Here is a 56175-nt window from a genome sequence, read left to right on the forward strand (position 1 = left end):
AGCAGTAGGTGAAGCATCAACCAGATAATCCGATGAGATGCCGGTCTGTCTCACTCTCATGCAAAGGTAAGATCAACCATTTAATCCGCTTACCCTTTGTAATCTAACTGATAATCAAAACAAAGCCAGATGAATATACGACTGGCCATATCGGCAAAGCGACCACTTCGAGCTGTTTCAGCGCACGCTACGCGCCGCAAAGACATTGTAAAGCGGCACCCAGATCAGGGCGAAATACCAGCCATAGCCGTAACTTTCCAGCAGCCCCAGGAAGAAACTACCCCAACTGATCCACTCAAAACCTGGCAACAATGCCCGCCAGCTTTCATACATCGCCTGCTCGGGAAACAACAGGTCGAATCCGACACAGACAGAGAACGAGATCGCCAGGAACAGGCTAGAGGCATGGCCAACGGCAACAAGAGAGACTCGGGTGGTCATGACTGTTCACCTGTCTTGTGGAGATAGCGCTCGGGATCAGCATCGAACTTATCCAGGCAGACACGGGAGCAGAAGCGAAGCGTCTGACCATTATGAACCTTGCCGTAGCCTTGATCCGGCGCAACCTCCATGCCGCAGACGGGATCCCTGTGCGCTTCCCCTCGTTTATGGCCAGAGTGACCATGCCCATGATGATGACCATGGATCATGTGCGCACCGCATCCAAAACGCATCATCAGATAAAACAGCCCTGCAAACACCAGCAAGGATATGAATCCGTCCATCTGTCATCCTCCAGCCCCGCATTCTCTCAATAAGGCAGCGATCAGGAAGGTGATTTCGCTCCCGCAGGGCACCTTGTATTTAATCGGATTGTCCAACGGTAGAGCGCATGGCAACAGGCTATTTCCTTGGTGGAACCTTGCTGCAGCACCAAGGTTCATGCCTGGCGTTGTCCAGAACATTCTGGTCGGTGAAGCGATACCAGCCTTCCTTGAAACGATTCCACCAACTCTGATCAAGGTCACTGCCGTAGCGACGTACTATCGCCTCAATCTGCTCAAGCTGCAGAACTGAAGCGTCGTAGGCGATATCCAGTCGCCGTGTGACTGGATCAAGCGCTACACTATCGACGCCAAGCAATGGCTCTATTTCCTGTGCAATAGCTGTCGCTTGCTCGGCATCCAGAGAATCAAGCTTCAGCTTTCGCCGCACCAGATAGACCTCGTGAACACCCGGCTTGTGGTCTGTGTTAGACATGTCGGCCTCCTTATCAAACATCTTGTAATCGATTGTTACCCATAACCATCTGCATCGCCTCGTGCTCTTCCATAGTTATCAGGCTTTGCAATAACTCCTTCGCAGAAGCGGCACCAGCCTGGGCGTGCAGATAGCGATATAGCTCAATCATCTGATTATGCTGATCAATGATTCGGGTCATGACAGTTAGCCCTGCCAATCCCTCTGCGCAAGACTGCAGTATCAATACGCAGCCCTTTACCCTGCATTCAGTATGGTTGAATATTACCGACATAAAACTTACCGGCTGATTACATTTTTGTAATTTTACATAGAGCATGAAAACATCAGATATCCTGATGCACTTAATATCAGGATAGGTTCTTGCGCGACAAGGCATCCGAATATTAAAACGTTGAACTCACCCTTACATTTCCATTGAATCAAGCTGGCCATATCCTTCGATATGGCCAGCAGAAAAGATTATCGACTCTTTATATAATTGTGCAATTTCGTAATAAGCAACATCATTTATGCTTGGCACCGTCCATCATATAACCTTGGGGCCCATCTCCTGAGAGCATCATGTAATGCCGGCTCTGAGCGTTGCGCCGGGAACTGGAGGCCTCTTTATCACTCTTACCAAAGGAGCCTGACATTCCATGCTGCTGGCCTTGCATTTTATACCCTTGAGGCCCTTCCCCTGAAAGCATCATGTAGTGTTCATCCTTACTAGAGCGCATCGATTTTGCCAACACTTTGTCACTTCCGGCAGAGTCATCAGATACACCGTGCTCACGTCCTTCCATCATGTAACTCTGAGGCCCTTCTCCCGACATCATCATGTAGTGCTTTTCTTCAGCGACCGACACCGATGCCACTGATACGAGTAAAGCTCCCAAAACTGCCTGATTGATAGATTTCATCATTTACACTCCATTTGAAAGAATAACCAGATGTTAACGATCAAGCCTGTCTCATGAATTACCCCAAAATTATAATCATGTAATCTTTTTTATAACGCTACTAAATACACTTAAAACCAATTAAAAATCAAACAGTAAGAGGTTAACTAAAAATCTTATTATTCGCGTCCTGCGCCCAGTAAAGACCTTTTTCTAACATGGAAAGCTCCCATACATCTCAAGCCCTCGATCTCCTGATACTTTCTATGATGCTTTGGTTGAAAAGTACTGAAAAAAGCACCTAAACCCCTTCAAACCAGACACATTATGAACATTACTTTTTCGTAATCATGACTATTTACATTATCGATATGGCAAACTTGCTCAGGGCGTCATACTGGTTTCGAAGACCGCAACGGAAACCTGTCTGACTTGCATCCTGACACCGGAAACACAACGTTCGCTTGACCAAGGCTTATGATGTCACTAACGCTTCGTCTGACCCTGCTCTTTTCCCTGGTATCGGCGGCCATACTGTTCGGCCTCAGCCTGCTCATCCAGCACTCGATAGAAGGCCACTTCGCTGCTCAGGACTTCAACGAGCTCAAACCCAAGTTGAACCAGATCGTCAACCTGGTGAAGCCGACACCCGATTCGACCGATACAACACAACTTGCGGCTAAACTCGATGAAATTGCCCATCGCCACCGCCTGATCAGCTTCCGCATTGACACCCTGAGCAGGCAAAACCTGTACACTTCCGGTTCTTTGGACTTTCCCCTGACATCTCTTACGCCGGGTCAAGTATATGAGGCGGAGTGGTCGCAACAGGGCACCGAGTTCCGGGGAACCGCAATTGCCATATCCGAGGAAACAGCTTTTGGTCAAGGCGTCGTCATCGCTATCGGTATCACAACGTCTCGACATACTCTTTTCATGGAGACATTCACGAGGCAACTCCTGTCCTTCATTCTCATCGCCATACTACTGAGTAGCCTGCTCGGATGGCTGGCCGTTAAAAAGGGCCTGTCGCCCTTACGAATGATCAAGTCGAAAGCACGGGCGGTCAGTGCCGAGAGGCTCGACCAGCGCTTGCCACTGGAATCCGTGCCCACAGAAATTGCAGACTTGGTCAATGAATTAAACCTGATGCTGGATCGACTGGAAGCATCGTTCAGCCGATTGACGCACTTCTCATCGGACATTGCCCACGAGTTGCGTACCCCTCTGAGCAATATGATGACACAGACCCAGGTTTCCCTGTCCCAGTCACGCACCTTGGCTGAATACTCGGACATTCTGGCTTCGAACCTTGAAGAACTCGAGCGTATGTCACGCATGATTTCCGATATGCTCTTTCTTGCCAAAGCCGAGAATGGGCTCGAGCTACCCTCAAGCTCCTGTATAGATCTTGCCACCGAAGTGGAGAAGCTATTCAATTTCTACGAAGCGCTGGCTGACGAAAAACAGATTAAGCTGCAACTACAGGGAAAGGGTACTGCTCAAGGGGATCTCATGATGATCGACCGGGCGCTCAGTAACCTGATATCCAATGCCATACGCCATACTTTTGAAGGCGCCGAAATAAGGATCGACATACAAACTCATGGGGATCAATCACTCGTGACAATCTGTAATCAGGGGCCGCCGATCTCGGAACATGACCAACGTTATATCTTTGACCGCTTCTACCGTTGCGACCGGGCCCGCGCCCATGGTTCAAATGATGGCACAGGGCTTGGCCTGCCAATCACCCGCGCCATCGCCCACGCGCACGGCGGAGAGGTATCGGTATGTTCCAATACCGAGGAAACCTGCTTTACCCTGTCACTCCCGGTACACAACCGCTAACGCTATACTGAAACTGATGCTTGAGGAGGTCAGATTGAAACTGCTGATTGTAGAAGACGAGGTAAAAACAGGCGATTACCTGCGCCAGGGACTGGGCGAAGCTGGCTTCGTTGTCGACCTGGCCCGTACCGGCATGGATGGTTTGGCACTTTTAATGGAGGAACGTTACGACCTGGTGATACTTGACGTGCTGCTGCCAGAGCTGGACGGATGGCAGATTCTACAGGCGATCAGAAAACGTGACAGTTCCACGCCGGTCATGTTCCTGACCGCACTCGACGACGTCGATGACCGGGTCAAGGGGCTCGAACTGGGTGCCGATGACTACCTGATCAAGCCCTTCGCCTTTTCCGAACTACTGGCACGCGTCCGAACATTGTTGCGCCGGGGCCGTAGCCCTTCAGAAACTACTCTGCTGACCGTAGCGGATCTTGAGCTGGACCTGATCAAGCGCAAGGTCAGTCGTCAGAAGCAACGTATTGATCTGACCGCCAAGGAGTTTTCGCTCCTTGAATTGCTGATGCGTCGTAAGAGTGAGATTCTGCCTCGTTCACTAATCGCATCGCAAGTATGGGATATGAACTTCGACAGTGATACCAACGTGATCGAAGTTGCCGTACGCCGGCTGCGCAGCAAGGTCGATGACCCCTTTGACAACAAGCTTATTCACACGGTCCGAGGCATGGGGTATGTACTGGAGGAGCGCACCTGAGGCATCAGTGCACCGGCCCTACCAGTACCGCCAGCACCGTGGTAACGGCAAGAATCGCCATGCCTACGGCCTTTTCCAGCATCAGCGAGTGCTTCATCGAACGAGCATCACCAACATGCTTGAGCGCTGGAACCAGATAGAGTTTGTGGAAAGCGGCCAATGCCAGAATTGCACCAACCAATGCTACCTTGAGTATCAGCCAGAAACCGTATTGACTGGTGATCAGGTCAGCTGACCAGCCGGTCAGGCGGTAGCTAAGCACCATGCCTGCGACAAGCACTAAAAGCACGACTGGCAACGCTAGCCTGCCGAATAGCTCCAGTACTTCATGACTCTGCTCAGAGTCGAGCTGGTGTGTGACCAGCCAGAGCGGAAACAGCGAGCCCATCCACCAAGAAATCAGTAGCACATGTGCCGTCAAGGTCACCGCTGACAACATGCCTTCACTTTGAACATGGCCGCTCAGCGTGTAGGAGAACGCCAGTGTAACCATGCCGGCCACGGCCGTGACCAACTGCAGCCAGTGCATGGGACCGGTATTATCCGAGCGCAGGTTGATATAGTGGGAAACCCCCAGCAACAGCATACCCAATCCTGCCCAGATCAGAGCATCGCCCGCCGTGGACTGCCACATGAGCTGCAACATGACAGGCTCGAACATCCCGCTGACTCCGGCTTCAGCCAGCGCACCTGCACGAATCAGGAAGTGGGTGATCAATGCCAGAGGCGCCAGCAGAATACCTGTCAGGGTGTATCGCTTAAGAGCAGGGCCGATAGCCCTGTAACGGTGCAAGAGCCATTCGCCGGCAATACCACCCACCGCGATCGCCATTCCCAGATAGAGCACCCAGCGTGAAGTCAGTGTCAGCCATTCCCAATCGCTCACAGTACCTCCTCCAACCAGTGAAATTCATAGGTTTTTGAAATATACCCCGGGCAACAGGGGCCTGCTCATTGCAATCACCCGAAGCCATTGTTCCTTACTAGCGTTGCTGCAACTCCTGTTTCAGCTTGCGATAGGTATCCATATCGATCTCCCCGCGCGCCAGTCGCTGGTCGAGGATGTCAAGCGCATCCTGCGCCCCCCGATCCTCAGAGCTGCTCGGCCCTTTCAGCCATTTGACCAAAGCCACGATCAGCAACACCATCAGCAGCCAAAACAGAATCATATGGACGCCGCCGAACAGCATCCAGCCCCAGCCATGGACCTGATAATCACCCCACATGGCGGTACCTCCTCATTCACCCGGTCGGGCCGGGCCTGCAGCACAGCGCTGCAGGCAGCCCGGTTCGTTTAGTGCTGCATGAAGCCAAAGGAACCTTTCATCTTGTGCCCATCGTCACCCATGGTGGTCCAATGCACGGTGTAGTTGTCCGGCTGCAGCATCGGTACCGGCACGCTGAACTGCTTGCCCGGCTCCATCATCGGGCTGAAGTCGATCGACACCGGGCGGTTATCGGAACTGATCAGCTTGACGTTGACCAGGCGAACCGGCATGCCGAAGTTCAGTTTGAGTTCGCCGACCTGTTCCATCATCATCGCCCCGTCCATCGGGTGGCTGTCCATCATGTCAGTGTGTGCCATAACCGGTGCGGACAGTGCAATCAGACCGGCAGCCAGCAGGGATTTGAACATACGCATTATCGTGTTTCCTTTTCTGTGGTTGTATCGGAGTGAGCTGCCGGAAATTCAGCTACCAGCGACTCTAGAGTAAGCGTTTTCATTGAACGCCTGCGCCACAAATAGTAGACAGCAGGCAACACTAAAAGGGTCAAAATCACGGCACTGACCATGCCACCGACCATCGGCGCGGCGATACGGCTCATCACTTCAGAACCGGTGCCGCTGCCGTAGAGGATCGGCAACAGGCCGACAATGATCGCGGCAGCTGTCATCATCACCGGTCGCACGCGCAGACCGGCACCATGCAGCACCGCATGGCGCAGGGTTTCCTCGCGCGGCACCACCTGGTGCGCAGCACAGCGCTGCAGCATTTCACGCCAGGCCTGGTTCAGATACACCAACATGATGACGCCGATCTCGACCGCTACCCCGGCCAGGGCGATAAAGCCCACGCCTACGGCAATGGAGAAGTTGAAGCCCTGCCAGTACATAAGCCAGACGCTGCCCACCATTGCCAGCGGCAGTGTGCCCATGATGATCGCCACCTCGGTCAGGTTGCGGAAGTTGAGGTAAAGCAGCACTACAATGATCGCCAGAGTGAGCGGGATCACGTAGGTCAGTTTCTCCTTGGCCCTGAGCATGTATTCGTACTGCCCGGACCAACTGATCGAATAACCGGCCGGCAGCTCCAGTTCGTCGGCCACCACCGCCTGTGCCCGGCTTACATAGGTACCCAAATCCACGCCGTCGATGTCGATGAAAGCCCAGCCGTTCAAGCGCGCGTTTTCACTCTTGATACCGGGCGGGCCGTCTTCGATGTAGATATGCGCCACATCTCCCAGGGCGATACGCTGCCCCGCCGGGGTCACGATCGGCAACAACGCCAGCTGCTCCGGCGAGTCGCGGTATTCCTGCGGATAGCGCACATTGATCGGGTAGCGCTCCAGCCCCTCGATGGTCTGGGAGACGTTCATCCCGCCCACAGCACTGGCCACGATCTGCTGGATATCGGCAATATTGAGGCCGTAACGCGCCGCATCACCTCGCTGAATATCCACCTTAATGTAGCGCCCGCCGGCCACACGCTCGGAATACACCGACGCCGTCCCCGGCACTTCCTTGAGGATGGTTTCCAGTTGCTGGCCAATCGCCTGAATCTGCGACAGCTCCGGCCCAGCGATCTTGATGCCGACCGGGGTCTTGATACCGGTGGCTAGCATGTCGATACGGGTCTTGATCGGCATGACCCAGGCGTTGGTCAGCCCCGGCAGTTTGACCAGCGCATCCAGCTCCTGCTTGAGGCTTTCGGTGGTCACACCTTCACGCCATTCGTCCCGCGGTTTCAGCTGAATAAAGGTCTCGATCATGGTCAACGGGGCCGGGTCGGTGGCCGACTCGGCACGGCCAACCTTGCCGAACACGCTCTTAACCTCCGGTAGGGTCGCAATCAGCTTGTCGGTCTGCTGGAGCAGCTGCCGTGCCTGCCCAATGGAAATGCCGGGATAGGTCGTCGGCATGTACATCAGGTCACCCTCATCCAAATTGGGGATGAACTCGCTGCCGATTTTGTCGACCGGCCAAAAGCCCAGCGCCAGCACCGCCAACGCCCCAAGGAGGGTCATTTTCGGGTACTTCAACACGCCTTTCAGCGTCGGCATGTATACCGCCGTCAGCAAGCGGTTGATCGGATTCCTGTGTTCCGGCAACACCTTGCCGCGAATGAAATAGCCCATCAGCACCGGTACCAGAGTGATCGCCAGTGCCGCAGCAGCGGCCATCGCATAGGTCTTGGTGAATGCCAACGGTGAGAACATGCGCCCTTCCTGGGACTCCAATGTAAATACCGGCACAAAGCTGACGGTGATGATCAACAAACTGAAAAACAGAGCAGGCCCCACCTCACTGGCCGAATCCGCCACCACCTTCCAGCGGTTCTCCGGTGTCAGCGGCGTGCGCTCCATGTGCTTATGCATGTTCTCGATCATCACGATGGCGCCGTCGATCATCGCCCCGATGGCGATGGCGATACCACCCAGCGACATGATGTTGGCGTTGATGCCCTGCAAATGCATAACGCCAAAGGCTGCCAGAATACCCACCGGCAGGCTGACAATCGCCACCAGCGACGAGCGGATATGGAACAGGAACAACATGCAAACCAGCGCCACCACCAAGAACTCCTCCAGCAGCTTGTGCCAGAGATTTTCGACGGCGCGACCGATCAGGCCGGAACGGTCATATACAGTGACGATCTCCACCCCGTCCGGCAGGCCGGCCTTCAGGGTTTCGAGCTTGGCCTTCACCCCTTCGATGGTCTTCTGGGCGTTCTCGCCAAAGCGCATGACCACCACGCCACCAACTACTTCTCCGTCTCCGTTCAGTTCGGCAACGCCGCGGCGCATCTGAGGCCCAACGCCGATCTCGGCCACATCCTTGAGCAACAGTGGCGTCCCTTTGACGTTCACCCCAAGCGGAATGCTTTCAAGGTCTGTCACACTCTGGATGTAGCCGCTGGCACGTACCATGTACTCAGCCTCGGCCAGCTCCACTACCGAGGCGCCCACCTCCTGGTTACCCCGGCGTATGGCGTTCTGTACCTGGGCCAGCGGGATGTTCAGCGCCCGCAGCTTCTCCGGATTGACCTGCACCTGGTACTGCTTGACCATGCCGCCGATCGCAGCAACCTCGGACACACCGGGAACCGTCTGCAGCTCGTATTTCAGGAACCAGTCCTGCAGCGAACGCAGCTCGCCAATATCATGCTGGCCGCTGGTGTCCTGCAGGGCATAGAGATACACCCAGCCGACACCTGTCGCGTCCGGCCCCAGCTGGGGACGGGCATTCTCCGGCAGCGAGGGTGCCACCTGAGACAGGTATTCCAGTACCCGGCTACGCGCCCAGTAGATATCGGTATCCTCGTCGAAGATGACGTAGACGTAGGAATCACCGAAAAACGAGAAGCCACGTACGGTTTCGGCACCGGGCACCGACATCATGGCGGTGGTCAGCGGATAGGTGACCTGGTCTTCGACCACCTGCGGCGCCTGGCCGGGGTAGCTGGTCTTGACGATTACCTGCACATCGGACAGGTCCGGTATCGCATCGACCGGGGTATTTTTCAGCGACCAGGCGCCCCAGCCCAGCAGCAGCAGAGTGGCCAGCAGCACGAAGAAGCGGTTGCCGACCGACCAGCGAATAACAGATTCAATCATTGGGCCTCCTCACTGCTGCCGGAAGCGTCCTGATCCATGGTATGCATGCTGTGATCCATGGCGTCCATCGCAGGCGAATCCGTCCCTCCTTCGCCCGGCTCGGTGATGAAGGCGTCAACAACCTCATAACCGCCGCCGTCGAGCTTGCTTACCTCTATCTGCCCCTTGGCACCAGGGGCCAACTCGGACATATCGACAAACTCGGAGACATTGAAGTCCATGCGCATTTCAGGCCAGCCCCAGTCGGGAATGGCTGCATGGCTAACGTTGATCTTGCCCTGCTCAGGCATCACCGCATTGACCGTGGCATCCACCCAGACACGGGTCGGCCTGGCCTTGGGCGCGCTGTCCCCCGCCTGACTGTCAGCTTCCGCGTTCGCCATGAACACGTCACTGATCTCATAACCGCCCGCGTCCAGCTTGCGCACTTCAACCTGCCCCTTGGCACCCGGGGTCAGTTCGGTCATATCAACAAGCTCGGAGACCGCGAAGTCCATGCGCATTTCGGGCCAGCCCCAGTCGGGAATCGCGGCATGGTTAACGTTGACCTTGCCCTGTTCGGGCATCACCGCATTGACGGTGGCATCCACCCAGACCCGGGTCGGCTTGACCTTGGGCGCGCTACTGTCTTCCTGAGCGACAGCACTGCCGGCCTCCTCATCCCCGTAGTACATACGCTTGAAATCGGAGGTCTTGCTGGATTCGGAATCGAGCAGGAACTGGGCCGAGGTGACCACCCGCTCTCCCTCGCGGACTCCGTTCAGGACTTCGATTCGGTCGCCGTCACTGCGGCCGGTACGCACATGCACCGACTTGAAACGGCCCTCGCCCAGCGCCAGCACCACCCGGTTGTTGCCACCACCACGGATCACCGCCTCACGGGGCACACTGAGAATATCGCTCGCGGTCTCGTTGTGGATCTGCACCTGTGCAAACATGTTGGGTTTGAGCAGGTGATCGGCGTTGTCGAAACGCATGCGCACCCTCAGGGTACGGGTATCCGAATCCAGAGTCGGGTAGATGTAATCCACGCGTCCCTGCCATTCGCGTCCCGGCAGATAGTCCAGCTCCATGCTGACCGGCAGGCCGGGCTTAACCAGGCTGGCCTGACGCTCGAACACTTCCGCCTCAACCCAGACCTCATCAAGGCTGCCGATGGACATCAGCGTCATGCCCGGCTGTACAAACAGCCCCTCGCGCAAGGTAAAGTCATCGACTACCCCGGTAATCGGGGCGTAGAAAGTGACAGTTTGCGAGACCTTGCGCTCACGGCGCAGTGTCTTGATCACTTCATCAGACACGTTCAGCGAGCGCAGACGGGACTCCGCGGCCTGCGCCAATCGGCTGTCACCACGACCCAGTGCAAATAGCAGTTCCTCCTGGGCATTGACCAGCGCCGGCGAGTAGAGCTCGTACAGTGGCTGCCCCTGCTCGACCGGTTCACCGGCTGCCTGCACATGAATCCGCTCGACCCAGCCTTCCACGCGAGGGTGCAGGTGCACGATCCGATCCTGGTCGTACTGCACATAGCCGACGGTGCTGACTTCAAAACTGAGGGCACTGTGCGCAACACTGGCGGTTCGAACGCCCAGATTGTTGACCACTTCAGGCGATATCCGAATGGTCCCGGCGCCCTCATCAGGGCCGGAGGTCGCGTCTTCCTCGTAGACCGGAATCAGATCCATCCCCATGGGCGACTTGCCGGGCTTATCACGCCGGTAATTGGGATCCATGGGGGCCACCCAGTAAAGCGGCTCGGGTTCACCCGAGGCGTTGGAGCCACTGCTGGTTGCAGAGTTAGCCCCCGGATTCAGGACATAAACCGCCCCGCCGCCGATCACACCACCCAGGACCAGTACGCCCAGAAATTTAACCGTTCCATTCATGTTCACATCTCCTCCTGGCGCACCTGGGTCATGAGGTAATTAAGCTGGGCGACCTGCTTCTGCTGCTCGGCCATGATTTCAATTTCCGCCAGACGGGCATTCAACTCAGCGATACGGGCACGTACGACTTCGGCAAAGTCGCCCACATCCCGGGTATAGGCATTCAGTGCCGCCTCGGCCGCCTGCGCGGTCTGCGGCAACAGCTGTTTTCGATAAAGGGAAAGACGCTCATTCAGACGCTGCAAAGCCGCCATCGAGGTATCGTGAGCAGCCAACAGCTGGCGCAGCTTGAGCAACCGCTCGGTGCGTACGACCTCTGCCCGGGAAGCGGCCGATGCCACTTCACCATCCTGGCGACGGGTGGAAAACAGCGGCACCTCCATACTCACGCCCAGGCTGAACAGGTCCGCTCGGTCCTGCCCCATGGGATCATCGCCTCGATAGCCGTAGCTGGCGCTGACGCCCCAGGCCGGCTTGTAGCTCTGCTCGGCAAGGCGAATATCGGTTTGGGCCACTTCGATCTGCCGATCGAACAGCACCACTGACGGGTGTTGCAGGAAAAAGCGTGCACGACTGTCCTCTCCGCTCTCGGATTGCAACTGCCGATCCAGCACCAAAGCCGGAGGCTGGGCCGCAATTTCAACCGCGGCGACATCAACCAGTCCGGTTGAACGCTCACGGGCAGCGGCAAGCCATTCTGAAAGACGACCACGCAGGGTGTCGTACTGCAGATCGAGACGACTGATCTTGTCCTCCAGCTGAGTCAGTTCAAGCTGGGCACGCACCACATCCTGCTGCTGTGTCTTACCCAGGCCGACCATATAGCTGGAGGTCGCTACATCCTCAAGCTGTTTGAACAAGCGCCGGTTACGCTGAATGAGCGTCAGGCTTTCCCGCGCCCGCCAGGCATCGATCCACAACTGGCTTACCTGCATGCGCACCTGGGCACGGCGTTCCAGGCGCATCAGGGGCTGCAAATGGGCTTCCTGGCTGAAGCGCTGTTCCTTGAGTTCCAGTGTGTCGCCCCGTGGCAGCATCTGGGAAATCCCGAGCGCAAACTGGGTCATCCCCTCCTGGCCAAAGTCAAAGCTGTCGGTCGGCATATTGGCCAGGGCAAGGCTGATTTTCGGGTCGGGCAGCGCCCCTGCCGCATCGGCCATGGCGCGCTTGGCCGTTTCATTGTGGTGGCTGGAACTCAGCCAGATATCGTTGGCCAGCGCCTGATCGACGACCTGCTCCAACGTAAGCTCGGCAGCATGGATAGAGCTGCTCAGTAACAAGCTGGCAGCCAGTCCCCAGCTCCGCAGGCGGGCCTTGTGATCTGTTGTCATAACATCCTCGTCTGAACGCAATCATGGGACTATCCGCAGGGGACAGAGACCATGAACAATCGGTAAAACCGGCCCTGTCAGGCCGATAACTCAGAAGGGTTCAGACGTTACGGGGAGGTCGGCCGGGAGGGGCCAGTACCAGGGAAAGCAGCTGATAGCCGCCGGAACTGAAGTATTCGCGAGCGGTATAAGGCATGACGCCCAAGGGTTGGCTGAGGAGCCCCTGAGACGAGAAGCAGTGATCAGGTGAGCAGTCCGGTGTATTCTGGCAAGTGCTGCCATAAGAGTCATCACCGGATAACCGTTGATGCTCGGCACACCCCGTGGACCTGGACGGCACTAGGTGCCCGGCATGCTCAGCCATCGCTACAGGCTGACTGAGAGCAGGAGTGGATTCATCCACCGGCATTACCATCGGCATCAGCTGATCCGCACGCGCCACCGCCGACAACACAAAGGCCATCAAATATAGCAACAGGGCAATGTAGGAACGAATACGCACGGATCTTTCACCCGAAAGGAGTTTCAGCCAATAAGCTCTTTTAATTTAAAGCGTTGGGCCAAGTGACTCAAGAAAAAACAGACTGGATTACACAGATGTAATCTTGCGGACAGCTAGCCAATCACGTTTCATAAAAAGCCAATGACTACTCTCCAACCATCTGTTTGATACACGGCAATATATCCTGATCAGACCTGCATTGGCTTCGCTGCTGCTGGCAATGGTTACCTGGCATGAACTATTCGCAGGAACCGTTTTGGGGTTTATTGCTTCGGCTGTGTTGGCGTCAAGCGTCACTCTGCCATGAATATAACGGCGTCAGGAGCCATGGTTATCGTCAATACCGTGGTTACTGTGCAGGCCAAGTTCAAACTGGATGCGTAGGATACGGCTTTGGCGCTGGCTCCATGCTGGCTGCCCTATCAGTACCAGCATTGCTGAAGCGTTTCAGTGATCGTAGCCTCATGTTATAGGCCAGCTTGCTGTTGGTACTGGATCTATTGATAGCCTCACAGATCAGTGATTTGAAACAGCTTCTCGTCATCTGGGCGCTACTGGTCATTGGCTCTGCTCTTGTGCAAACCCCTTCAGGGCGTTTGCTAACCCGCTCCACACATCCCAAGGATCGTCCTGATCTGTTCGCGGCTCAATTTTCACAGTCGCATGCCTGCTGGCTGTTGGCATATACACTGGCCGGGTGGCTAGGGGCCACCTGGGGAATGACGAACACGTTTTTAGTGTTTGCACTTTAAGCCTTGCTGGCAGCGATAGTTGGGTGGCGACTATGGCCTGCAAATGATCTGAGTGAAATTGATCATTGCCATGATGAACTGCCCGAAGGGCACTCTCACTTGAACGGAAGTCAACGACACCATAAGCATCCGTTCTAGATTGATGACCTGCGTATTCGATGGCCAAGGTAACCAGGCCTTCAAACAAAAGGAATGCCAAAATTCGAACCTGGAAGTGCATCAAGGTGTAAAACCTATATGCGTAGTGCAATTTAATGGTCACTTCAGGTCGATGTAAATAATGTCCGCTTTGTGCGCAAACCAGAAGTTGCAATCTGTCGAACGCCTTTGCCTGTACACTGGTGAGAAGCCCCCAGAGCGGGTTCAAAGTCCCCTCCTCATCCGTGTTCGCCTCTAGCCACCAGCCCAAACTCTGCAGCCTGATCATCCGCGTTTCCGTCAAACATGCGGCAGGCTTGGCGCTCTTGCTTCAGTGTTGCCAGTGCTGAGAAAAAACAGCCTTCGCACAGATGCAACTCGTATCGCGCTCCATCATGGCGGGATCCGTACCCCCAATCAGCTTTGAGCACACCAAATTGAGGTGGATGTTCACCTTCACGCGATGTGCTGTCACCACAGACATCACAGCGTACATCCTTAACGACATCGACAACCTTCTGCGTCATGATTTTCATAGTTACTTCCTCTCTGTATCGCTCCTGTAGAGGTTCTACCAGACTACCCGACAGGTCAAATCGTGCTTGATCACACTGGTTCTATCGGTGCCACCGGTCGAAAAATGCCGGTCTTGATCGTCTCGCGCCGCAGATCAAACCGCTCCAGTACAGCGATGAGATCCACCTGCTTCAATTGTTCGAAATTCAGTTCAGCAAAGCGGGCTTTGTCTATCGCTACTGAGAGCAGGTAGTAATCGTTGATCGCGCCCATGTCGGGCTGGAGCTAGGTGGTCATGCCATCATGCGCAGTCTTACCAGACCATCCTGCGCTGGGATGCGCTCAATGGATGACCCTCCTGATCCACTAAGCTCACCTGCCCCCTTTCATCCAGCATACTTTGAAAGCAGACAGCGCTAGCTCTGATCGAGATGTGGTGTGATTGCCTTGGCGTTGCCGTTCACACTGTGCACATCGCCGGTGACTGGGTTAGCCGGACAGACGGGGGCGACAAGACATGTCGGCACCGGGAGCGCCAACAGTGCCCTAGAAGCCATTTGTTACCCAGCGCAACAGACGCCGCCGCGCTTACCGAAGTTAAGCCGAATGCCCAGCCCCAGACGAATGGTATTATGAAATCCAAAAGCCATCATAGGTGTGTATAGAACATCCGTGTTGTGATGGTTTTCAGATTCGATTGGAATGCCCTGAGACGGTATAACTTGGCAGATTTACCTGTATATCCTGGTGGAGTTCCAATCTCAGGTCGATCTGGACGTGGCAATCAGGCTGGCCACTATGTAGCATGCTCTTGCTTAAATGGCTCCAGACCACTGAGCACTTCCCGCCCCCTTCTAAGACCGGCTAACCTAAGGTCATTTTATGTGTAAAAATACATTTTCAATCTGTGACAAAACAAATTGTCGAAAAGTGATGGAAAGTGGCATACAACCAGAGATCCCATCGCGCACGATCCACACAACATGCTGATTTTACGGCATTTTAAGGGAATTATAACTGATACGGGACATTAGCTGCTTCATTCTCATAACCCGAAGGTCGTTGGTTCAAATCCAGCCCCCGCTACCAAATTTCAAGAGGCAGATCAGGTACTTACCGGTCTGCCTTTTTTCGTTTTTCGCCTGATATTGGTTTGTGCCCATCCGATGCCTATCATGACCGGCCCGTAACACCTCCCTCAATACACCCTGAAGTTCCACTCTCTCGCTCTCACATTTCCACAACCGTCTGGTACGATAGTGTTTTTCACCAGTCGGATCTGCCAATGGCCACCCAGTCCAGCACACTCTATCAACTTCATATTGAACTGGAACATGTTCGGCCCGCCGTATGGCGCCGCCTTCTGCTGCCCGCCGAGATGAGACTGAGTGAGCTGCACCCCATTTTACAGGCCGCGATGGGCTGGCAGGATCTGCACTACTACTGCTTCGTCACGGCTGATCAGCGATTCTTCACTGATGAAGAAGTCATAAACCAGGGCTTTGATGAATGGCAGGACGATACAACGGCTCGTTTGCAGGATGTACTGACGACCACCAAATCGGAGCTGTTCTACGAATACGACTTTGGTGACGGCTGGCGACATCGTATTCGTCTGGAAAAATCACTGCCATTAATTGGCGCACAACCGAGCGAGGCAATCTGCCTGGCCGGTGAAAACGCCTGCCCACCCGAGTCCTGTGGTGGAGTACCCGGTTATGAGCGACTGGTCACCATCCTGAAAGACCCTCAGCATGATGAGTATGACGAGCTATGTGACTGGCTTGGCACTGACTCCTTTGATCCTGCTCACTTCGATAAAAAGTCTGTTAATGCCCGATTGGAGGCGATGCATCACTACAGCCCGTTGCTGGTTCACGATGAGCTCTTTGAGGCCTTCAAGTCCGTACAGCCTGAAATTGACCGGCTGTTACAGCAGGGTGAGTTTGAGTCCGACATGATCAGACAGGCATTTATTGATCAGTTTTTGCTTCACATCATGGAAGATGATGAACAACCGCTGGTTGAGCTGCCGATGTCGCCTCACCTGCTGCATCAATTACTCTATCACCCCTTTGAAGCTCCGGAAGTGCTGCAGTTTAACCCTACAGCGGCTACGCCTGAAAACTCGCCACTGTTGGCGCTGTTCAAGACTCTGGCCGAGTGCGCTGAAGAAAAGGGCATCAAACTGACCAAAAAAGGCAACCTGCCACTGGCGGTCGTGCGCAAAATGGTCGATGCAGTCGATCCCGCCATGTTGCACTACAATCGATTTATCTGGCAACGCGGCTATCGATCCGAAGAAGATGTGCCACCCGTGCATTACAGCCGCATCATCGCAATAGTGAGCGGCCTGTGCCGCATCGTCAAAGGTCAGTTAGTGCTTACACGAAAAGGCCAGACCATTCTGAAAAAGCAGGACTGGCCTGCTGCCTTCCACACCCTGATGCAGGGGCTGTTTACCCAATTCAACTGGGCCTATGTGGATAACTATCCGGCAATGCCATCAATCCGATTAACGGCGTTGGTTCTGCTTTACCGCCTGCACACACAGCAGCACAAGCTCAAAAGCGTAGATGCGGCCAACTATCTGAGGGAGCTTTTTCCGCATATGCTGGCTGAGCTCGAAGAAGAAGACTTCCGTATGTACCGCGAGCCCAGCGAGGTATTTGCTCATGTCGTGAAACATCGCCTGGTGACACTGCTTACGCTGGCGGGGTTGATAGCGTTTGATGAGGGTGAAAGAGCTGTTTTGCTGGAAGGAGATGACTCGTGCCTGAAGTTGAGTCAACTCGCAGAGGAGTATTTCGAATGGAAGAGTTAGTCACATCCCCAACCACTCCACAAGTCTCAAATTGGTTTTAAGGCGCAAACGTTGCTGCAACATCCCTTCGAATACAGCATCCAACGTACGATTCTCACCGAGCATAGGGAGCGCTGCCTCTGCCTCGGAATAAAACTGTTGTTCACGCTCGGTACCAATAATGGCATTACCCCACCAGTCGAGGACTCTTGGCCGAGCTTGCTTCAATAGAAAGTCGGCAGGAAACGTCTCGGATTTTACAGCATTGGCTTGCTGACAACGCCAACTTCGAATTTTGCGGACCTGTGCCATTCCTGTTTTTTATAGGCTTGATGCAGTGGAAGGCGGGGCTGTGCTCTACGACGATGCGTTTTTTTCATCCCTCCTGTCCACCGTAAACCCGTGTCCCAGCCCCACACGCCAGGACCAGACCAGAAACAGCAACAACAGGATGCCGGCTGAGAGGGCGAACGCGGTCGGAAATCCGTAAAGCTCAGCCAGAAAACCAACCATAACGGGTGCGGATGCCTGAGCAAGTCGGTTACCCATAAGTCGTGTAGCCAAACTGGGAGAACGCTGCTCACGGCTGACGCTTTCGGACAGAATCACCATCGACAGCGGTTGGGATATCCCGCCCGCGACACCGATCGCTATGGTCAGCAGGGCCAACAATACGACCTGGTCACCCACCATACCGGTAAGCATCAGCGCCCCCGTCACCACAACAACACCGATTTGAATCGAGCGGGTACGCCCGCCGAGCCAGTCGATCATACGCGACATCACCAATCGCACCAACATGGAGGTTAGCGCTCTGAGGCTTAGCAGTACACCGATTAGGCTCGCGCTGATGGCAAGCCCTTCAAGGTAGATCGGCATGAAGCCTGCATGTGCCCCCATGATAAACAGCGACACACTCGACATGATGATCGCCAGCTGTACGCCGTGGTTGGTTCTAAGCAAACGCCACTGGGCAACATAACTGGCATTGCCACGCTGACTTTTTCCACCATAACCGGCACTGGACGAGAAAAACAGTGCACTGACAAACGACAGCAGCGGAATGAAAGCGATGGTCGCAAAAGACAGGTGCAGCGAGTAGTGTTCAATCAGATAGCCCGCAAGCAGAGGCCCCAACAGCTGTCCGGCTGACATACACATTGTGTACCAGCCGAAACAGCGCTCAAGCACTCGCCCCTGTCCAAGCCCGGACACCAATGACTGGGCGGCAATAATAAGTACCATATTAGACATACCGGCAATAACCTGGTTGGCCAGCAGACCCGTCAAGGAGGGGAAGAACAGTGAACATAAAGGCCCCGCAGACATGCCCAAGGCCCCGGCCAGAATAATGTTTCTGGCACCCATACGGCCGACGAAACCACCGATTGGAATGGCCAGCACCAAAGGCAATACGTAGGGAGCTGCCACAATCAGACCGATCATGGCAGGGCTGACCTGCAGTTCCAACGCCATGAAAGGCACCGTCAGCAACAGCATGGTGTTGGCCAGCATGGCAAGTGACAGGGCAAGACTCACGACGACGAGATCACGGTAAGCTTCTGGGTAGGCTATCTCGTCTCTGGGCGTTTCAGGCGTATCCGACACGATGCAATGTCCAAAAAACTCTCGATTCTACACCAGCCTGCTTGCTGGTGAAGCATCGGGGCTCAGTTGCCAGCCGAGCAGCTTTCCCCATACAACCGCATGAATTCGCTCGCCGGCATGGGCCGATAAAACAGAAAACCCTGCCCGGTCTTGCATCCTATATCCTGCAGCAATCGGGCCTGTTCATCGGTTTCAATCCCCTCGGCTACCACTCCGAACTCCAGCTCAGAGAGCAGCTGAATTATGCCTTTAAGCAAGGTAGCCGCACGTGCATCGGTACACAGGTCCGCTACAAAACTGCGGTCGATTTTCACCACATCCAGAGGCAGGCGCCTCAGGTAGGTCAAGCTGGAATAGCCGGTCCCGAAGTCATCCAGCGCCAGGCTGAAGCCGGCAGCACGCAAACTGGCAAGCTGTCGCAACACATCGTCCGCCAGGTTGATAAATGCGGTCTCGGTCACTTCCAGTTCCAACTGTTGCGCTTCCAAACCATATAGTGCGATGGTGTGCAGACACCAATCAACCAGATCCGGCTCCTGCAGCTGCCGTGCCGACAGGTTGACACTCAGTCTTGGCAAGACGGGCAGCAGAGTCTGCCATTGCTGCAGCAAAGCACAGCTTTGACTGAACACCCAGCGGTCCAGCGCCACAATCAGACGGCTTTCTTCGGCTAGTGGAATAAACTCGCCCGGCGAGATCATTCCTTTTTCAGGATGTTGCCAACGCAACAGAACCTCTGCTCCCACCAGCGCACGGTCGATGATGTTAACCTTCGGCTGCAGGTAGAGTTCAAGCCCCAGACCGGTTTCATGCTGAATCGCCAGTCTCAGCTGTTGCTCCAGCATCAGCCGTTGACGTAATTCGTTACTCAGAGCCTCGTCGTAGAAACGATAACTGTCACGCCCGGCCTGCTTGGCCGCGATCAACGCTGTTTGGGCGCAGGCCAGCAGAGTATCGGCATCATCTCCATCTTTGGGAAAAACCGCCAGCCCTGCCGAAGGACTCAAGCGAATCGTCTCACCTTCAAGATATAACGGCACCTGCAACTGGCTGATACACTCATTGGCATAACGCGCCATTCCGGTCAGGTCATGGGTGTCATTGATGATAGCCACCAGCTCATCGCCGGTCAGACGAAAAAAACTGAGCCTGTCGCCCAAGTGTTGCTGCAGTCGTTCAGCCTGACGTTTGATCAGCTGGTCGCCGCCACGCATGCCAAAGCGATCATTGATCGGTGACAATTGACCAATATCGATGCACATCAAGGCAATCAAGGCTGAATTCGTAGAGGGTTTTCGGTTTCGTTTCAGCAGCTGGGCAAGCGTCTGCACCAATTTGTAGCGGTTACCCATCCCCGTGAGCGGATCAGTAAATGCAAGCTCCTCGATTTGCGCTTCTTTTGCACGCATTTCGGTAAGATCATGGAAGATGGAAACAAAATTGGTTACGACGCCGTTATCATTCTTCAGCGCACTGACCGACATCCACTGCAGATAGACTTCACCACTCTTGCGCCGGTTCCAGACCTCCCCCTGCCAACTGCCGTGGTGTCGCAGCGACGTGTTCATCGCATCATAGAAGGGCTGTTCGTGATGATTGGAGCGCAGCATTTTGGGTGTCTGCCCAATCACTTCTGATGCAGCATAACCGGTAATTTGGGTAAATGCCGGGTTAACCCGCTCGATCCGGGCGGCGGCATCCGTGACGATAATACCTTCAATAGTGCTATCCAGAATGCGTTCCGCCATTGCTTCCTGGGTTTGAAAGGCACGTTTCAAGCGCTGATCCTGGCCTATACCGGTCAGGCCGGTTACCTGACCATGCTCATCCAGATGAGGCAAAATGCGGAGGCTGACAGGCACTTCATGTCCCGCAAGGGTGCGGAAATTCACCACCCCGGCCCAGTAACCACATTCCAGTACCTGCGGAAAAATTTCGCGAGACAGCTGCTGCCAGGTACTTTCGGTATGAAAGTCGCTGACGTGCAGCGGCTGCACACTCAGGTCATGTTCCTGACCGATTCCCAGCAGCTCACGGCCGGAGCGGTTTATAAACTCGATCCGGTAATGCTTGTCGACACTGGCAATAAAATCGCCGGTCAGATCCAGAAACTGCTGTTGTCTATCCATCGCTCAATCCAGTTATGTCCCGTCAGGCACGGCCACGCAGCCAGCTAATCGATACACTGTCCCCATGGTAAAGAAGACACTACTTTAGTATCAAAAGCGAAGCAATAACCCTTTAGGTTGTGTCGAATTGTTCAAAATACATTTTTAACTGGATCACCTGCCCTCACGATTGCCAACGACTGCACACTCCTGGAGCTGAGTGCGTTTTATTGGTGCACAAATCAAGAGCACAACATTGTCATATCCATGTAACACATTGTAAATATTTGTATTTATCAACACTGGCACAGCTTTCGCTTTTACCGGATCAACAAGCGGCACTCAATGCCCGACTTGCTATTTCAAGAGACTGTAAGGGGAATATGATGAAAAAGCTGACCAAATCTCTGATCGCTGCCGGCCTGCTGACTGCATCCGCTGCCGCAAGCGCTGAACTGTCGGTCAACGTGGGCGCCATGAGTGACTACTGGTTCCGTGGCATTGATCAGACCTCCAACAACGCCAGCCTGATGGCTGGTGCTGACTATGACTTCGGTAATGGTTTCTACGTCGGCACCTGGGGTGCTCAGCTGGACGATGCTGAAATCGAATACGATCTGTACGGTGGCTACGCCGGTGAAATCGGCGACTTCACCTACGATGTAGGCTACGCTGGCTACTTCTACACTGTTGATGATGCATCCGATTACCATGAACTCATCCTGGGCGGCGGTTACAAATTTCTGAGTGCCCAGTTTGTCCTTGGCCGTGAAAATGTTGACGGCGCAGGTGATGACGCCGACTACACCTTCTTCAGCCTGACAGGTGAATACGAAGGCGCCTACCTGACCTATGGTGTATTCGGTGAAGACTATGACGGAGACTACGTTGAAGCCGGTTACGGTACAACTATTCAGGGCCTGGACATGAGCCTGGCATTCATCAAACAGTTGGACACTGAACTCGACGGCGATGGCGAGAAAGACTCCGAATTTGTCTTCACCATCAGCAAGACCTTCGATCTCTGATCAGACATCTCCTCTGCGTTACTGAACATACTAAGGTTGTCTTGGGGCCCTGCGGGGCCTCTTTTTTTCAACTGCCGTCGGGTTTCAGATCAGTACCCGCTTCCGTTATCATGCCCACCTGTATCACTGTTTTGGAGCCTAAATGGCGACCTACGCAATTGGTGATCTGCAGGGCTGTTATAACGAATTGATGCAGCTTCTTGAGCAGATCAACTTCAACGACCAGGATCAACTCTGGTTTACTGGCGACCTGGTCAACCGTGGCCCCGGTTCACTGCAATGCCTGCGCTTTGTCAAAAGTCTGGGAGATCGCGCTGTCTGTGTACTGGGCAACCACGACCTGCACCTGCTGGCCCTGCACAATGGCAACGGAAAGAAAGCAAACTCCACACTGGAACCGATTCTGACCGCACCCGACCGGGATGAGCTGATGCACTGGCTGCAGCATCGCCCCCTGCTGCATGATGACAAGTCGCTGGGCTACGTCATGACCCACGCCGGCATACCTCATATCTGGAGTCTGAAAACTGCCCGCAATCTGGCTGCCGAGCTTGAAGCTGTGCTCCAAAGCGACAGGGCCGAACGTTTTTTTGCCAATATGTACGGCAACCAGCCTGATCTTTGGCAGGACGACCTCAAGGGACCCGCGCGTTTGCGCTGTATCACCAATTATTTGACCCGAATGCGCTTCATCACGACCGAAGGGCGGCTGGAATTCAGTGCCAGCGGCCGCCCTGAAGAGGCGCCCAACGGTTTTCGCCCCTGGTTTGAACTGCCGCCGGCCAAACCACTCAAACGCATACAACTGTACGGCCACTGGGCTGCACTGGGGCATCATCGCAATGAGCGCAGCATCTCGCTCGATACCGGCTGCGTATGGGGTAACGCCCTAAGCGCACTGCGCCTGGATGATGGCCAGCTGTTCAGCCAACCCTGCACTGACCACCCAACACCCGGAGACTGACACGTGAGTGAGTACCGCTGTATCAACATCACCGAAGCCTGTGACCTGATCGACCAGGGTGCACAGGTAGTCGATATCCGCGATGAAACCAGCTTCAACGAGCTTCACATCCGCGATGCAACCAACCTCAGCAACCACAACCTGCCGGAGTACCTTGCACAGGCAGACTTTGACCAGCCCTTGATTGTCTGCTGCTACCACGGCATCAGCAGTCAGTCGGCAGCCGCCTATCTGGCACATCAAGGGTTTGAACAGGTCTGTAGCCTGGACGGTGGTTTTGAAGCCTGGCGCGCACAGTGCCCGGACCGTTGCAGCCGCTGATGCAGATCTATCTGGTCGGCGGCGCAGTCAGGGATCGACTGTTGGGGCTTGAGGTCAAGGACAGAGACTGGGTGGTGGTCGGTGCCACCCCTGACGAGATGCTGGGTCGGGGTTTTAAACCGGTCGGACGTGATTTTCCTGTGTTTTTGCATCCGGATACCGGTGAGGAATACGCTCTGGCCCGTACCGAACGCAAAAGCGGCAAGGGGTATACCGGCTTCCAGTTCCATACCAGCCCGGATGTTACACTCGAAGAAGACCTGCGCCGCCGCGACCTGACCGTCAACGCCATCGCGGAAGCGGAAGACGGCACGCTGCACGACCCCTGGCACGGTCAGGATGACATCAAGACGCGGATGCTGCGCCACGTTTCACCGGCCTTCAGTGAAGACCCGCTGCGAGTACTGCGAGTGGCGCGCTTCTATGCCCGCTTCGCCGATCTTGGCTTTCAGGTTGCTGACGAAACGCTGGCACTGATGCGCGAACTCAGCGCCGGGGATGAGCTTGCCCACCTGACGCCAGAGCGTGTCTGGCAAGAGACAGAGCGCGCGCTGGCCACTTCCAGTCCAGCGCATTACTTCGCCCTGCTGCAAAAAACGGGGGCGCTGGGCAGCCTCTTCCCCCAACTGGAAGGGCTGGACACAAATCGATTGGCTCAGTGTCTGTCTGGCATTGCCGATACCGACGCACGACCAGCCATGGCGCTGGCTCTGCTGCTGTATCAGACCACCGAGTCGATACTGCCAGAACAGGCCTGCGACATTATCGGCAATTTTTGCAGCCAGCACCGCGTACCCAATCGGATGCGCGACCTGGCATTGAAACTGCGCCAGGGTGTAAACGGTCTGTATCAGTTTGACCGGCTTGACGGCAACGCACGGCTACAGCTGCTGAAACAACTGGACCTGATCAGGCGCCCGGCTCTCATGCCTACGCTTCTACAGCTGGTCCGTCATGTCCACGTCATACCGGTAACGCGGGAAGCCGCTCTGCAGCGGCTGCTGATGCAGTTGTCTGAAGTGGATACCCGCACGCTGATTGAGCAGGGCTTCAGCGGCAAGGCTCTGGGAGAGGAGCTGGCCCGACAGCAGGCCGAAATCTGCGCCCGGTACAAGGAGTAAAATGCCATGAGCACACGTCCGCTGGCACTGGTCACCGGTGCCGCACTCAGGATCGGCGCTACCATCTGTGAACGTCTGCATGATGCAGGCTACGATCTGTTACTGCATTACCGCCATTCGGCCGAAGCTGCTACCGCACTGTCCGAACAGCTCAATCAACGCCGCGGCGACAGCTGTCGACTATTGCAGTGCGACCTGGCCAATCTCGATGAGCTGCAAGGAATGATCGACGTACTCGGCGCCGAGACCCGTTTGGATCTGCTGGTCAACAATGCCTCCAGCTTTTACCCCACCCCGGTGGATCAGGCGACCCAGCACGACTGGGATCAGCTGATCAACAGCAACCTCCGCGCACCCTTTTTCCTGAGCACTGCGCTGGCCCCGCAGCTGAAACACAACAGTGGCTGTATCATTAATCTGGTGGATATACATGCCGAGCGCGGCTTGAATGGTTACCCCATCTACTCCATCGCCAAGGCAGGCCTGAAGATGATGACTCATTCCATGGCAAAGGAGCTGGCCCCTGACGTGCGAGTCAACGGTATCGCTCCAGGGCCCATTCTGTGGCCTGAAGCTGAAGCGGCATTGAGTGAGGCGGCACGGGAGCAGGTACTCGCCAAAACACTGTTACGCCGCACCGGTTCACCCGAAGACATCGCTCAGGCCGTGCTCTACCTCGCTCAGGCCGGTTATGTTACCGGACAGGTATTGGCCGTGGACGGCGGGCGCTCACTCTACAGCTGAATCTGTCCGCGAAATGGCTCGCCCATGCCAGCTGAAATTGATCGGCCACAGCTTCTGCTCCCGATCATAGGCCTGCCAGAGTTCAGCATAGGGACGCTGGAGCACCGGGTGCAAGTCATCCGGTGCAATTTCGGCCAACGGCAGCAGCACAAAGGCGTTATTGAGAATTTCGTCACGCGGCAGCTGCACCCCGGCCACCGGCTCAGTCAATTTATCGTAGGTCAGGATATCAATATCGAGCGTACGGCCACTGAAGCGGGGACCACTGCGCTCGCGGCCATTATCATCTTCAATCCGTTTGAGGCTGGCCGAGAGCGCGGCCACATCCAGATCGGTTTCAATCCCGACCACCAGGTTATAGAAGTTATCGCCCTTGAAGCCTACCGCTTCACTTTCATACACCGACGAAATCTGCAAATGCCCAAACCGGCGGCTCAGTGCATCAAGCGCAGCGCGAATATAGTGCTCACGCTCGATGTTGCTGCCCAGACTGAGGTAAACCCGGTGCATCAGCCCCGCTCTCCTCGCTCGATGATCACCCCCACATCACGTGCACCACGTACGGCGCCAGGCTTGCTCAAGCGCAGCCGCAGCCAGGGTACGTTAAACTCTTCCTGCACAATCTGAGCGATCTCTTCGGCCATGGTCTCGACCAGCAGGAATTCACTCTGGCCAATAAACGCAATCAGCCGCTTGGCTACAGTCTTGTAGTTGAGAGTGCTGTCGATATCTTCAGTGGCGGCAGCTGCACGAATATCCGTCCCCATCTCCAGATCGAGACTCACGGTCTGGCGCACTTCACGCTCCCAGTCGTAAATACCGATAACGGTTTCAACCTGCAGTTCTCGAATGTAGACGATATCCATCTGTACTCCCGTCGGTACGGCGCATGCCAGAGTTGCATTGTAGCTGACACCCGCCTTGTATATGCTTGATTTGAGGCAGTTGTTAATTTACCACGCTGGCAGTCGCTCCGCGAAGGATCGATGCCGGCCCGTCTGGAATCCTGCATGTTTGAATTCTGGCTGCTGTTGTGCGCCTACCTGCTCGGCTCTTTTTCAAGTGCCGTGCTGGTCTGTCGTGCAATGGGGCTGCCAGACCCTCGTCTGAGTGGCTCCGGCAACCCCGGCGCCTCCAACGTGCTTCGGACCGGTGGCCGAGAAGCCGCCATCCTGACGCTGGCAGGCGATCTCGGCAAGGGCTCACTGGCCGTGCTGCTGGCCCTGCTGTCCGGTGCCTCGCTACAGCTGCAGGGCTGGTGTTTGCTGGCTGCGGTCTGCGGCCATCTGTTCCCGTTTTTCAGCAGCCTGCGCGGCGGCAAGGGTGTCGCCACTACGCTTGGCGCCATGCTGGTACTGCACTGGCCTCTGGCACTGATTCAGCTGGCATGCTGGGGGATCCTTTTTGGACTGAGCCGCATTTCGTCACTGGCATCCATCGCCACCGCCCTGCTGCCCCCCCTGCTCTGCCTGTTGCTGTTGCCCGAACTGATCTGGTCGATCAGTATCACCTGCCTGCTGTTGCTGCTGCGTCACAGCAGCAACCTCCGCAAACTGATAAGCGGTCGAGAACACCGCTTTTAAATCGCATCCAGCGTATCCAGTGGCCAACGCGGTCGGCACTGGATGGTCAGATCAGCCTGCTGTCCTGCCAACAGCCGCTGACAACCGGCATATGCAATCATCGCACCATTATCGGTACAGAATTCGGGACGAGCGTAAAACAGCTCTGCACGTTCCTTTTGCACCATGGCACCCAGTTTTTCACGCAGATGCCGATTGGCACTGACCCCACCGGCAATAACCAACTGTTTCAAACCCGTTTGCTGCAGGGCACGCTTGCACTTGATCGCCAACGTATCCACCACCGCATCCTCAAACGCACAGGCGATATCCGCCAATGTCTGCTGATCGATCCGCCCCTGCTCATCCCTTGCGGCGTTGGCCGTATTCAGGGTAAACGTCTTCAGTCCCGAAAAACTGAACTCCAGCCCGGGGCGATCGGTCATGGGCCGCGGAAAACGGTAGCGACTGCGATCACCCTGCTGCGCCAGTTTGGCGATCAAGGGGCCGCCCGGGTAATCAAGACCCAACATCTTGGCTGCCTTGTCGAACGCTTCACCGGCGGCGTCATCCAAGGACTCACCCAGCAGTTCGTAACGACCGATACCATCCACACGTACCAGCTGTGTGTGACCACCCGACACCAGCAGTGCCACAAAGGGGAACGCCGGCGGCTGCTCTTCCAGCATCGGCGCCAACAGATGGCCTTCCATATGATGCACCCCAATCGCAGGTACTCCCAGCCCAAGCGCCAGCGCACGGCCGGTTGAAGCGCCTACCATCAGCGCACCGATCAGCCCGGGACCAGAGGTGTAGGCTACGCCGTCAAGATCGGCCAGTGTCAAATCCGCTTTCGCCATCACTTCGCGGATCAGCGGCAGCAGTTTGCGCACATGGTCACGAGACGCCAGCTCAGGCACAACGCCACCATATTCGGCATGCATTTTGACCTGGCTGTACAGTGCATCCGACAGCAATCCCTGTTTGCTGTCGTACACCGCCACACCGGTTTCATCACAGGATGTCTCAATTCCCAGCACTCGCATAACAGCCTCTTCGACAACGCAGTTGCAATATAGACGGCATTATCCTTCAGATAGAGGCAAAATTCACGGGTCTTTGCTTTACACCACAGCCCGGGCTTAATAAAATATGCGGCCTTCTTGCCATGGATCCTGATCCGGGCGGGGAGAAAATCCAATTTCCTTACAGATTCAGGAGACTCTGAATGCCTCAGGTTAAAGTAAAAGACAACGAGCCGTTTGACGTTGCTCTGCGTCGTTTCAAGCGTTCTTGCGAAAAAGCCGGCATCCTGGCTGAAGTACGTCGTCGTGAATGCTATGAAAAGCCCACTTCCGTTCGCAAGCGTAAGGCTGCTGCTGCCGTTAAGCGTCACGCCAAGAAGCTGCAGCGCGAAACTTCACGTCGCGTACGTCTGTACTGATTTGACGTTTTAGCATCTGAACTCACTGCCACCGGAGCCTCTTGAATGTCTGATCTGAAAAGTACACTGACAGAACAGATGAAAGATGCCATGCGCGCAAAGGACAAGGTTCGCCTTGGTACGATCCGCATGATTCAGGCCGAGATACAGCGTGTCGAAGTCGATGAGCGTGTTGAGCTCAACGATGAACGCATTCTGGCCGTGATGGACAAGATGCAGAAGCAGAGAAAAGACTCCATTACCCAGTACCTGGCGGCTGAGCGCCCGGAGCTGGCAGAAAAGGAGCAGCAGGAGCTGGAGGTGATTAAAACTTTCCTGCCGCAGCCACTCAGTGATACTGAGATCGCTCAGATAATTGATGACGCCATCGCCGCATCAGGCGCAAGCTCGATGCAGGATATGGGCAAAGTGATGGCACTCGTCAAACCCCAGGTTCAAGGCCGCGCCGACATGGGCAGCATCTCCGGCCTGGTGAAGCAGAAACTCTAAGGTCCGCATACGCTGACCTGTCCGCAGCGGAGCGAACATGGCAGGTCGAATCCCCCAACACTTCATCGACGACCTCCTTGCACGCGTCAACATTGTTGACGTGATAGACGGCCGCGTAAAACTCAAGCGCGCCGGCAAGAATTACTCCGGCCTCTGTCCTTTCCACAAGGAAAAGAGCCCCTCCTTTTCGGTAAGCCCCGACAAACAGTTCTATTATTGTTTCGGCTGCGGCGCCGGCGGCAACGCGCTCGGCTTCCTGATGGAATATGATCGTCTCAACTTCCCCGAAGCCGTAGAAGAACTGGCCAAACTCGCCGGTGTCGACGTTCCCCGAGATGAAGGCCGACCTGCCGACCATCAGCGCGAGCAGGAGATCAAGCGCCAGTTTGAAGCACTGGAGCACTCCAACCGTTACTTTCAGGACATGCTGCGCAGCTCCTCCGAGCGCGAGCGCGCCATCGGCTACCTGAAGCAGCGAGGCCTCAGCGGCCAGATCGCCGCGGCGTTCGGCATCGGCTACGCTCCTCCGGGCTGGGACAATCTGTTGCAACACGTTGCTCACCTGGAGAATGCCGCCCCCCTGCTGGAGCAGTCCGGCATGGTCATCCACAACGAAGACAAGCAACGCTATTACGACCGTTTTCGTGACCGCATCATGTTTCCAATCCGGGATGTGCGCGGGCGTGTACTCGGCTTCGGCGGACGCGTTCTGGGCGACGACAAGCCAAAATACCTGAACTCGCCGGAAACACCGACCTTCCACAAGGGGCGTGAACTCTACGGCCTGTATGAAGCGCGCAAGCACAGCAATCAACTGGATCGCCTGCTGATTGTCGAGGGCTACATGGACGTGGTCAGCCTGGCTCAGCACGGCATCCACTGGTCCGTCGCCACACTGGGAACCGCCACCACGGCGCAACACCTAGAACGCCTGTTCAAGCTGGTCCCCGAGGTGATCTTCTGCTTCGACGGCGATGCAGCCGGGCGCCAGGCAGCCCAACGCGCATTGGGCGTTACACTGCCAGTGATTCGTGATGGCCAGGAAGCTCGCTTCCTGTTTCTGCCCGATGGCGAAGATCCCGACACCCTGGTTCGCCGCGAAGGCGAAACGGCTTTTTCCCAGCGAGTAAGCCAGGCCCTGCCGCTGAGTGAGTTCTTCTTCCGCCAACTGTCAGATGAAGCCGATTTGAGCAGCATGGATGGCCGCGCCCGTTTCAGCAACCAGGCTCTGCCGCTCATCCAGTCGATGCAGCCCAGCCTGTTGAAGCAAATGATGCTGGATCGCATCTGTGAAATCACCGGGCTGTCACTGGAACAGATCAGCAGCGTTATCGACCTGCACCAGGCAACCAGCACGCCAGCACCAATCAGTGCAGAGAAAGCCTCGCAGCCGGCTTCCACGCCCAACCCTTACCAGCAAATACGACCAGCACCTGTACGCAACAAACCAACCCAAAGCGAGCATCGCAATCTGGTCAATCAGGCCATCTCCATCCTGCTGCACCGACCGGATCTGGCTCGCTCTACAGCACCAGCGGCCGACTTTGTCAGCATTAGTGAAACCAACATCGGCGTACTGATCCGACTGCTGCATTATTTACAGCAGGAACCTGAAGGCTCTCTCGGCACACTGCTGGTAGACTGGCAGGACGACCCCGACCATCGCGCCGATCTGATGTTGCTGAATGAGATCTCACACCTGGACCCGGTGATGGGTGATGTGGACGCTGCACGCCTGCTGGAGGACACTCTCAACCGCCTGTTGGGCCGTCGTCATGAGACTTTGCTTGACCAGCTCTTGAAAAAATCGCGTCAGGCCCCATTAACCGATGATGAGAAACGCGAGCTGCAGCAGCTACTGCAAAGCCGCCAACCATGAAGGTTTTTTGCTTTTTTCTGCAAGCGTCTGATTTCTGGTCTATTCTCATACCAACTCAGGTATATGCCTGCAGTGCAGTAAAGACCAGCTGTAGCCGCAACGTCGGCAAACAGGTATAATACTGCGCTTATTTTTACGCCATCCGTCACACCAGCATTCATTCGTCGCAGGGGCTCTATGTCAGACAAATCCCAACAGCAGTCTCGTCTAAAGGAACTGATCGCCCGGGGTAAAGAGCAGGGCTATCTCACCTATGCCGAGGTTAACGATCACCTGCCGGAAGATATCGCCGACCCGGATCAGGTCGAAGATATCATTCGCATGATCAACGACATGGGTATCCGCGTTGCTGAAGAAGCACCGGATGCCGAAGATCTTCTGCTGACAGGCGGTGACTCGGCCGATGAAGCCGATGAAGAGGCCGTTGCCGCACTGGCCGCCGTAGAATCGGACGCCGGACGCACCACGGACCCCGTGCGTATGTACATGCGCGAGATGGGTACGGTTGAACTGCTGACGCGTGAAGGCGAAATCGACATTGCCAAGCGGATCGAAGAAGGGATCCGTGAGGTCATGATGGCCCTGTCCCGCTTCCCGGGCAGCGTTGACATCATTCTGGATGCCTATAACCAGGTATTGCAGGAAGAGGGTCGCCTGAGTGACATCTTCAGTGGCTATATCGACCCCGATGCCGAAGTGCCCGAAGATGAAACCGATGCGCCGGTCGATATCGATGACGACGATGATGATCGCAGCGACGACGACGATGATGACGACGACGATGACAGCGACAACAGCGACTCCAGCACTGACGAAAAAGAACGCGGCCCAGACCCCGAAGAAGCCCGTCAGCGTTTTGGCCTTATTCAGGAATGCCTGGACAACCTGAATTCCGCACGTGAGCGCAATGCCAGCCAGGATGAAATTTCCGAAGCGGTAATGGCACTGTGCAACGCCTTTGCACCGATCAAGTTGTCGCCGCGTTATTATGAGCTACTGGTCGAGCGTGTGCGCAACTGCATCGAAAGCATCCGCAAGCAGGAGCGCAGCATCATGCGCATCTGCACCCAGAAAGCCAAGATGCCACGCCCTGCGTTCATCAAAAGCTTCCCGGGCAATGAAACCAGCAGCGAGTGGCTCGAATCACTGGCCAACGGCAACAAGCCCTATGCTGCTGCCATCAGCCGTAACCTGTATGATCTGCAGCGCGCGCAGCGCAAACTGGTTCAGATTGAAGAGACCATAGGCCTGAGCCTGGCTGACATCAAGGAAGTCAACCGCGCCATGTCCATTGGCGAAGCACATGCCCGCCGCGCCAAGAAAGAGATGGTTGAAGCCAACCTGCGTCTGGTTATTTCCATTGCCAAGAAGTACACCAACCGCGGTCTGCAATTCCTCGACCTGATCCAGGAAGGCAACATCGGCCTGATGAAGGCGGTGGACAAGTTCGAATACCGTCGCGGCTACAAGTTCTCCACCTATGCAACCTGGTGGATTCGTCAGGCGATCACTCGCTCCATCGCCGACCAGGCACGCACCATCCGTATTCCGGTGCATATGATCGAAACGATCAACAAGCTCAACCGCATCTCCCGCCAGATGCTGCAGGAGATGGGCCGCGAAGCGACCCCGGAAGAGCTGGCCGAACGCATGGAAATGCCGGAAGACAAGATCCGCAAGGTGCTGAAGATCGCCAAAGAGCCGATCTCCATGGAAACCCCGATCGGCGACGACGAAGACTCCAGCCTGGGCGACTTCATCGAGGACACCACCCTGTCCTCCCCGGTGGACACTGCCACCGGCGAAGGTCTGCGCGAAGCGACCAAGGAGATCCTCTCCGGTCTGACCGCGCGTGAAGCCAAAGTCCTGCGCATGCGTTTCGGTATCGACATGAACACTGACCACACCCTCGAGGAAGTGGGCAAGCAGTTCGACGTGACCCGTGAGCGTATTCGTCAGATCGAAGCCAAGGCCCTGCGCAAGCTGCGTCACCCAAGCCGCTCCGATCACCTGCGCACCTTCATCGACGAAGGCTAAGTACTTCATTTCAATAGTATTGCGCCAATGACCGGAAGTGGTATCATTGGCGCTCTTTTTGGGGCCTTTAGCTCAGTTGGTTAGAGCATCCGACTCATAATAGAATGCGCTAACGGGTGGCCGGAGAGAGAAAACATAGCAAATACAGCCGCTTACCCCAAGAAGAGAAATTGAGCGGCAGCACCATGTAAAAGGTGTGTAAGCGTTTTACAAAGTTTCGGGCCTTTAGCTCAGTTGGTTAGAGCATGAAGCCCACAGGTAGGAAAAATTTGGCCCTATAGCATAATTGGTTAATGCACCCGACTCATAATCGGTAGACTCCTGGTTCAAGTCCAGGTGGGGCCACCATCTTACGGCATGTCCGGCCAGTGCCGGTTGCTCTTGATACAATTCTCAGCGGCAGGGATAGCCCGCAGATTGCAAGCTACGTGCAGCCCACAGACGCGCTTCGAGCGTAGCGGCACAATGTGGTCAACATGGTGCGGGATGCCCGTTTCCTGCGTCAGCCTCTCAGCTTCGGCATATACAGTTTCAATGGCAGCTCGGTCTGCCCATTCAGGCGTAGCTTGCACTTTGGCTGCCTTGTCCTTGGCCACAGTAGCATTCCACTGAGAGCGGTTCGACTCGACCCAAGCCTGCCATTCGCGCTTAGCTCTTTCAGGATCAGCATGGTAGCGTTCGCGGTCTCTAGCTCGTCGCTTCTCCAGCGCTTCAGGTGACAGGTTCTCTGCCCGATTCCTGAATCGGTTCAGCTCTCGCTGTTCTGGTGTCATGTTGGAGCTACGATTCCGCACCTTCTCACACTCACAACAATGGCGGTCTGATACTCGCCTCTCAGCGATGTGACCCCACTTGCAGGGCTGACCTGTAAAGTATCTAGTCAGCTTATTTGCCCGCGCTTCTTTCTCACTTATCAATTTCATAACTTGTTCCTCACTGCACAAGTTATAACGCAAGTGCAGGCGATTGGCTTGATAATTTCCCTACCGCCCAACCTTGCGCACGCAGCACGATCACCTGCCACCGCCGCTAGCGTACTGGTGGCCTGCCGATCGTCGCCTGTGCCAGCGCACAGCGAGCGCAAACGACAGCGCCCCGAGACATTGCTGCCAAGGGGCGCTGAAGGCTGGGTCGCAGGTCGTGGAGCGGTGTCTGCCCCAGCTGGTTCCGATGGTTTATCGTGCGTCGGTTTCCTGTAGCACGACTCATCCTTGAGCGGCTCCCTGGACGGAGATACGTCTACCCGCTGGCGACAAGAACGAGGTGGCTCAAGTCTCGCTTGTCGTAGTGCGGCGGGCAGTCCTTCTTGATATTCGCTTTGAGTTCCGCTTGCATATTGCTGGCAATAGCTCCCCACTCGTCAACGGGCATCAGCTCAGGGAACAGGGCCACGACTTTCCTTTGACCACGCACCTGCTCCAAGGCCTCCAGCCGCTTCAGTGTGGCCATTGATACCCGCGCTCTCATGCCACACCCGCCAGCTTGGCAATCATTTCGACCCGCACCTCATGGGACGGATGACGGCAAGCAATGAAATCGGCTGCACCGTTGAACGCGGTAAAGGTCTCAGCCTCGTCGCGAGGAATGCGCGTCTCAATAATCGTGCCTTCGTGCTCCTTCCAGAGCCACGGCTTTTCTCTGTCAAAGACCTGCATACTGACGCAGAGATTAATCGCAATCTTCCAAACGTCCTCCAGCTTCTCGGCGCACCGCACCATCGCGTCACCGCCAGCCTCGATGTAGAGGGCGGGCACTGTTTCGCAGTCGCCATGTGGCCAGTGCAGTTGGCCTTCGTCTAGATAGAACGTTGTCATGTTGTCCCAACGGTGAACCTTCATACCGTCGGTCGGCAGACGCATGTCACCTTCAATCTTGATCTTTTCACGTTGCATCGCAGTCACTCCTGAATTGCTTGATTGGTACAGAGGGGTCATAGGTGCCGACGATCTCCGCACGACCGGGAACTGCCACCACTTCCCCATCTTCTCGCTTGATGATCGTTGTCACCCCGTTGAAAGCCTGAATTGCAGACCAGGCTTTTGTTTTCGATTGAGCTACACGGGACTGAGGCGCAGGCTTGATAGGCTCGAATTCGTCATAGCCGTCCCATTGATACTCAATGTCATAATGTTTGTTGGTGCTCATAGTGCCCCCAGCCTGCGCCGTGCCACGGCGATATATGCCCTGACCACAGGCGTCTGAGGCTGGGCACTGGCGCTGGCAAGCTGTTCAAGCAACTGCCCGCGTGTATGGCCCAACGGGGAAAGCTGGGGCACTACCTCAGCGGGTGGCGTTGTTGTAGCCTCTGCAAGCTCTTTGACCCAGCCCAAACTAGACATGACCTAGCGCCTTTCGTAATTGGATTTTCACTTCTTCGATATAAGCGAAGTACGGGAGCCTTCCATCGTCTGAATCTGCCAGCAGGAATTGCTCAATCGCGCTGTCGAGAAGCGATTGCAGGTAGATAGGGTCAGTGCCCGAAGGTGGCGGCAGCTTGTGGGCTGGAATTGGTCTGGATGTGATATTCATTATCGACCCTCCAACGCTGCCAGCCTGCTCTCGATCTCGTCCATTTGCCGGATCGCACCCAGCGCACCAATCGCCTTGATGATCCGCTCAGCGTGGTCAGTAGACAGCTCCCCGCTTGCGGTGGCGGAAAGCACCTGCTCGACCTGTTTGGCAAGCGGTGCAGATGGGTCAAGGTCAAACTCAACCCGTTCAGCTTGTGCAGCCAGTGTGGGCATAACCCGCGCCAGCACGAGCGAGGCAGCCTGTAGGTCGCCTTCCTTGGCCTTGGCTACCACTACGCCCGCAATCTCGTGGGCATCGCTGAGCATGGCTTGTGTCACCTTGTGGCGCTTATCAACGATCCCCTTTGGCCTGCCTTTCGGGTTGGGGCTTTTCATTCCCTTCTGCCAATTCGGATTGCCGGTCTTAGGTGCATCTGGATCAGGCTTCCAGTTCTCCAACCATTCCGGCTTTTCTTGTGCGTTGGTCATAGTCGAAACCTTTGATTACATCAGCGCCGGATCAGTGTTCGGCAGGATTGAAGTCCTTCATCACCAGAGCAGCCTCAGCCTCGTTGGTGGCGGCTTGGAGACGTTCCACGTCACGGCGACTTGCCCCGACTGCCTTTTCCAGTTCTTGTAGCAATGCCGGGTGGGCGCGTTGCAGCTTCTCGCGTGTGGCCTGCATCACCTTGAGACGCTGGGCCATCTCGGGATTGGTCGCTTCGTGATACTGGCGTGTGAAATGCTTGTGTTCGATATCCGAAAGGCCACTCAGGTACGGAGGAGCGCCGAGGATTGCCCCTGCTGTGGTTATGTCGCCGCTCTCGATTGCCACAGTTAGGAGCTTCACACGCTCATCCCGGCTGAGGGCTTTTGCGTGAGCGCGAATCTCGCCGTTCACAGTTCCAGCGCCCGCCTGCTGCTGTAGTGGCTGGGAAAGTTCCTGTTCAGTGTGCTGAATCGCCTTGTCCAACCTGCCCCAGGACGACTCGAACTGCTTTTGCAGCTTCTCGGAATACTTGTCCGCCAGTTGGGCAGTCATCAAAACCTTGGCGCGGTCAGTCCGGCTTTGGTCAAGGTTCACCTTCTGCCGTGCCTCAATAACGTGGGCGACCGATTGGTGAGCCGAATCCAGTGTCGTGACCGCGTCTGCGACGTAACCCTTAGCAGCATCATATCCGTCGATGCTCGTGATGTTTGCGGGGTGCAACGTCGGGGATACGGTCAGTTTTACTTCGCCGTTGATAGCCATTTTGGGTGCTCCTGTTGTGCGAATAGTTACTTAAGGCTTATAAGCTAGGACAAAAACAAATAGTTCAGCTAGCAGTTTCTTATTAAAAACAATTACTTATCAATCTATTTGCAAACGAAGAACCTATAACTACCCGTTTCTGGTTCGGCAAATCCCACTGCATCAACGAAAGTCGTTGCCGGTCACCGGAGATGCGTCATAGCGTGTGCCTGTCATCAACAAACACCGGAGCAACGACAATGACGACGCAAACCTACACCAGCAAGAAATCAGCCCAAGCAGCAGCCCGCCGCATTCATGGGAAGGACTACGCCAAGCGATTTGAAGTGCAGGAGGCCGAACTGGGTACCGGCGAATGGGTCATTCTTGAGAAGCCAGTGACCACAGCAGCACCCAAGCCAGCACGCGAAGAACAGAACGGCGTGAAACGTCCAGCCCCTGGCGGTCTCTGTGCTGCCGTATGGGACTACCTCGACGCGCACCCCGGCACAACTGCAAAGCAAATTCGTGAAGCAGCAGAGGGCAAAGGCTGGAACGTCAACAACGCCATGTGCGAGCTGTATACATGGCGCAAGTTCAACGGAATCAGCGGCAGAGTGAAGGCGTAACCACAGTGGAAATGATGCCTTGCGGCGGTAGTGGCTGTAGTGATGGCGCTGCGACTCGGCACTACCGACAAAACTCCGTAAAAACAGTGCTTTAACAGTGTGTGTAGTATGTGTAGTAGTTGTAGTATATGGAGTATTACTGTTCTTTATTTTATGTCCTTTATAGAGCGACAGTGCGACCATGTACTACACCCACTACACTCACTACCGGACGCAGGGAATGCATATAAAACAAACACTTACCGCGACGATAGTTACTACACCCCATAGCCCGATCTGCTACACCCACTACTGCCGCGCTGGCAGATGTGTCACATGTGGTCATAGTTCAGCCCGCCCCCTCAGTCGTCAATGTACCGATAGCAGTCTCCTTGCTCCCCGTAGATTTCAGCCATCTTGTATTTGTCTGCCTTCATCAAGCGGCCATCGTTGACCAGTGTTTTGATCGTCTCGTCTAGTGCTTTGGCACCACCGAGCGGATGGTTTTTGAAAGGGGCTAACCGTGAGGTGTTGGACTGGAGTACGCGCCGAGTAATGATTCCATCCTCGTTCATGCGCGGGCGCTTGTCCTTCAACTCACCCTTTATGACCCGCAAGCAGACCTCCAATACCTTCTTCTGGCGAGTATCGTCACCATCACCCACATCACCAGAGTCCACCTTATCCAAGAAGGTTTTAGCGTCACGCTCGACAAGGTAGATCGCCCAATCTGTATGGGCGCCCGTTATCGTGGGGCTCATACAGTTATCAGCTACCGCAAGTAGAGAGGCCACTTTCAACGCCTTGAGGTGCGCCCGATTCCATACGGCTGCCCCGAACAAGTCGCCGTTCCTGTTTGCCTCGTTGACACGCTGCCTGCATTGCTCCTCGAACTCACTAAAGTCGGCCTTAGCGTCGGCGTGCCTGTACTGCACCTGCACTGGCTGCAAGGGTGGAGGGTTGCCAGCCAGCATTACGTTTTGCGGGAGGTTGTGTGGGATGTTGTTAATATCAAGAGCCATCTCGACAATCAGACTCCACTGGTCAAACGCGAAGGAGTCCAGTTGCAGGCTGGCATCATGGTTGGATGGGGGACGCTCTGACGTGACAGCCATTGTGAGAAAGCGGGAGAAGAAGCCGTCCTCCATCATTTCAACGGTCAGGGCACGGTAGAACGTTTGCGGTGTCGTTTCACCTAGGAAGGACAGCGCAGGCCACTCCATTCCAGGGAGCGAATCATCCTTGCCACTGCGGGTAATGCCCTCCATGAATTCCTTCTCATAAGCGGCTGTCAGGAACTCGCCGAATTGCTGATCGTGCCCGCCCTTGGCTCTCGGTGATGCTATTGTGGCCAGTCGCTTACCGAATTCAGGATGCAGAGCCAGAAAGCCGGGGGTCTCCAGAATGCGCCTGTGTAGCGCTGGGGCACTAGCAAAGCGCTCAGACACTGCAAACCTATCAGCACTGGGAAAACCGGAAGCTCTCAAGAGCTTGGGTATGCATTTGTAGATGGCATCCTTGCCGGAACCAGTCGGTGCAACCAGCAGATAGTATTGACTGAGCGTTGCACCTGTCGGCGTCCGGTAGGCGCGCCCCATCACTCCTGACAAAGCCGCCAGCGCGGCAACAATGGCAACCTCTTGTTGAGGCAAAAAGCTGGCGCGGTGAATCGCCTTCGCTATGCGGCCAGTAACGCCGGAAGGCCAGCGCATAGGCTGCTCACCCTCTATAACGTACTGGTCAGACTCGATCTCGGCCTGTGTGCCGTTGTGCGCGGCGAGCAATGCGGCGGCTTGCTCCCTGCCGTGATCCGCATTGCCATTCCCAAAGTTATCTAGCTTGGCCTCCGGTGGCTGCCCTATAGTATTTTCGCTTGGCATTATTAATCACTCCTGTCGAGCAAAGGGCTGCCGGAACACGCCACCGCATTGTGAAAACAGTGCGTTCCGGTGGCCCTTTTTCTTGAATTGTTTACAGCGCAGTTACTCGACCCGTCAGGAGTGACGGCAAAGGGTTGGCGCACTTCTATAATTTGCGAAAGGCACATAGTTACACCCATACCTTGCGCTAATAGGATTGGTGGCCTTGATGGCTCGTTCCGGTACGTGTTTGCTGGTCAAGCCACTCCATCACGTCTTCTTCGGAGTAGCGAACATTCTTTCCGATTTTCAGAAAACGAGGACCGCGCTTTAAGTAGCGCCACTGATTGACCGTATTAAGCGAAAGGCCGAGCCATATGGCTAACTGCTCGGGAGTGATGAGTTTTTTCTTGGCGAGTTCTGCTGACATGAGGCAAGACCTTTTATTAGGCCTACCGCAACGAGATTATGTAAGGGCAGCGGCAGGCAAATGCTTGCCGTCTGGGATTTATTATGGTCACTCGGCCACTGACGGGAACGGCCTGTGTCCGGTGTCCTGGGAGGCTGGCTACTCTTGCTCCACCGGCTGGGGTTACGTCACAGATTCTTCGTTATAGGCGCTCTGTGCAGCCCCTTGCGATATACGTACTAACGTAACTTTATACGTGCAGATACGCAAGCGGTTTCCGCTTTATTTTACTTTATTATCAATTAGTTAGTGAACAGGCGTTACTATAATGCAACACCTGTTCACCCATCCTCTATGCCTTCATAGGCACCACGTTGTCACCCTTCGCCGCTGCCCGCGCCGCGCTGCCTTGCCCCGTAATCCAAGAGCCTATCTTTTGAGCGGCAGGCATCAGTATTGACGGGTCGGGGTTGTTCTCGTAGTTCGTCCCATGAACGTCACTGGCGAGGTGGTTTGATAACTGCCTGCGCTGATCGGAATCAACGCCCACAATCTGCGCCACATCCAAGAACGTGCGCCTCAGCGCGTGCGGGTGAATGTGATCCCCTGCAATATCTGAGACTTTCTTGAGTAACGCCCTCGGGTCTTTCAAGTATCCGGTCTTACCCCGCATGGCGGGAAACACGTAATCATTCCCTTTACGGCGTGCCTCGTTCCGGCGAGTCAGAACCGCGTGCAGGGCATCGCCGATTGGCAGTGTAATCGGATTGTGGTTCTTCGTTATATCAAGGTAGAAAGTCGGCACGTCCGCATCGAGCTTGACCCTGTCCCAGGTCAGCATACTGGCCTCGGAAACCCTTGCCCCGGTCAGCAGCATAAAGGCGATCATGTCGGCGCTGGTACAGGTAGTGGCTATATTCCTGTCTGGGTCGCCATGATCCTCAAGCATCGCCCACACCGCGCCGATCTTCGCCTTCGGGATACGGCTGTCCCTCGCCTTCTCAGGATTCCACTGCACCAGCCCGCCCTTTCTGATGGCCATTGAAACGGGGTTGACGGGCAGAATGGTATAGGTGCCATCCGGTGCTGCATATTTCTCCCGCGCCCAGTTCAGCAGGGCCTTTAAGTAGCGGAACGATTGGTTCGTCTGTACGGGGGCGGACTTAGAGAGGTCGCGGAACTTCAGCACTACCGCATCACGCGTAATTGTGGCCACAGGTTTGTCAGCCCAGTCCGAGAACGTGTTCTCCACACAGTAGCGGTAATCCGCCTTGGTACTGGGACGGAGCGGGCCGTTCTTCGTCCGCTTATGCGCCACGTAATCCTCCATGATCTGGCGGAGCGTTTCACCCTGAGCCAAATTCTCCTGTTGGCGCTTCTTCTTTTCGAGGAGCGGGTCAATGCCTTTGCGCATCAAGGCCCGAATCTTAGCGGCTTCCTCCCGTGCCTCAATGTGCGTCATTTCAGCAATAGGGGCGAGCGTGAAGCGTCGAGATTTGTTGTTGACCCGCCCCTGCACTATCCAGCTCCGTGATCCTGCGGCAGTAATGCGAAGCCCAAGACCCGGCGTTTTGTCCCAATAGATGCTCTGTCCGCTATCTGGTGTCGGGAACTTTGCCTCTGAGACTGCGGCGGTATTGGTGATGCTGTATTTCTTGACGGTCATGCTCGCGCCCTCCAGTGAGTACCCACATGGGCGGCGAATCCAGTTAGAATGGTCATATCGGCGTTGCTCCTGCTAGTTGGAACGTCGGTCACGCGGTCGGGACTGTTGGCGCAGTCGCCGGCCGCTCTCGTTTGCGTACACGAAACACCTTGTAAGCGTCATGTACGCGTTTTTAGTATAACGACGAACTAGCACAGATTACTATGTATAAATACAACGCACTGATTTATATAGGATAGTATGTTTACACGGAAGGAGGTATAACGAGGCATAACGCCAGCCCAACTAACTCATAATCGGCAGGTCCTGGGTTCAAGTCCCGGAAGGCCCACCATTATTTTCAATCACTTAGGCGAATTCTGTCACCCCAAGGCCCCTTCCCTCCGGTCCATTGCCGGTACAATTTCGCAGATCTCATAGCACAGGGCTTTTCCGAAACCACTGAACCAAAAGCAAGAAACACCTACCTCAAATTCAAAATTTGACCTCTATCCATGCGGACGGTCGAAAGTTCCCTCACTTAAGTTACTGCAATACGTGAGTCCTTTGCCCCTTCGGTAGCTCTATGCCGGACTCCTCCCGGGTGTTTGTGAATGATTGATTGACCACTACAAACTGATGCCAGCCCTGAATCAATTTATACAGTCTACTGTTGTTTTGCTTGGGAGTTGAATTCGCGGGATGCCCTATTTCCACAAAAAGTCTTTATATTGCTACACAATCCTTAAGCAGCATTACAATTATCCACCGCACTGTTGCCATCTTCTGTTTTATGCTTTAAAAACCCATACCAATCGGTTGATACAAAAGCACGACAATAATAATCGTTCTGACTCCTACTGGTAGAGCGACCGACGAGCAGGGATAGTACATGAAGATAGGGACGCTGGGTTTCCCCTCTGATCAGCTGAAAAAACTGGAAAAAATTCTCAGCCTGTCAAAACGGCCGCTTGTGCTCGTCAGTTTTGATCAGAATGAGTTACCCGACCTTCTTCTCGTGTTCGGGCCAGAGCTACTGCAGCAACCGGCGGTTTCAGAACTGCCACAGGAATATCACCGCCGGGTGATCCTGGTCAGCAAAGCCCGCCCAAATGACAGCAGCTTGCCTCACATCAAATCACCTCTGATCTCATCCCGCGTCATCCGTACACTGGAACAGTACCAACCGTTTGAACCGTCACTCTCTACACCTGTAGCCGAAGCCACTGAAAGGCCACTTTCTGAGCCGGATGCCATTGATCTTGATGTCCAGGCGGAAACGGAGAACCCGTTCAGCAAATACGACGCCCGCATCGCTGAGGTCCAGAAGCTGAAAGATACCGCCCCTGAGACGGTGACTGATGCGTCCTATGCCGTTCTGGTCGTGGACGACAGCCACCCAATGCAGCAGATGCTTGCCAGGGAACTGCAACAGCTGGATCACCCAGTAAATCTGGACTTTGCCGATGATGGTGAATCGGCTCTGGCCAAGGTGGCCGACAACCATTATGACTTTATTTTCCTCGACATCATGATGCCTGGCATCGATGGTTTTGAGACCTGTACTCGCATGCGATCCATGCCAGCATTGAAGAAAACACCGATCATCATGCTGTCATCGAAAACATCTCCTCTGGATGAGGTCAAGGGAATCATGGCTGGCTCTTCAACCTACCTGACCAAGCCTATCGAGCATGCCGAGTTTCAAAAAGTGATTCGGCGTGTTTCCCGCTGGGTCAGCGAATTCAGAAAATAACGCGTTTCATCTACCGGAGTAAGATATCTGCCATGGCCATCAACAAAATCCTGATTGTGGAAGACGATCCTGTTCAACAGCAGCACCTGCAAACCATTCTTCAGACAACCGGCGCCAAGATTCTTGTCGGCGAAAACGGCCAGCAAGGCATCACTTTGGCTGAGCAGGAAAAGCCCGATCTGATATTCATGGATATTGTAATGCCCGAGGTGGACGGCTTCTCTGCCTGCCGGCATATCACCAGCGCCGAAAGCACCCGTTCTATTCCGGTCGTTATCGTATCCAGCAAGCACCAGGAGGCAGACCGAGTTTGGGCGCAGTTACAGGGTGCGAGTGCACTGGTCGCCAAGCCGTTCTCTGATCAGGACATACTGGATCAGGTCAAGGCCTTCAGCTGACAGGAGAGCATCATGGACGATATCAACAGTACGCTTGACCGACTGCTGCAAGCCGACATGGCTACAACGGCAGCAGCATCTGGTGAGATTCGTCACGGCTTCAGCCTTAGCGGCCATCATTTCCTTTTACAGCCAGGTACGTACTGCGAACTGGCGGCAAAGCAGAGCATTTGCGCCTTGCCAGACTGCCCCGACTGGTTTGCCGGGTTTATCAATCATCGCGGCCATGCCGTTCCGGTCTATGACCTGGCACGTTACCTTGACACGAACATTCCCAGGGCAGGACAGAAACGAGAATTCTGGATTCTGCTGCTGGATGCTCACCCCAATACAGCAGGATTTATGATTCCGACTCTGCCAACCGTGTTAACAGACCTCTCCTCTGTCGAACATCTCAACGCCACCGATCAGCCCGCAAACCTGTCATCCTTTATCAGCCAAGCATGGCAACAAAACGGGCAACGGTGGTACGAAATTGACCACACGGCGCTGCTGAACCATTTAAAGCTGCAATTTCAACCCTCCAAACAACAATAAAAAGCCAACAATACGTTTCAAGGGAACAGATATGACTTCTTCACGGAACCTGCAAGGCATACGGATAAGCACCAAGTTTGCGATAGCAGGCATTATGCTGCTCATCTGTATGGTAGCCATCGCAATTGCCTACTACCGTACCATCGTTATTGATGAGGAATCGCAACGCATTGACGCTGAAACCCGTGCCGTGTCGAATGTCGCTTCCGTTTTGACACAGCAACTCAATGAAGCGCAGCTGGCATTTACGCGGGCTCGCCTGACCCTTTCGGTGGCGTCTCTGAATACGCTTGAAAACAGTACTCAAGCCTTTTTTATTCAACTTGAGAAATTACCGGCTCTGTTGACCAATTTGCCCGGGGGCGATGAGTTGAAAGATCGCCTTTCTACACTGGACATTGAGCATGCTCTGGCAGAGCTGAATGCCGTTAAAGCCTCGTCAGCCCCACGCAAGGAGCGGGTACTCCGACTGCAAAAGGCGTTCGGCCCCATTTTTGCCACGCTGCAGCATGAAAACATCGTGTTGAAACTGCTGCCGGACATCTACAGTGCTGAAGCCATTGCCCAACGCAACGAAGCCAAGGCGGAAATGCTCAAACTGTTTCTTGGATCATTGCTGCTGCTCAGCTTCGCCCTTATCGCCGCCATGGCAATCGTCAAGCACGGCGTTCTGGATCCGATTGCCAAGCTCTACGCCACTGTAAATGCGGTACGTAATGGTGATACCGATGCACGTACAGAGTTGGAAAGCCGCGATGAACTTGGACAAATGGCAAGCGTACTGAACAGTTTGCTGGATGAAAAGGAGGCGGCAATTGCCCGCCAGTCGGAAGAAAACAAGAAACTGAACGACTCAATCATTCAGCTGATTCAGAATGTATTCAAGATCAGTCAGCGCGACCTGACTGTACGCGTACCGGTTGCAGAAGATATCACCGGTGCAGTGGCGGACTCCATCAACCAGCTGACCAACTCGATTGAAAACGTATTGCGTGAAGTCAGCGCGGTTACCTCTGAGGTCAACAGCACCTCGGTACAGGTTAAAACACAGTCCGAAGCGGTGCTTCTGCACGCCAGTAAAGAACAGGAGCAGATCAATGAAACACTGCAAGGCCTTGATTCAGCCATTCAGGCGATGCAACTAATTGCCAAATTGGCAGCCGTTACCAACAGTGCCTCTCAAAAGGCGATCAATACGACAGAAAATGCCAAGGAATCCGTTTCGGCAACAGTAGCCAGTATCAACAAGATTCGCCAGACGATCCATGAGGCCGAGAAACGCATCAAGCGTCTGGGAGAACGTTCACAGGAAATAGGCGGTATTATCAGCCTGATCAACAACATTTCCGAACGAACCCATATTTTGTCATTGAACGCCAGTATGCATGCCGCTTCGGCAGGCGAGGCCGGCCGCGGCCTGATGGTTGTTGTTGATGAGGTGCAGCGATTGGCTGAAAACTCACGTGAAGCGACCGCCGAGATCGAAAGCCTGGTTAACAATATTCAGTTGGAAACTGCTGATACCATTCACGTCATAAACACCGTAATTGAAGATGTGGTATCCGGTACACGATTGGCCGAGCAGGCGGGTGAACGTATGGAAGAAACCCGCAAAACGACCCAATCTCTGGTTGAATCCGTGGTACGTATTGCGCAAAGCGCAACCGGCCAGGCAAAGCTGGCCCAGAATCTGCGCCAGCGTGCTGGCAGCATTAACGACTTCACACACGCAACCAATACCGAGATGCTGCAACAGAAACAGTTGTCTGAACGACTGGTTGGCGCGGCCGATGAACTGCAGCGCTCCATAAGCGTATTCAAGCTGCAGCAGGCCGAGTAAAGGGGGTCGTCATGGACCAGACCACAAGCACGACGGCTATTGAGTCGCTGCAGCAACTGATTGAGTGCCTTCAAACCGACAGCGGGAGTGAACCAGACAGTATCAGCGAGCAAATGAATCAGCTGGCAGATCTGTTTCACGATCAGGGGATGCCGGGATGTGGCGACCTGTTGGCCCTGCTGGCAGAGCAGATCGAGGCAGAACAGGGAGCAGCTCTGAGCCCGGCCCAGGCTGAGAGTGTGCTGCACCAACTGGGCCTGATCTTGAATGCGGACACGCCGAAAAGCCTGCTGGAATATGTGCAGCAGGCACCTGCAACAGCCGTATGGGACTCGCCACTCGACCCACAGGATCTGGAGTTACTGCCACAGCTGCTGGAAGAAGAATGGCCACGCCTGCGTCGCTTTGCAGCTCCTCTCGAAATAGCTGCAACGATCGAGGCTCAAGCCGGCATGGACTGCTGCACGCCTTCAGAACGCTTATTGAACTGCTTTGAACACGCTGACGACCCAGAGGCACTGGCCGAGGGGCTGGCTGAGCTGAGTGAAACACTTGCTGCGGATTCACCCGTGTTAGCAGACCTGATCGCTCTGGCTGCCGAACGTGTTGAGGGAATAGAAACCCCTCATGCTACTCCCGTTCTTGAATTACAGTCTGCATTGCAACAGCTGCTGCAACACCCTGACCAACAGCGGGCAATCAGTGTTCTGGATCTATTGCTCGACCCACGCTGGCCAGAACCGCTGGACTCGAGTGAACAAAAGGACCAGTTAGAGCTTATTCAAGAGACGTTGCCCGCCGCCCCCGACGGACCCGAAAATCACACACAGGCCGATGCAGATCCATTCATTGATGAGCACCGAAGTGGCGACCGCTTTTGTGAGGTGGACATGTCGCTGCTGGAACAGGATGGCCCCGCCGTAGATCCTGGCATTATGGCCATGCTGACGAGTTCACTGCAGGCATTGGAGCTGCAGTGGCAACAACCACCCAGCGACACTATGGCACTATTGGAGACCAGCCTGGACGCCCTCCAACCCTTGAGCCGCGCCTGCGCTACCGTCAATCTGACTGGAGCTCAGTTGCTGCTGCAGGGTCTTGGCGCCAACCTCCATCTCTTTCGCCAGCATCCGGAACAATTTTTCGACTATAACCGCACCCACTTTGCCCACTGCCTCAGCGCTTTGCATCGACACCTGGACGCGCCGGCCGACAAATTGATCCGAGAAGATCTGATTGATTGCCTCAGTGATGACTGCCTGCCTATTCATACTGACCCCCAGCAGGCTGCTTTTATTTCAGGACTGCTGGCACTAACCAGTCTCCGATCACCGGACCAAATAGAACTGCAGACCGCCACAGCAGACGATATTGACCTGAGCACAGGTGATGAAATAGATCTTCAGCTGATGGATATGCTGTGCGCCGAGTTGCCACTTTTGGTGGATGAGTTCCAGCTACAGCTGCAAGCTGTGATAAGTGACCGAGATGTCAACGGTTTGCTGGGCGCTCAACGTGCCGCACACACCATCAAGGGGCTGGCCAACATGGCAGGCATACGCGGCCTTGCCAACTTGACTCATCATCTTGAAGACATTCTGGAAGTATTGACCGATACCTCCACGCTCCCCGGTGAGCAGCTGTCACAGGACCTGACGGATGCAGCCGACTGTCTGGCCCAGATGAGCGAGGCTGTAACCGAAGGCGGTCAACTGCCTGAAACCGCCTTGACCCAGCTACAGCAGTTGATGAACTGGTTCTTCCGGTTGCAGACAGAGGGGGTTGAGTGTGCTTCAGCAGCACTCGACGATGCAGAGCGCCACCGTCGTCGCGAACAGGCCGAGTTCCAGGCAGCTGAGCCGCCGCTCAACACTCCGGCTCAGCAGGAATCTCGTGACAATAACCAGATACGCGTTCCGGTCGGTATCCTCGACAATCTGTTCCGTATTACCGGAGAGTCAAGCACGCTGAACGCACAGCTGGATGACAGCCTGCTGCAACTGCGCCGCCTGACCCGCTCCAACCGAGACCGCCAGCGTGTACTGCAGACAGTGATGTTTGATCTGGAACAGCAACTGCACGACCATTTCACCCTGACACCTTCCATGCAGGAAGGGGACACGGACTTTGACCCGCTGGAGATGGACCGTTATCACGATATGCACGCGACCTTGTCGCAACTGCAGGAAGCCGTTGCCGACGTACGTGAAGTTGACCATCAGACAGCTCAGCAACTGAGGCAGCTCACTGAACTGCACGTCGCTCAGGCCAACTTGCAGAAAGAGTCTCTGGAAAACGTACTCAACACCCGATTGGTGCCTGTCAGAAGCATCACCTCTCGCATGCAACGCATCATGCGACAAGCCTGCCGAGCCTCGGGCAAGCAGGCGCGACTTGTAATTGAAGGTGAAGGCGTAATGATGGACAGTCAGATCTTGAATCAGCTGGCTGACCCTCTGATGCACATCATCCGCAATGCCGTAGATCATGGCCTGGAAACACCGCACATGCGGTTCGAGGCTGGCAAGGATGAAACCGGCACACTGAAAATCAGTTTCAGCCAGCGCCAGAGTAAAGTCCAGGTCAGTTGTGAAGATGACGGCGCCGGTATTAACCTGCAACGCGTACGTGAAATTGCCGAGCGCAAGCAGTTGATTGAGCCATCCTCGGTATTGAGCGATGCTGAAATCCAGCGTTTGATTCTTGTGCCCGGTTTTTCAACGCGGGACGAAATCAGCCAGCTGTCCGGTCGCGGTATCGGCATGGATGTGGTCTATCAGCAGGTTTCCCGCATGCAGGGTACACTCACCATTCATTCACAGACGGGCAAAGGCACCCGGTTTGACCTGTCGATGTCGGCATCTTCCCTCCTCGTACACACCCTGCTGGTACGTTCGGGCAACGGAAAAATCCATGCCTTGTCCAGCCACAGCATCAGCAAGAACCTGCTTTCACTTGACGGGCAGCTGCAGACACATAATGAACGGCCCGTTTTCGTTACGGCAGATGCAGAATACCCTGCCTATACCCTTGAAGGCCTGACGGGTGAAGCCGTTCCGGATTATGCCGCCATGCGCATACACCCTGTCGTACTGGTACAGCTTGATCAGGATGAGGAAGCAGCCGTATTTGTACCTGAAATACTGGCGCACCGAGAGCAGGTCTTCAAATCGATGGGGGAGCATATACCCGACATCCCTGGCATTCCGGGCGTGACCATTCTTGCCAACGGCGAAATCGCTCCCATTATTGACCTGCAGGCCCGCGTACGTCACCGGCACTCGGTACTGGCAACGGCTCTGGAATCGCCTGATGCCAACCTTGACCTGCACTTACCACGCTTGCTGGTCGTTGACGACTCACTCAGTGCACGCAAAACACTCGAGACATTGCTCAGCGACAGTGGCTACGATGTCACCACGGCCATTGATGGACTGGATGCACTCGACAAGGTGCGCGCCAACCCGCCCGACATGATTTTGACCGACCTGGAAATGCCCCGCATGAGTGGCATGGAACTGGCGGCCATTGTACGCAACAGCCAAAACTTCAATGATATCCCCATCATCATGATAACCTCTCGCTCAACGCGCAAGCACCGTGGCGAAGCCGAAGCCGCAGGTGTTTCTGCCTACCTGACCAAGCCCTGGACAGAAACGGCCGTGCTTGAACAAGTACAACAGCTCCTGTTCTGAACTTTTCTGACATCAAGGCGGTCTTTTCACTGGCACACATGTTGCTGGAAAGTCCGCCCTGCTCGACCGCATTTGGTGGACTCTGGAGCCGTCAAAAGGTATAAATTACTCTCATTCAGCGCATACTTCATCGACCGCTAATACATGAATTCACCCGCTACCGACCGGAGCACGCCCAGCAGATGAGCCTATTCTGGATTCCGTTATTACCCCTGATCGGCACCCTGGTCCCCCTGTTCACCGAACGCTTCGGTCGCAGCGCCTGTGCATGGTTCACTGCCATGTTGCCGGCACTGTCACTGTTTCTGGTACTGCAGGCCGTGCCGCAGATTTTTGCCGGCGAAACCCTGCAACAAACGTTCAGCTGGATACCAGCGCTGGGTCTGGAACTGTCGTTCCGGCTCGACGGCCTTGCGCTGCTGTTTCTGCTGCTGATTCTTGGCATTGGTCTGCTGATCATTTTGTATGCCCGCTATTATCTCTCGTCCCAGGATTCCATGGCGCGCTTTTATGCCTACCTGATCCTGTTCATGACATCGATGGTCGGCATCGTGACATCCAACAACCTGCTGCAGCTATGGATGTTCTGGGAGCTGACCAGTATCAGCTCCTTTCTGTTGATCAGTTTCTGGCACCACAAGAGCGAGGCACGCAAGGGCGCCCGCATGGCCCTGACGGTTACGGGTGCCGGGGGGCTTGCCCTGCTTGCAGGCCTGCTGCTGGTCGCTCATATTGTCGGCAGCTACGATCTCAGCGTGGTACTGGCAAGCGGTGATACTCTGCGCGAGCATGCAGCCTACCCGGTTGCACTGATTCTGGTTCTGCTCGGTGCATTCACCAAGTCGGCCCAGTTTCCATTTCATTTCTGGCTGCCACATGCCATGTCAGCTCCCACACCGGTCAGCGCCTACCTCCACTCGGCTACTATGGTCAAGGCAGGCATCTTCCTGCTGGCTCGCTTCTATCCGGTTTTGTCCGGTACCGAGCTCTGGTTCCTGACCGTCAGCCTGACTGGCCTTGCCACCCTGCTGCTGGGTGCCTATATCGCGCTGTTCAAGCATGACCTGAAAGGGCTGCTGGCCTACTCCACCGTGAGCCATTTGGGCCTGATCACGCTGTTGCTGGGCATGGACACCGAACTGGCCGCCGTGGCAGCCGTGTTTCATATCATCAACCATGCCACATTCAAGGCATCGCTGTTCATGGCCGCGGGGATCATTGATCACGAATCCGGTTCACGCGACATGCGCAAGCTGAACGGTCTGTGGCATTACATGCCGCATACTGCCACGCTGGCGATGGTGGCAGCAGCATCCATGGCCGGTGTACCTTTGCTCAACGGCTTTCTGTCGAAGGAGATGTTCTTTGCCGAGACGCTGCATCAGGTAGCTCTGGGCTCACTGTCCTGGATGGTACCGGTACTGGCGACGCTGGCGGGTATTTTTGCAGTGGCTTACTCGATGCGCTTTATCCATGACGTGTTTTTTAACGGCGAGCCGATCGACCTACCCAAGACACCCCATGAACCACCGCGCTATATGAAAATACCGGTCGAGATTCTGGTGACACTGTGTCTTCTGCTTGGCATTTTCCCCGGCTTCATCGTGGGCGGGCTACTGGAGTCCGCATCCTCAGCGGTGCTGGCCGGCAATGTACCGGAGTACAGCCTGTCGATCTGGCACGGCTTCAACCTGCCATTGCTGATGAGCATCATCGCACTGGCTGGCGGCCTGATGATCTACTATAACCGCCGTCATCTGTATCAGTTCCAGGCCCAATTCCCTGAAACCGATGCCAAGCTGGTGTTTGAGCGCATCATTCAACAAATGGTGCGCACGGCTCGCAGTATCCACGGCTTCCTCGAGAACGGCTCTCTGCAGCGCTACATGTTCCTGTTGCTGCTGTTTGCACTGGTTTTGATGGCAGGCCCATTGATGGATCTGAACACCACAGCCGGCCTGCGCCCTCACCTGCCGATCGATGCAGTTGAAATCACGGCAGCCGTACTGCTCTGCCTCAGCGCACTGGCGACGGTGGTGTGGCACCGCAAGCGTATGATTTCACTGCTGACCCTGTCGGTGGTCGGGCTGATCGTGTCCATTACCTTTGCCCGCTTCTCGGCGCCGGATCTGGCCCTTACTCAGCTTTCGGTCGAGGTGGTGACCGTAATCCTGCTGATGTTGGCCCTGTTCTTCCTGCCACAGAAGACGCCCAAGGAATCCTCCCCCAAGCGGGTGGTCCGCGATCTGGGTATTGCAGCCATGCTCGGTGGCATCATTGGCACCATCAACTATGCGTTGATGACCCGACCACTGCACAGCATCTCTGACTTTTTCCTGGCCAACAGTAAAACCGGTGGCGGTGGTACCAACGTGGTCAACGTGATTCTGGTGGATTTCCGTGGTTTCGATACCCTGGGTGAAATTACGGTACTGGGTATTGCGGCTCTGGGTATCTACAAACTGATCGTACGCATGCGGCTCTACATGCCTGCAGGGGACGAGAGTGGCCGTGCCTGGGCCAGCGACCGTCACCCCATGATGCTGGCCGTCATTTCGCAGAGCCTGCTGCCCTTGGCCCTTCTGGTGTCGGTTTACATTTTCCTGCGTGGCCATAACCTGCCCGGCGGCGGCTTCATTGCCGGTCTTGTTACCTCTGTCGCTTTGGTCCAGCAATATGTTGCTCATGGGGTCGACTGGATCAAGGAGCGCTTGAAGGTCAATTACCAGTGGCTGATTGCCAGCGGTGTGCTGATCGCCACCCTGACCGGAATGGGCAGCTGGTTCTTCGACCGCCCGTTCCTGACATCCTGGTTCGACTATTTCAGTCTGCCCTGGATCGGCGAATTTGAACTGGCCAGCGCCATGCTGTTTGATCTTGGGGTTTACCTGACCGTTGTGGGGGCTACCCTGCTGATCCTGGCCAACCTGGGCAAACTGACTACCAACCATCGACCCACTTTGCCGGAGTCTGAATAATGGAAGCCGTATACGCGACCTGTGTCGGCCTGCTGACCTTTTCAGGGATTTTCCTCTGCCTGCGGGGCAGAACCTTCCCGGTGGTGCTCGGCATTACCCTGCTGTCCTACGCCGTCAATCTGTTCCTGTTTTCCAGTGGGCGTTTGAAGCTGGATGGTGCGGCCATTCTTGGTACCTCTTACAGTTACGCTGACCCGCTGCCACAGGCGCTGGTACTGACGGCCATTGTGATCGGTTTTGCCATGACCGCCTTTATCGTCATTCTGGCCATGCGTGCCCGTGCCGACCTTGGCAATGATCATGTGGACGGTCGTCTGCCTCCTCAGCCCGAAACCAAGGCCCGCAGCCGTAAGGAGAAGGCATGACCGCACACCTGCCCATTCTGCCGATCCTGATTCCCATGATTGGCGCTCTGTTGCTGCTGTTGCCTCCATTGTGCGGCAGTCCAGATCGACAGCGTGCAGCCGCTCTGTTCTTTTCGGCATTGACACTGCTCGTATCCATTCTTCTATTGCAGGTTCAGCAACAGGGGATTCAGCTTTACGTTCTGGGCGACTGGCAGCCTCCATTCGGTATTGTGCTGGTCGCTGACCGCCTCTCCAGCCTTCTGGTGCTGTTGACCTCGGTGTTGGGGCTGGCCTCGATTCTGTATGCCTGCGCCGGCGATGACCGCACCGGTTCCTACTTCCACCCGCTGGTACTGTTCCAGATCATGGGCATCAATGGCGCATTCCTGACCGGTGACGCCTTTAACCTGTTCGTCTTCTTTGAGGTGCTGTTGATTGCCTCCTACGCCCTGCTGATTCACGGCGGTGGCAAGCAAAAGACTCAGGCAAGCTTTCACTATGTCGCGCTGAATCTGGTCGGTTCGAGCCTGTTCCTGTTCGCTCTGGGCATTCTTTACGGCACACTGGGCACCCTGAACATCGCCGACATGTCGACCAAGATTGCAGCGCTTTCCGGAGGTGAGAAGACCCTGGCCCGTGCCGGTGGCCTGTTGTTGCTGGTGGTGTTCGGCCTTAAGGCCGCGATGCTGCCGCTGCATTTCTGGCTGACACGTACCTATGCGTCGGCCAGCGCTCCCGTTGCTGCGCTGTTCGCGATCATGACCAAGGTCGGCATCTACAGTATTTTCAGAATCCATACCGTTGTATTCGGCGAAAATGCCGGCGAGTTGGCATTCATGGCCCAGCCCTGGATCTGGCCATTGGCCCTGCTGACCCTGGTGGTTGGCAGTATAGGCGCACTTGCCAGCCCCAACCTGCGGGAGCTGACGGCCAACCTGGTGGTGATTTCGGTGGGGACACTGCTGGTATCGATCGCACTGCAGAACGAAGATGCCACATCGGCCGGGCTCTATTACCTGGTGCACAGTACGCTGGTGTGCGCAGCGCTGTTTCTGATTGCAGATCTGATCGGGCAACAACGTGGCAAGGCCGCTGACCGTTTTGTGGTATCTCGTCGCGTACGCCAACCGGCGCTACTGGGTGTGCTGTTTTTTATTGGTGCCATGACAGTGGCTGGCATTCCGCCTTTCTCAGGCTTTGTCGGCAAGGTTTTGCTGCTGCAGGCCGCCCACGGCACCACTGAAATGCTTTGGGTATGGCCGGTCCTGCTGATCAGTAGCCTGATTGCCATCATCGCACTGTCACGTGCCGGTACAACGCTGTTCTGGCGTCGCAGCACCGACAAGAGTCAAGGCGAGGTCGCTTCACCCTGGCACCTCGCTGCCGTTACCCTGCTCCTGCTGGCAGCCCCGATGCTTGTGGTTTTGGGTGGCCCAATGACGGAATATACCCGTGAGGCCGCACATCAGTTGCACTCTGTACCGATTCACTTGCCTGTTCTGCTGCCGGGAGGTCCTTCATGAGTCGCTCACTCTGGCTGCCCATGCCGATACACAGCCTGTTGCTGTTTATCGTTTGGCTGTTGCTGAACAACACGGTTGCACCGGGGCATATTGTACTCGGCGCGTTTCTGTCATTGGTGATCCCCATCCTGTGTGCTCCACTCAAAACCGAGCAGCCCCATGTGAGGCGCCCTTTGCTGGCACTGAAGTACATTCTCAAGGTGCTGGGGGATATCGTGGTTGCCAATATCGAGGTTGCCATTCTGGTACTGGGACCGGTGCGCCGGCTGCAGCCAGCGTTCGTTGCCGTACCGTTGGATATCAAGGAAGAGTTGCCGATTACACTGCTGGCCAGCACCGTCTCCCTGACACCGGGTACCGTGAGCTCGGAACTGTCGTCGGATCACAAGTGGCTCTATATTCATGCGCTGCATGTGACCGACGAACAGGCCCTCATTGCCACCATCAAGTCACGCTATGAAGCGCCGTTGAAGGAGATTTTTGCATGCTAGACACGGCACTCATGATCGTCAGCGGCATTCTCTGTGTTGCCCTGATACTCAACCTGTGGCGACTGCTGCGCGGGCCTGACCTGTCGGACCGGATTCTGGCGCTGGACACCATGTATATCAACAGCATCGCCCTGATTCTGCTGTACGGCATGTACATGCGTACCAGCCTCTATTTTGAAGCAGCTTTGCTGATTGCGATGCTAGGCTTCGTCAGCACCGTGGCCCTGTGCAAATATCTGCTGCGCGGCGACATCATTGAATAGGTTTGCATATGACTTTTTGGGTTGAACTTCTGGTATCCATATTGCTGCTGATCGGTGGCTTCTTTGTGCTGGTAGGCTCGGTCGGCCTCAGCCGGCTGCCCGACTTTTATACCCGCCTGCACGCACCAACCAAGGCGACCACACTAGGCATGGGCGGTATTCTGATCGCCTCCATGATCCTGATGACTTATGAACAGGGCTATCTCAGCCTGCACGAACTGCTGATCACCCTGTTCCTGCTGATCACGGCTCCGGTGACCGCTCACATGCTGGCAAAAACCGCGCTGCACCATGAGAACCGTGCCTTGAAGCGCACCCGCTCACTGCACCTGATGAAGCCGGCACGCGAGCAACAGGCGCCCTCAGCAGCAAACGAGCATGACTGACCCTCAAGCACCACTGCAGCAGGCCGATCTGGAGTGGCAGGATGGCGTACCGTCATCCACGCTGTTTGAAGATATCTATTTCAACCGCGCCGGCGGCATAGCGGAAACGCGCCATGTTTTTCTGGATGCCAATGCGCTTGAGCAACGATTCAGTGAAGCCAGCGGCGCCCCTTTCGTGGTGGCTGAAACCGGTTTTGGAACCGGGCTGAACTTTCTGTGTTGCCGCGCGTTATGGCTGCAACAGGCTCCAGCAGAGCAGCAGCTGCACTACATTTCCTGTGAGAAATACCCGCTAAGCGCTGCCGATCTCAGGCAAGCTCTGTCGAACTTTTCCGAATTCAGCGATGGGGCCAAGCAGCTTCTTAAAAGTTACCCACAGCCGGTCGCCGGAGCCTATACCCTCGTGTTTGATGCCGGGCGTATTCTGCTGACGCTGCTGTTTGGGGATGCACTGGAGACACTGCCCCGGCTTGATGCGCGAGTGGATACCTGGTTTCTGGACGGTTTCGCCCCGGCACGCAACCCTGAGCTCTGGAATGAACAACTGTTCAGTGAAATTGCACGCCTTAGCAGGCCGGGCAGCACCTTTGCGACCTTCACCGCAGCCGGAGTGGTTCGGCGTGGCCTGCAGGAGGTCGGTTTCGAAGTCATCAAGCGCCCTGGCTTTGGCCGCAAGCGGGAAATGCTCAGCGGTCGGATGACCCTCGCCCCCTTTGACGCCACACCGGCAGACACTCCGATCTGGTTTCAGCGCCCAGCCGCTGCCATCACGGACGAGCCAATTGTGGTGATTGGAGCCGGCATCGCCGGTGCTTCCACCGCATACGCACTGGCATCGCAGGGCTACAGGGTCATCGTGCTGGAACGCCATGCAGCTCCGGCGATGGAGGGTTCTGGCAACCCTCAAGGGGCTCTGTATGCAAAGCTGCCCGCCAGCCCAACCCTACACAGCCACTTTCATCTCAGCGGCCTGATTCATACCA

58 protein-coding genes and 1 tRNA gene (1 of these 59 only partly in view) are annotated in these 56175 nt (G+C 55.4%); 27 read left to right on the forward strand and 32 right to left on the reverse strand.

Annotation, left to right across the window (positions count from 1 at the left end; all coding sequences use genetic code 11):
- Positions 1-177: 177 nt before the first annotated feature.
- The 5 genes from ABIE61_RS11800 to ABIE61_RS11820 all read right to left on the reverse strand — a co-directional run bounded on the left by ABIE61_RS11800 (position 178) and on the right by ABIE61_RS11820 (position 2108).
- Positions 178-441, reverse strand: coding sequence for a DUF5676 family membrane protein (locus ABIE61_RS11800; RefSeq protein ID WP_206835717.1), 264 nt, complete (start codon positions 439-441; stop codon positions 178-180).
- Positions 438-725 carry a YHS domain-containing protein gene (locus tag ABIE61_RS11805; RefSeq protein ID WP_206835719.1) on the reverse strand — a complete coding sequence of 96 codons (288 nt, stop codon included), beginning with the start codon at positions 723-725 and terminating at the stop codon, positions 438-440. Before ABIE61_RS11805 ends, ABIE61_RS11800 begins: the two co-directional genes overlap by 4 nt.
- 118 nt (positions 726-843) lie before the next feature.
- Complete coding sequence (locus tag ABIE61_RS11810) at positions 844-1200, reverse strand: heavy-metal-associated domain-containing protein (protein ID WP_206835723.1); 357 nt, start codon at positions 1198-1200, stop codon at positions 844-846.
- Positions 1201-1213: 13 nt separating this feature from the next.
- The gene (locus ABIE61_RS11815; RefSeq protein WP_206835725.1) at positions 1214-1381 is read right to left on the reverse strand and encodes a hypothetical protein; all 168 of its coding nucleotides are present in this window, start codon (positions 1379-1381) and stop codon (positions 1214-1216) included.
- 325 nt (positions 1382-1706) lie between these two features.
- Positions 1707-2108, reverse strand: a complete 402-nt coding sequence (locus tag ABIE61_RS11820; protein WP_206835728.1) for a hypothetical protein — start codon at positions 2106-2108, stop codon at positions 1707-1709.
- A 456-nt stretch (positions 2109-2564) separates the two neighbouring features.
- Here ABIE61_RS11820 and ABIE61_RS11825 point away from each other — a divergent pair, with 456 nt between their 5' ends.
- Positions 2565-3935 (forward strand): heavy metal sensor histidine kinase, encoded by a 1371-nt coding sequence (locus tag ABIE61_RS11825; RefSeq protein WP_354409723.1) that lies wholly within the window; start codon positions 2565-2567, stop codon positions 3933-3935.
- 34 nt (positions 3936-3969) lie between these two features.
- Positions 3970-4647, forward strand: coding sequence for a heavy metal response regulator transcription factor (locus ABIE61_RS11830; protein ID WP_354409724.1), 678 nt, complete (start codon positions 3970-3972; stop codon positions 4645-4647).
- A gap of 4 nt (positions 4648-4651) precedes the next feature.
- Here ABIE61_RS11830 and ABIE61_RS11835 read toward each other — a convergent pair whose 3' ends face one another.
- The 10 genes from ABIE61_RS11835 to ABIE61_RS11880 form a co-directional block, all read right to left on the reverse strand.
- Positions 4652-5533, reverse strand: coding sequence for a CopD family protein (locus ABIE61_RS11835; protein ID WP_206835738.1), 882 nt, complete (start codon positions 5531-5533; stop codon positions 4652-4654).
- A 97-nt stretch (positions 5534-5630) separates the two neighbouring features.
- Complete coding sequence (locus tag ABIE61_RS11840) at positions 5631-5873, reverse strand: SHOCT domain-containing protein (protein WP_206835743.1); 243 nt, start codon at positions 5871-5873, stop codon at positions 5631-5633.
- Between the two features lie 68 nt (positions 5874-5941).
- Positions 5942-6289, reverse strand: coding sequence for a copper resistance CopC family protein (locus ABIE61_RS11845; protein WP_206835748.1), 348 nt, complete (start codon positions 6287-6289; stop codon positions 5942-5944).
- Positions 6289-9483, reverse strand: a complete 3195-nt coding sequence (locus ABIE61_RS11850) for an efflux RND transporter permease subunit (RefSeq protein ID WP_354409729.1) — start codon at positions 9481-9483, stop codon at positions 6289-6291. The genes ABIE61_RS11845 and ABIE61_RS11850 overlap by 1 nt, the downstream gene beginning before the upstream one ends.
- The gene (locus ABIE61_RS11855; RefSeq protein WP_206835755.1) at positions 9480-11369 is read right to left on the reverse strand and encodes an efflux RND transporter periplasmic adaptor subunit; all 1890 of its coding nucleotides are present in this window, start codon (positions 11367-11369) and stop codon (positions 9480-9482) included. The genes ABIE61_RS11850 and ABIE61_RS11855 overlap by 4 nt, the downstream gene beginning before the upstream one ends.
- Before the next feature lie 2 nt (positions 11370-11371).
- Positions 11372-12700, reverse strand: a complete 1329-nt coding sequence (locus tag ABIE61_RS11860; RefSeq protein ID WP_206835758.1) for a TolC family protein — start codon at positions 12698-12700, stop codon at positions 11372-11374.
- A 100-nt stretch (positions 12701-12800) separates the two neighbouring features.
- Positions 12801-13202, reverse strand: a complete 402-nt coding sequence (locus ABIE61_RS11865; RefSeq protein WP_206835761.1) for a hypothetical protein — start codon at positions 13200-13202, stop codon at positions 12801-12803.
- 558 nt (positions 13203-13760) lie between these two features.
- Positions 13761-14321 carry a hypothetical protein gene (locus ABIE61_RS11870; RefSeq protein WP_354409733.1) on the reverse strand — a complete coding sequence of 187 codons (561 nt, stop codon included), beginning with the start codon at positions 14319-14321 and terminating at the stop codon, positions 13761-13763.
- Between the two features lie 10 nt (positions 14322-14331).
- Positions 14332-14628, reverse strand: a complete 297-nt coding sequence (locus ABIE61_RS11875) for a hypothetical protein (protein ID WP_354409736.1) — start codon at positions 14626-14628, stop codon at positions 14332-14334.
- A gap of 70 nt (positions 14629-14698) precedes the next feature.
- A complete protein-coding gene (locus ABIE61_RS11880) occupies positions 14699-14881 on the reverse strand; it encodes a hypothetical protein (protein ID WP_354409739.1) in 183 nt (60 codons plus the stop codon).
- 1012 nt (positions 14882-15893) lie between these two features.
- Between ABIE61_RS11880 and ABIE61_RS11885 the strand changes: the two genes are divergently transcribed.
- Entirely contained in the window at positions 15894-17432 is a 1539-nt protein-coding gene (locus tag ABIE61_RS11885) for a plasmid pRiA4b ORF-3 family protein (protein WP_354409740.1), read from the forward strand.
- On the opposite strand, the gene ABIE61_RS11890 is transcribed toward ABIE61_RS11885, so the two are convergent.
- From ABIE61_RS11890 to ABIE61_RS11900, 3 genes are all read right to left on the reverse strand, one after another.
- Entirely contained in the window at positions 17433-17723 is a 291-nt protein-coding gene (locus ABIE61_RS11890) for a hypothetical protein (protein ID WP_354409741.1), read from the reverse strand.
- Positions 17724-17768: 45 nt separating this feature from the next.
- Entirely contained in the window at positions 17769-19019 is a 1251-nt protein-coding gene (locus tag ABIE61_RS11895) for an MFS transporter (RefSeq protein WP_354409743.1), read from the reverse strand.
- A gap of 62 nt (positions 19020-19081) precedes the next feature.
- Positions 19082-21148, reverse strand: coding sequence for a putative bifunctional diguanylate cyclase/phosphodiesterase (locus ABIE61_RS11900; RefSeq protein WP_354409746.1), 2067 nt, complete (start codon positions 21146-21148; stop codon positions 19082-19084).
- 365 nt (positions 21149-21513) lie between these two features.
- Between ABIE61_RS11900 and ABIE61_RS11905 the strand changes: the two genes are divergently transcribed.
- The 5 genes from ABIE61_RS11905 (at position 21514) to ABIE61_RS11925 (ending at position 25305) form a co-directional block, all read left to right on the forward strand.
- Positions 21514-22155: a TorF family putative porin gene (locus ABIE61_RS11905; protein WP_354409748.1), complete on the forward strand. Its 642-nt coding sequence runs from the start codon at positions 21514-21516 to the stop codon at positions 22153-22155.
- 142 nt (positions 22156-22297) lie between these two features.
- On the forward strand, positions 22298-23119 hold the full coding sequence (locus tag ABIE61_RS11910) for a symmetrical bis(5'-nucleosyl)-tetraphosphatase (RefSeq protein WP_354409750.1): 822 nt from the start codon (positions 22298-22300) through the stop codon (positions 23117-23119).
- A 3-nt stretch (positions 23120-23122) separates the two neighbouring features.
- A complete protein-coding gene (gene glpE / locus ABIE61_RS11915) occupies positions 23123-23440 on the forward strand; it encodes a thiosulfate sulfurtransferase GlpE (protein WP_206839211.1) in 318 nt (105 codons plus the stop codon).
- Positions 23440-24561: a tRNA nucleotidyltransferase/poly(A) polymerase-related protein gene (locus tag ABIE61_RS11920; protein WP_502915056.1), complete on the forward strand. Its 1122-nt coding sequence runs from the start codon at positions 23440-23442 to the stop codon at positions 24559-24561. The genes glpE and ABIE61_RS11920 overlap by 1 nt, the downstream gene beginning before the upstream one ends.
- A 6-nt stretch (positions 24562-24567) precedes the next feature.
- Positions 24568-25305, forward strand: coding sequence for a pteridine reductase (locus tag ABIE61_RS11925; protein ID WP_354409754.1), 738 nt, complete (start codon positions 24568-24570; stop codon positions 25303-25305).
- On the opposite strand, the gene folK is transcribed toward ABIE61_RS11925, so the two are convergent.
- Together folK and folB are read right to left on the reverse strand one after the other, a co-directional pair.
- On the reverse strand, positions 25291-25815 hold the full coding sequence (folK, locus tag ABIE61_RS11930; RefSeq protein WP_354409757.1) for a 2-amino-4-hydroxy-6-hydroxymethyldihydropteridine diphosphokinase: 525 nt from the start codon (positions 25813-25815) through the stop codon (positions 25291-25293). The genes ABIE61_RS11925 and folK overlap by 15 nt on opposite strands.
- A complete protein-coding gene (gene folB / locus ABIE61_RS11935; RefSeq protein ID WP_091822198.1) occupies positions 25815-26171 on the reverse strand; it encodes a dihydroneopterin aldolase in 357 nt (118 codons plus the stop codon). Before folB ends, folK begins: the two co-directional genes overlap by 1 nt.
- 144 nt (positions 26172-26315) lie before the next feature.
- Between folB and plsY the strand changes: the two genes are divergently transcribed.
- A complete protein-coding gene (gene plsY, locus ABIE61_RS11940; protein WP_354409761.1) occupies positions 26316-26888 on the forward strand; it encodes a glycerol-3-phosphate 1-O-acyltransferase PlsY in 573 nt (190 codons plus the stop codon).
- Here the strand turns inward: plsY and tsaD are convergent.
- Entirely contained in the window at positions 26885-27913 is a 1029-nt protein-coding gene (tsaD, locus tag ABIE61_RS11945; RefSeq protein WP_354409764.1) for a tRNA (adenosine(37)-N6)-threonylcarbamoyltransferase complex transferase subunit TsaD, read from the reverse strand. The two genes, plsY and tsaD, sit on opposite strands and share 4 nt — an antisense overlap.
- Positions 27914-28095: 182 nt before the next feature.
- On the opposite strand from tsaD, the gene rpsU reads away from it, so the two are divergent.
- The 5 genes from rpsU (at position 28096) to ABIE61_RS11970 (ending at position 33064) form a co-directional block, all read left to right on the forward strand.
- A complete protein-coding gene (gene rpsU, locus ABIE61_RS11950) occupies positions 28096-28311 on the forward strand; it encodes a 30S ribosomal protein S21 (protein WP_091822206.1) in 216 nt (71 codons plus the stop codon).
- Between the two features lie 45 nt (positions 28312-28356).
- Positions 28357-28800, forward strand: a complete 444-nt coding sequence (locus ABIE61_RS11955) for a GatB/YqeY domain-containing protein (RefSeq protein ID WP_091822209.1) — start codon at positions 28357-28359, stop codon at positions 28798-28800.
- A gap of 37 nt (positions 28801-28837) precedes the next feature.
- Positions 28838-30679 (forward strand): DNA primase, encoded by a 1842-nt coding sequence (dnaG, locus tag ABIE61_RS11960; RefSeq protein WP_354409766.1) that lies wholly within the window; start codon positions 28838-28840, stop codon positions 30677-30679.
- 177 nt (positions 30680-30856) lie between these two features.
- The gene (gene rpoD / locus ABIE61_RS11965) at positions 30857-32716 is read left to right on the forward strand and encodes an RNA polymerase sigma factor RpoD (RefSeq protein ID WP_354409769.1); all 1860 of its coding nucleotides are present in this window, start codon (positions 30857-30859) and stop codon (positions 32714-32716) included.
- Positions 32717-32987: 271 nt separating this feature from the next.
- Positions 32988-33064: transfer RNA gene (locus tag ABIE61_RS11970), tRNA-Ile, on the forward strand.
- 2 nt (positions 33065-33066) lie between these two features.
- On the opposite strand, the gene ABIE61_RS11975 is transcribed toward ABIE61_RS11970, so the two are convergent.
- The 8 genes from ABIE61_RS11975 to ABIE61_RS12010 all read right to left on the reverse strand — a co-directional run bounded on the left by ABIE61_RS11975 (position 33067) and on the right by ABIE61_RS12010 (position 36478).
- Entirely contained in the window at positions 33067-33489 is a 423-nt protein-coding gene (locus ABIE61_RS11975; RefSeq protein ID WP_354409771.1) for a hypothetical protein, read from the reverse strand.
- Positions 33490-33955: 466 nt separating this feature from the next.
- Entirely contained in the window at positions 33956-34165 is a 210-nt protein-coding gene (locus tag ABIE61_RS11980) for a hypothetical protein (protein WP_273133754.1), read from the reverse strand.
- 14 nt (positions 34166-34179) lie between these two features.
- Positions 34180-34608 carry a hypothetical protein gene (locus tag ABIE61_RS11985; RefSeq protein ID WP_354409774.1) on the reverse strand — a complete coding sequence of 143 codons (429 nt, stop codon included), beginning with the start codon at positions 34606-34608 and terminating at the stop codon, positions 34180-34182.
- Positions 34598-34861 (reverse strand): hypothetical protein, encoded by a 264-nt coding sequence (locus ABIE61_RS11990; RefSeq protein ID WP_273133751.1) that lies wholly within the window; start codon positions 34859-34861, stop codon positions 34598-34600. The genes ABIE61_RS11985 and ABIE61_RS11990 overlap by 11 nt, the downstream gene beginning before the upstream one ends.
- Positions 34858-35055: a hypothetical protein gene (locus ABIE61_RS11995; protein WP_354409777.1), complete on the reverse strand. Its 198-nt coding sequence runs from the start codon at positions 35053-35055 to the stop codon at positions 34858-34860. The genes ABIE61_RS11990 and ABIE61_RS11995 overlap by 4 nt, the downstream gene beginning before the upstream one ends.
- Positions 35048-35245, reverse strand: a complete 198-nt coding sequence (locus tag ABIE61_RS12000; protein WP_354409779.1) for a hypothetical protein — start codon at positions 35243-35245, stop codon at positions 35048-35050. The genes ABIE61_RS11995 and ABIE61_RS12000 overlap by 8 nt, the downstream gene beginning before the upstream one ends.
- Positions 35245-35715, reverse strand: coding sequence for a DUF5681 domain-containing protein (locus ABIE61_RS12005; RefSeq protein WP_219017649.1), 471 nt, complete (start codon positions 35713-35715; stop codon positions 35245-35247). Before ABIE61_RS12005 ends, ABIE61_RS12000 begins: the two co-directional genes overlap by 1 nt.
- Before the next feature lie 31 nt (positions 35716-35746).
- Complete coding sequence (locus ABIE61_RS12010) at positions 35747-36478, reverse strand: hypothetical protein (protein ID WP_354409782.1); 732 nt, start codon at positions 36476-36478, stop codon at positions 35747-35749.
- Positions 36479-36717: 239 nt separating this feature from the next.
- Between ABIE61_RS12010 and ABIE61_RS12015 the strand changes: the two genes are divergently transcribed.
- Entirely contained in the window at positions 36718-37086 is a 369-nt protein-coding gene (locus tag ABIE61_RS12015; protein WP_354409784.1) for a hypothetical protein, read from the forward strand.
- A 341-nt stretch (positions 37087-37427) separates the two neighbouring features.
- Here ABIE61_RS12015 and ABIE61_RS12020 read toward each other — a convergent pair whose 3' ends face one another.
- From ABIE61_RS12020 to ABIE61_RS12030, 3 genes are all read right to left on the reverse strand, one after another.
- Positions 37428-38945 (reverse strand): DUF3987 domain-containing protein, encoded by a 1518-nt coding sequence (locus ABIE61_RS12020; RefSeq protein ID WP_219017647.1) that lies wholly within the window; start codon positions 38943-38945, stop codon positions 37428-37430.
- A 187-nt stretch (positions 38946-39132) separates the two neighbouring features.
- Positions 39133-39354 (reverse strand): helix-turn-helix transcriptional regulator, encoded by a 222-nt coding sequence (locus ABIE61_RS12025; protein WP_354409786.1) that lies wholly within the window; start codon positions 39352-39354, stop codon positions 39133-39135.
- Between the two features lie 331 nt (positions 39355-39685).
- A complete protein-coding gene (locus tag ABIE61_RS12030; protein WP_354409788.1) occupies positions 39686-40999 on the reverse strand; it encodes a tyrosine-type recombinase/integrase in 1314 nt (437 codons plus the stop codon).
- Positions 41000-41870: 871 nt separating this feature from the next.
- On the opposite strand from ABIE61_RS12030, the gene ABIE61_RS12035 reads away from it, so the two are divergent.
- The 12 genes from ABIE61_RS12035 to mnmC all read left to right on the forward strand — a co-directional run.
- On the forward strand, positions 41871-42734 hold the full coding sequence (locus ABIE61_RS12035) for a response regulator (RefSeq protein ID WP_354409790.1): 864 nt from the start codon (positions 41871-41873) through the stop codon (positions 42732-42734).
- A gap of 32 nt (positions 42735-42766) precedes the next feature.
- Positions 42767-43132, forward strand: a complete 366-nt coding sequence (locus ABIE61_RS12040) for a response regulator (protein ID WP_354409793.1) — start codon at positions 42767-42769, stop codon at positions 43130-43132.
- Positions 43133-43144: 12 nt separating this feature from the next.
- Positions 43145-43669, forward strand: a complete 525-nt coding sequence (locus ABIE61_RS12045; RefSeq protein ID WP_354409796.1) for a chemotaxis protein CheW — start codon at positions 43145-43147, stop codon at positions 43667-43669.
- 31 nt (positions 43670-43700) lie between these two features.
- Positions 43701-45509, forward strand: coding sequence for a methyl-accepting chemotaxis protein (locus tag ABIE61_RS12050; RefSeq protein ID WP_354409799.1), 1809 nt, complete (start codon positions 43701-43703; stop codon positions 45507-45509).
- 11 nt (positions 45510-45520) lie between these two features.
- Positions 45521-49204, forward strand: coding sequence for a hybrid sensor histidine kinase/response regulator (locus ABIE61_RS12055; RefSeq protein WP_354409801.1), 3684 nt, complete (start codon positions 45521-45523; stop codon positions 49202-49204).
- A 182-nt stretch (positions 49205-49386) separates the two neighbouring features.
- Positions 49387-52182, forward strand: a complete 2796-nt coding sequence (locus ABIE61_RS12060) for a monovalent cation/H+ antiporter subunit A (RefSeq protein ID WP_354409803.1) — start codon at positions 49387-49389, stop codon at positions 52180-52182.
- Complete coding sequence (locus ABIE61_RS12065) at positions 52182-52547, forward strand: Na+/H+ antiporter subunit C (protein ID WP_091822323.1); 366 nt, start codon at positions 52182-52184, stop codon at positions 52545-52547. Before ABIE61_RS12060 ends, ABIE61_RS12065 begins: the two co-directional genes overlap by 1 nt.
- Positions 52544-54052, forward strand: a complete 1509-nt coding sequence (locus tag ABIE61_RS12070) for a monovalent cation/H+ antiporter subunit D (RefSeq protein ID WP_206839159.1) — start codon at positions 52544-52546, stop codon at positions 54050-54052. The genes ABIE61_RS12065 and ABIE61_RS12070 overlap by 4 nt, the downstream gene beginning before the upstream one ends.
- Positions 54049-54543, forward strand: coding sequence for a Na+/H+ antiporter subunit E (locus tag ABIE61_RS12075; protein ID WP_354409807.1), 495 nt, complete (start codon positions 54049-54051; stop codon positions 54541-54543). Before ABIE61_RS12070 ends, ABIE61_RS12075 begins: the two co-directional genes overlap by 4 nt.
- Entirely contained in the window at positions 54537-54806 is a 270-nt protein-coding gene (locus ABIE61_RS12080; protein WP_091822331.1) for a K+/H+ antiporter subunit F, read from the forward strand. Before ABIE61_RS12075 ends, ABIE61_RS12080 begins: the two co-directional genes overlap by 7 nt.
- 8 nt (positions 54807-54814) lie before the next feature.
- Positions 54815-55192, forward strand: a complete 378-nt coding sequence (locus tag ABIE61_RS12085) for a Na+/H+ antiporter subunit G (protein WP_206839157.1) — start codon at positions 54815-54817, stop codon at positions 55190-55192.
- On the forward strand, positions 55185-56175 hold the 5' portion of the coding sequence (gene mnmC, locus ABIE61_RS12090) for a bifunctional tRNA (5-methylaminomethyl-2-thiouridine)(34)-methyltransferase MnmC2/FAD-dependent 5-carboxymethylaminomethyl-2-thiouridine(34) oxidoreductase MnmC1 (protein WP_206839155.1). Its footprint extends 980 nt past the window's final position; the window shows 991 of its 1971 coding nt (coding positions 1-991); the start codon lies at positions 55185-55187; its stop codon lies beyond the right edge, outside the window. The genes ABIE61_RS12085 and mnmC overlap by 8 nt, the downstream gene beginning before the upstream one ends.

It is taken from the genome of Marinobacterium sp. MBR-111 (genome assembly GCF_040547585.1).
In the GTDB taxonomy this organism is placed as follows: Bacteria; Pseudomonadota; Gammaproteobacteria; order Pseudomonadales; family Balneatricaceae; genus Marinobacterium; species Marinobacterium iners.

Excerpts from the sequence above, each read along its gene's own strand:
- ABIE61_RS11800 (WP_206835717.1), bottom strand. The coding sequence starts at position 441 with ATGACCACCCGAGTCTCTCTTGTTGCCGTTGGCCATGCCTCTAGCCTG.
- ABIE61_RS11805 (WP_206835719.1), bottom strand. The coding sequence starts at position 725 with ATGGACGGATTCATATCCTTGCTGGTGTTTGCAGGGCTGTTTTATCTG.
- ABIE61_RS11810 (WP_206835723.1), bottom strand. The coding sequence starts at position 1,200 with ATGTCTAACACAGACCACAAGCCGGGTGTTCACGAGGTCTATCTGGTG.
- ABIE61_RS11815 (WP_206835725.1), bottom strand. The coding sequence starts at position 1,381 with ATGACCCGAATCATTGATCAGCATAATCAGATGATTGAGCTATATCGC.
- ABIE61_RS11820 (WP_206835728.1), bottom strand. The coding sequence starts at position 2,108 with ATGATGAAATCTATCAATCAGGCAGTTTTGGGAGCTTTACTCGTATCA.
- ABIE61_RS11825 (WP_354409723.1), top strand. The coding sequence starts at position 2,565 with ATGTCACTAACGCTTCGTCTGACCCTGCTCTTTTCCCTGGTATCGGCG.
- ABIE61_RS11840 (WP_206835743.1), bottom strand. The coding sequence starts at position 5,873 with ATGTGGGGTGATTATCAGGTCCATGGCTGGGGCTGGATGCTGTTCGGC.
- ABIE61_RS11845 (WP_206835748.1), bottom strand. The coding sequence starts at position 6,289 with ATGCGTATGTTCAAATCCCTGCTGGCTGCCGGTCTGATTGCACTGTCC.
- ABIE61_RS11850 (WP_354409729.1), bottom strand. The coding sequence starts at position 9,483 with ATGATTGAATCTGTTATTCGCTGGTCGGTCGGCAACCGCTTCTTCGTG.
- ABIE61_RS11855 (WP_206835755.1), bottom strand. The coding sequence starts at position 11,369 with ATGAATGGAACGGTTAAATTTCTGGGCGTACTGGTCCTGGGTGGTGTG.
- ABIE61_RS11860 (WP_206835758.1), bottom strand. The coding sequence starts at position 12,700 with ATGACAACAGATCACAAGGCCCGCCTGCGGAGCTGGGGACTGGCTGCC.
- ABIE61_RS11875 (WP_354409736.1), bottom strand. The coding sequence starts at position 14,628 with ATGAAAATCATGACGCAGAAGGTTGTCGATGTCGTTAAGGATGTACGC.
- ABIE61_RS11880 (WP_354409739.1), bottom strand. The coding sequence starts at position 14,881 with ATGGGCGCGATCAACGATTACTACCTGCTCTCAGTAGCGATAGACAAA.
- ABIE61_RS11885 (WP_354409740.1), top strand. The coding sequence starts at position 15,894 with ATGGCCACCCAGTCCAGCACACTCTATCAACTTCATATTGAACTGGAA.
- ABIE61_RS11890 (WP_354409741.1), bottom strand. The coding sequence starts at position 17,723 with ATGGCACAGGTCCGCAAAATTCGAAGTTGGCGTTGTCAGCAAGCCAAT.
- ABIE61_RS11900 (WP_354409746.1), bottom strand. The coding sequence starts at position 21,148 with ATGGATAGACAACAGCAGTTTCTGGATCTGACCGGCGATTTTATTGCC.
- ABIE61_RS11905 (WP_354409748.1), top strand. The coding sequence starts at position 21,514 with ATGAAAAAGCTGACCAAATCTCTGATCGCTGCCGGCCTGCTGACTGCA.
- ABIE61_RS11910 (WP_354409750.1), top strand. The coding sequence starts at position 22,298 with ATGGCGACCTACGCAATTGGTGATCTGCAGGGCTGTTATAACGAATTG.
- ABIE61_RS11920 (WP_502915056.1), top strand. The coding sequence starts at position 23,440 with ATGCAGATCTATCTGGTCGGCGGCGCAGTCAGGGATCGACTGTTGGGG.
- ABIE61_RS11925 (WP_354409754.1), top strand. The coding sequence starts at position 24,568 with ATGAGCACACGTCCGCTGGCACTGGTCACCGGTGCCGCACTCAGGATC.
- folK (WP_354409757.1), bottom strand. The coding sequence starts at position 25,815 with ATGCACCGGGTTTACCTCAGTCTGGGCAGCAACATCGAGCGTGAGCAC.
- folB (WP_091822198.1), bottom strand. The coding sequence starts at position 26,171 with ATGGATATCGTCTACATTCGAGAACTGCAGGTTGAAACCGTTATCGGT.
- plsY (WP_354409761.1), top strand. The coding sequence starts at position 26,316 with ATGTTTGAATTCTGGCTGCTGTTGTGCGCCTACCTGCTCGGCTCTTTT.
- tsaD (WP_354409764.1), bottom strand. The coding sequence starts at position 27,913 with ATGCGAGTGCTGGGAATTGAGACATCCTGTGATGAAACCGGTGTGGCG.
- rpsU (WP_091822206.1), top strand. The coding sequence starts at position 28,096 with ATGCCTCAGGTTAAAGTAAAAGACAACGAGCCGTTTGACGTTGCTCTG.
- ABIE61_RS11955 (WP_091822209.1), top strand. The coding sequence starts at position 28,357 with ATGTCTGATCTGAAAAGTACACTGACAGAACAGATGAAAGATGCCATG.
- dnaG (WP_354409766.1), top strand. The coding sequence starts at position 28,838 with ATGGCAGGTCGAATCCCCCAACACTTCATCGACGACCTCCTTGCACGC.
- rpoD (WP_354409769.1), top strand. The coding sequence starts at position 30,857 with ATGTCAGACAAATCCCAACAGCAGTCTCGTCTAAAGGAACTGATCGCC.
- ABIE61_RS11975 (WP_354409771.1), bottom strand. The coding sequence starts at position 33,489 with ATGACACCAGAACAGCGAGAGCTGAACCGATTCAGGAATCGGGCAGAG.
- ABIE61_RS11980 (WP_273133754.1), bottom strand. The coding sequence starts at position 34,165 with ATGGCCACACTGAAGCGGCTGGAGGCCTTGGAGCAGGTGCGTGGTCAA.
- ABIE61_RS11985 (WP_354409774.1), bottom strand. The coding sequence starts at position 34,608 with ATGCAACGTGAAAAGATCAAGATTGAAGGTGACATGCGTCTGCCGACC.
- ABIE61_RS11990 (WP_273133751.1), bottom strand. The coding sequence starts at position 34,861 with ATGAGCACCAACAAACATTATGACATTGAGTATCAATGGGACGGCTAT.
- ABIE61_RS11995 (WP_354409777.1), bottom strand. The coding sequence starts at position 35,055 with ATGTCTAGTTTGGGCTGGGTCAAAGAGCTTGCAGAGGCTACAACAACG.
- ABIE61_RS12000 (WP_354409779.1), bottom strand. The coding sequence starts at position 35,245 with ATGAATATCACATCCAGACCAATTCCAGCCCACAAGCTGCCGCCACCT.
- ABIE61_RS12005 (WP_219017649.1), bottom strand. The coding sequence starts at position 35,715 with ATGACCAACGCACAAGAAAAGCCGGAATGGTTGGAGAACTGGAAGCCT.
- ABIE61_RS12010 (WP_354409782.1), bottom strand. The coding sequence starts at position 36,478 with ATGGCTATCAACGGCGAAGTAAAACTGACCGTATCCCCGACGTTGCAC.
- ABIE61_RS12015 (WP_354409784.1), top strand. The coding sequence starts at position 36,718 with ATGACGACGCAAACCTACACCAGCAAGAAATCAGCCCAAGCAGCAGCC.
- ABIE61_RS12020 (WP_219017647.1), bottom strand. The coding sequence starts at position 38,945 with ATGCCAAGCGAAAATACTATAGGGCAGCCACCGGAGGCCAAGCTAGAT.
- ABIE61_RS12025 (WP_354409786.1), bottom strand. The coding sequence starts at position 39,354 with ATGTCAGCAGAACTCGCCAAGAAAAAACTCATCACTCCCGAGCAGTTA.
- ABIE61_RS12030 (WP_354409788.1), bottom strand. The coding sequence starts at position 40,999 with ATGACCGTCAAGAAATACAGCATCACCAATACCGCCGCAGTCTCAGAG.
- ABIE61_RS12035 (WP_354409790.1), top strand. The coding sequence starts at position 41,871 with ATGAAGATAGGGACGCTGGGTTTCCCCTCTGATCAGCTGAAAAAACTG.
- ABIE61_RS12040 (WP_354409793.1), top strand. The coding sequence starts at position 42,767 with ATGGCCATCAACAAAATCCTGATTGTGGAAGACGATCCTGTTCAACAG.
- ABIE61_RS12045 (WP_354409796.1), top strand. The coding sequence starts at position 43,145 with ATGGACGATATCAACAGTACGCTTGACCGACTGCTGCAAGCCGACATG.
- ABIE61_RS12050 (WP_354409799.1), top strand. The coding sequence starts at position 43,701 with ATGACTTCTTCACGGAACCTGCAAGGCATACGGATAAGCACCAAGTTT.
- ABIE61_RS12055 (WP_354409801.1), top strand. The coding sequence starts at position 45,521 with ATGGACCAGACCACAAGCACGACGGCTATTGAGTCGCTGCAGCAACTG.
- ABIE61_RS12060 (WP_354409803.1), top strand. The coding sequence starts at position 49,387 with ATGAGCCTATTCTGGATTCCGTTATTACCCCTGATCGGCACCCTGGTC.
- ABIE61_RS12065 (WP_091822323.1), top strand. The coding sequence starts at position 52,182 with ATGGAAGCCGTATACGCGACCTGTGTCGGCCTGCTGACCTTTTCAGGG.
- ABIE61_RS12070 (WP_206839159.1), top strand. The coding sequence starts at position 52,544 with ATGACCGCACACCTGCCCATTCTGCCGATCCTGATTCCCATGATTGGC.
- ABIE61_RS12075 (WP_354409807.1), top strand. The coding sequence starts at position 54,049 with ATGAGTCGCTCACTCTGGCTGCCCATGCCGATACACAGCCTGTTGCTG.
- ABIE61_RS12080 (WP_091822331.1), top strand. The coding sequence starts at position 54,537 with ATGCTAGACACGGCACTCATGATCGTCAGCGGCATTCTCTGTGTTGCC.
- ABIE61_RS12085 (WP_206839157.1), top strand. The coding sequence starts at position 54,815 with ATGACTTTTTGGGTTGAACTTCTGGTATCCATATTGCTGCTGATCGGT.